The organism is Streptomyces marianii, from assembly GCF_005795905.1.
GTDB lineage: Bacteria > Actinomycetota > Actinomycetes > Streptomycetales > Streptomycetaceae > Streptomyces > Streptomyces marianii.
In genome coordinates, this window is the sequence record NZ_VAWE01000001.1 from 3693545 (window position 1) to 3751215 (window position 57671).

General features: G+C 70.5%; 28 protein-coding genes, 1 tRNA gene and 1 pseudogene (2 of these 30 running past the window's edge). 7 read left to right on the top strand and 23 right to left on the bottom strand.

Annotated features, from left to right (window positions below; translation table 11 throughout):
- The 3 genes from FEF34_RS16585 to FEF34_RS16595 form a co-directional block, all read left to right on the top strand.
- A protein-coding gene (locus FEF34_RS16585) for an IS1182 family transposase (protein ID WP_138057288.1) crosses the window boundary here: on the top strand, nucleotides 1–1170 show its 3' portion. The gene continues 537 nt to the left of window position 1, outside the view; the window shows 1170 of its 1707 coding nt (coding positions 538–1707); its start codon lies beyond the left edge, outside the window; the stop codon is at nucleotides 1168–1170.
- A 719-nt stretch (nucleotides 1171–1889) separates the two neighbouring features.
- Nucleotides 1890–2354 (top strand): hypothetical protein, encoded by a 465-nt coding sequence (locus tag FEF34_RS16590; RefSeq protein ID WP_234042416.1) that lies wholly within the window; start codon nucleotides 1890–1892, stop codon nucleotides 2352–2354.
- A 7-nt stretch (nucleotides 2355–2361) separates the two neighbouring features.
- Nucleotides 2362–2592: a hypothetical protein gene (locus tag FEF34_RS16595; protein WP_138053885.1), complete on the top strand. Its 231-nt coding sequence runs from the start codon at nucleotides 2362–2364 to the stop codon at nucleotides 2590–2592.
- Between the two features lie 971 nt (nucleotides 2593–3563).
- On the opposite strand, the gene FEF34_RS16605 is transcribed toward FEF34_RS16595, so the two are convergent.
- Both FEF34_RS16605 and FEF34_RS16610 read right to left on the bottom strand, forming a co-directional pair.
- Nucleotides 3564–3911 (bottom strand): helix-turn-helix domain-containing protein, encoded by a 348-nt coding sequence (locus FEF34_RS16605; RefSeq protein WP_138053886.1) that lies wholly within the window; start codon nucleotides 3909–3911, stop codon nucleotides 3564–3566.
- On the bottom strand, nucleotides 3908–4288 hold the full coding sequence (locus FEF34_RS16610; protein WP_138053887.1) for a type II toxin-antitoxin system RelE/ParE family toxin: 381 nt from the start codon (nucleotides 4286–4288) through the stop codon (nucleotides 3908–3910). Before FEF34_RS16610 ends, FEF34_RS16605 begins: the two co-directional genes overlap by 4 nt.
- 678 nt (nucleotides 4289–4966) lie before the next feature.
- Here FEF34_RS16610 and FEF34_RS16615 point away from each other — a divergent pair.
- Entirely contained in the window at nucleotides 4967–7057 is a 2091-nt protein-coding gene (locus tag FEF34_RS16615) for an SEC-C domain-containing protein (RefSeq protein ID WP_138053888.1), read from the top strand.
- Nucleotides 7058–7997: 940 nt separating this feature from the next.
- On the opposite strand, the gene FEF34_RS41265 is transcribed toward FEF34_RS16615, so the two are convergent.
- From FEF34_RS41265 to FEF34_RS16670, 12 genes are all read right to left on the bottom strand, one after another.
- Complete coding sequence (locus tag FEF34_RS41265; RefSeq protein ID WP_234042417.1) at nucleotides 7998–8159, bottom strand: hypothetical protein; 162 nt, start codon at nucleotides 8157–8159, stop codon at nucleotides 7998–8000.
- A gap of 174 nt (nucleotides 8160–8333) precedes the next feature.
- A complete protein-coding gene (locus FEF34_RS16620) occupies nucleotides 8334–9254 on the bottom strand; it encodes an ion transporter (RefSeq protein WP_138053889.1) in 921 nt (306 codons plus the stop codon).
- Between the two features lie 641 nt (nucleotides 9255–9895).
- Nucleotides 9896–10780: an HAD family hydrolase gene (locus FEF34_RS16625; protein WP_138053890.1), complete on the bottom strand. Its 885-nt coding sequence runs from the start codon at nucleotides 10778–10780 to the stop codon at nucleotides 9896–9898.
- Nucleotides 10777–15837, bottom strand: coding sequence for a non-ribosomal peptide synthetase (locus FEF34_RS16630; protein WP_138053891.1), 5061 nt, complete (start codon nucleotides 15835–15837; stop codon nucleotides 10777–10779). The genes FEF34_RS16625 and FEF34_RS16630 overlap by 4 nt, the downstream gene beginning before the upstream one ends.
- Nucleotides 15838–15939: 102 nt before the next feature.
- Nucleotides 15940–16899 carry a quinone oxidoreductase family protein gene (locus FEF34_RS16635; RefSeq protein WP_138053892.1) on the bottom strand — a complete coding sequence of 320 codons (960 nt, stop codon included), beginning with the start codon at nucleotides 16897–16899 and terminating at the stop codon, nucleotides 15940–15942.
- A gap of 59 nt (nucleotides 16900–16958) precedes the next feature.
- Nucleotides 16959–17672 carry a thioesterase II family protein gene (locus FEF34_RS16640; protein ID WP_138053893.1) on the bottom strand — a complete coding sequence of 238 codons (714 nt, stop codon included), beginning with the start codon at nucleotides 17670–17672 and terminating at the stop codon, nucleotides 16959–16961.
- A 55-nt stretch (nucleotides 17673–17727) separates the two neighbouring features.
- On the bottom strand, nucleotides 17728–19500 hold the full coding sequence (locus FEF34_RS16645) for an ABC transporter ATP-binding protein/permease (protein ID WP_138053894.1): 1773 nt from the start codon (nucleotides 19498–19500) through the stop codon (nucleotides 17728–17730).
- Complete coding sequence (locus FEF34_RS16650) at nucleotides 19493–21709, bottom strand: lantibiotic dehydratase (RefSeq protein WP_138053895.1); 2217 nt, start codon at nucleotides 21707–21709, stop codon at nucleotides 19493–19495. The genes FEF34_RS16645 and FEF34_RS16650 overlap by 8 nt, the downstream gene beginning before the upstream one ends.
- On the bottom strand, nucleotides 21706–21930 hold the full coding sequence (locus FEF34_RS16655) for an MbtH family protein (protein ID WP_138053896.1): 225 nt from the start codon (nucleotides 21928–21930) through the stop codon (nucleotides 21706–21708). The genes FEF34_RS16650 and FEF34_RS16655 overlap by 4 nt, the downstream gene beginning before the upstream one ends.
- Before the next feature lie 9 nt (nucleotides 21931–21939).
- Complete coding sequence (locus FEF34_RS16660; RefSeq protein WP_138053897.1) at nucleotides 21940–29685, bottom strand: non-ribosomal peptide synthetase; 7746 nt, start codon at nucleotides 29683–29685, stop codon at nucleotides 21940–21942.
- On the bottom strand, nucleotides 29682–36074 hold the full coding sequence (locus FEF34_RS16665; protein WP_138053898.1) for a non-ribosomal peptide synthetase: 6393 nt from the start codon (nucleotides 36072–36074) through the stop codon (nucleotides 29682–29684). The genes FEF34_RS16660 and FEF34_RS16665 overlap by 4 nt, the downstream gene beginning before the upstream one ends.
- Nucleotides 36071–41542: a type I polyketide synthase gene (locus tag FEF34_RS16670; RefSeq protein ID WP_138053899.1), complete on the bottom strand. Its 5472-nt coding sequence runs from the start codon at nucleotides 41540–41542 to the stop codon at nucleotides 36071–36073. Before FEF34_RS16670 ends, FEF34_RS16665 begins: the two co-directional genes overlap by 4 nt.
- Nucleotides 41543–42589: 1047 nt before the next feature.
- On the opposite strand from FEF34_RS16670, the pseudogene FEF34_RS16675 reads away from it, so the two are divergent.
- Nucleotides 42590–42937 (top strand): annotated as a pseudogene (locus FEF34_RS16675) (IS481 family transposase); the annotation flags it as partial.
- Nucleotides 42938–43177: 240 nt separating this feature from the next.
- On the opposite strand, the gene FEF34_RS16680 reads toward FEF34_RS16675, so the two are convergent.
- The 5 genes from FEF34_RS16680 to FEF34_RS16700 all read right to left on the bottom strand — a co-directional run bounded on the left by FEF34_RS16680 (nucleotide 43178) and on the right by FEF34_RS16700 (nucleotide 48799).
- On the bottom strand, nucleotides 43178–44893 hold the full coding sequence (locus FEF34_RS16680; protein ID WP_138053900.1) for a relaxase/mobilization nuclease domain-containing protein: 1716 nt from the start codon (nucleotides 44891–44893) through the stop codon (nucleotides 43178–43180).
- 4 nt (nucleotides 44894–44897) lie between these two features.
- Complete coding sequence (locus FEF34_RS16685; RefSeq protein WP_138053901.1) at nucleotides 44898–45458, bottom strand: MobC family plasmid mobilization relaxosome protein; 561 nt, start codon at nucleotides 45456–45458, stop codon at nucleotides 44898–44900.
- 343 nt (nucleotides 45459–45801) lie between these two features.
- Nucleotides 45802–46662 (bottom strand): DUF2637 domain-containing protein, encoded by an 861-nt coding sequence (locus tag FEF34_RS16690; RefSeq protein ID WP_138053902.1) that lies wholly within the window; start codon nucleotides 46660–46662, stop codon nucleotides 45802–45804.
- A gap of 392 nt (nucleotides 46663–47054) precedes the next feature.
- The gene (locus FEF34_RS16695; protein ID WP_138053903.1) at nucleotides 47055–48341 is read right to left on the bottom strand and encodes a DUF3631 domain-containing protein; all 1287 of its coding nucleotides are present in this window, start codon (nucleotides 48339–48341) and stop codon (nucleotides 47055–47057) included.
- A 227-nt stretch (nucleotides 48342–48568) separates the two neighbouring features.
- Nucleotides 48569–48799, bottom strand: a complete 231-nt coding sequence (locus FEF34_RS16700) for a hypothetical protein (protein WP_138053904.1) — start codon at nucleotides 48797–48799, stop codon at nucleotides 48569–48571.
- 95 nt (nucleotides 48800–48894) lie between these two features.
- Here FEF34_RS16700 and FEF34_RS16705 point away from each other — a divergent pair, with 95 nt between their 5' ends.
- Together FEF34_RS16705 and FEF34_RS16710 are read left to right on the top strand one after the other, a co-directional pair.
- Entirely contained in the window at nucleotides 48895–49575 is a 681-nt protein-coding gene (locus FEF34_RS16705) for a helix-turn-helix domain-containing protein (RefSeq protein ID WP_138053905.1), read from the top strand.
- Nucleotides 49572–51176, top strand: coding sequence for a tyrosine-type recombinase/integrase (locus FEF34_RS16710; RefSeq protein WP_138053906.1), 1605 nt, complete (start codon nucleotides 49572–49574; stop codon nucleotides 51174–51176). The genes FEF34_RS16705 and FEF34_RS16710 overlap by 4 nt, the downstream gene beginning before the upstream one ends.
- 128 nt (nucleotides 51177–51304) lie before the next feature.
- Here the strand turns inward: FEF34_RS16710 and FEF34_RS16715 are convergent.
- The 4 genes from FEF34_RS16715 to tmk form a co-directional block, all read right to left on the bottom strand.
- A tRNA-Thr gene (locus tag FEF34_RS16715) sits at nucleotides 51305–51378 on the bottom strand.
- Nucleotides 51379–51519: 141 nt separating this feature from the next.
- Nucleotides 51520–53082 carry an alpha/beta hydrolase gene (locus FEF34_RS16720; protein WP_138053907.1) on the bottom strand — a complete coding sequence of 521 codons (1563 nt, stop codon included), beginning with the start codon at nucleotides 53080–53082 and terminating at the stop codon, nucleotides 51520–51522.
- Nucleotides 53083–53264: 182 nt separating this feature from the next.
- Entirely contained in the window at nucleotides 53265–54470 is a 1206-nt protein-coding gene (locus FEF34_RS16725; protein WP_138053908.1) for a DNA polymerase III subunit delta', read from the bottom strand.
- 681 nt (nucleotides 54471–55151) lie between these two features.
- Nucleotides 55152–57671: the 3' portion of a dTMP kinase gene (gene tmk, locus FEF34_RS16730; protein ID WP_138053909.1), read on the bottom strand. The gene runs 555 nt beyond the window's last position; only the last 2520 of its 3075 coding nucleotides appear in the window; its start codon lies off the right edge, out of view — the gene reads right to left on this strand; its stop codon occupies nucleotides 55152–55154.

Here is a 57671-nt window from a genome sequence, read left to right on the forward strand (position 1 = left end):
CTGGCCGGCCGGATCGATGTGGCGGAGTTCGCCCAGCGGTACGGGCCCCGGGTGGATGGCTGGCGGATGCCGTCCTCGCAGACCAAGCGCGACCGCCTCGCCCAGGTCTTCGGTCAGGACGCCCTCGCTTTATGCCGGGCGGCCTGGGCCGCCGATACCCCGGTATGGATCCGTGAGATCGAGGCCGTGGGCCTGCTGCGGCAGGTCCTCGTGCAGACCTACACCATCCGCAGCGACACGCGGGGACGGCAGGTGATCAGGAAGCGGGACGCCGACGACGGCGTCCCGCCCGGCCAACTCCGCCTGGCCTCCCCCTACGACACCGACGCACGCTGGGCTGCCAAAGGCGAGGACCTGTTTTGGCTGGGCTACAAGGTCCACCTCACCGAAACATGCGGCACACTCCCCGAAGCCGAAGCCGAAGCCGAAGCGGTAGCAGGGGTGCAGCCGAATCTGATTACCGACGTGCACACGACCGACGCGACCGTGCCGGACGTGAAGGCGACCGCGCCGATCCAGCGCAAGCTCGCCGGGCACGGCGTGAAGCCGGCCGAGCACTACCTCGATTCCGGCTACCCGTCGGCCGACCTGATCACCAAGGCCATGAAGGACGGTATCCGCATGGTCACCCCGGTCCTTCTGGACCACTCCGCGCAGGCCAAGGCCGCGGAAGGCTTCGCCAAGAACGCCTTCACCATCGACTGGAAGACCCGCCAGGTCCGCTGCCCCGCCGGGAAGACCAGCTCCCACTGGAACCCCGTCAAACAGCACGGCAAGGACGCCATCGTCATCACCTTCAGCGTCCTGACCTGCCGCGACTGCCCCTTCCAACAGCAGTGCACCACCTCGAAACCCGGGCGCCGCATGCTCACCCTCAGACCCCAGGAACTTCACGAGAACCTCGCCCGGGCCCGCGCCGAGCAGCAGACCAACACCTGGAAGAACAAATACGCCCTGCGGGCAGGCGTCGAGGGCACCATCAACCAGGCCCTCGACATCACCGACATCCGCCAGGCCCGCTACCGCGGCCTGCCGAAAGTCCGCCTCCAGCACGCCTTCTCCGCCACCGCGATCAACGTGATCCGACTCGACGCGTACTGGACCGACAGCCCTCTCCGGCGCACCCGCTCCAGCCGACTCGAACGCCTCGCCTACCAGCTCACCGCATGACCCGCCACGAATTGCGCAACAGAGTCGCCCTGGGCCTGCCGCAGCGGCCGGCTCCTCGACACCAGGAGGCTCGGGCGTCAATGTGCAGCGCCTTGGGGAAGTAGGCGATGAAGACCCAGGTACGCATTACCCAAGCGGGGAACCGTGCACGGATACTCACGGCGCTCGACCCGGTCGCGGGGACGGCCCGGGCCGGCTGCCCGTCGCCTACGACGATGCGTTGTGCGAGAGCGCGCAGGACGAGTTGTTCGAGCAGACCACCCGGCAGCAGCGCCTTGGTATCGCCGGTGGCCCACTCGGTGAGGATCGGCAGAAGCAGGGGATCCCAGCCGATGCATGCCCGGGTGCATCACGGGAAAACAAAAGGCCAGGTCAGCTGATATCTGACCTGGTCCCTGCGCGGAGCCGCCTTTGGGATTCGAACCCGAGACCGAGGCATTGCAGGGACCCTCAAGATCATCTCGACTGGCGCTGGAGTGCTCCGGAATCCCGTTCTCCCAGGTCATGGACCTACCACCCTCAGCCCGCGTGCCACGTGATCCGTCCTGTGTCACCCCGTCCGCTCACGCGCCCGATCTTGCCCTTCCAGCCCCAATAGCCGGTCAGCACTCCTATCTGTTGATCACTCTTCGTAGTGGACCGTCGTACCGAGACGATACGAGGGCCGTTCAGCGGCGTTGTCTGCTCTGCAGGGACGCTCACCCAGAGGAGCACCGAGCATGTTCGCTCACCTCATGGCTCGAACCACGACAGCACTCGCCGCGGCATTCGTACTCGCGCTCTTAGCCCCGGCACAGGCGCATGCCACGGCCATCGGGTCCACACCCGTGGCCAGCTTCGATTACCAAGTCGGTGGCGTCACCATGAAGGTCCCCACCGGCTGCATGTTCAGCCACATCGTCCGCGGCAAGGGAAAGGACATCACCTACCAGAACGCTGGTGTCGACTGCGGATTCGTCGGAGCACTCAACGCCGGCTTCTGCAACTGGCGGATCGACTTCACCTACGCGAACACCGGCAACAAGACGTACCACACCTCCCGCGGCACGACCCACACCGAGTGCAAGATCGACCCGATGCGGAACAACGCTCCCCAGACGCTTCCGCACTACGGCAAGGCATGCGCCCACTTGAACATCAACGGCGTCCGCCGGGTCAGCCAGTGCCACCACATCACGAAGTGAGCCGCACATGAGCACTCAGCCCACGAACGAAGACCCCGACTGGGAGACCAAGCGCCGCCGCGCCGGCATCGTCGCCTTTCTCGTCGGCGCGGCCGCAGTCCTCGCCTTCTTCGCCTTCTTTCCCGGCCTGCCCCACGTCATCGACTGGGGTGCCATCGTCGTCTCCCTGACCGCTGGCGGACTCACCAGCTGGGCATGGCGATCCCGACTCGCGAAGAAGCACGTCAGCTCTCGGTAGAAGCCGCACCGCGCCATGGCCTCACCCCGGAGAGCACGGGCCCCACCGAACCCCGGGAGGTTCAGGTGCGGCCATCGCAGAGGCATGGAACTCATCCACGAGGAAATGGTCGTGATCCACGGATCTCGATGCGCTCCCCTGCCCATCCCATCGCCGGTCGACCTGACGGAGAGTCAGCACACGAATACAAATACCCAGGCCAGACACTGTCTGACCTGGGTAGGAATGGAGCCGCCTTCGGGATTCGAACCCGAGACCTACGCATTACGAGGCCGTGAGCGATCGTGTTGCCTGGTGCCGGGTCGTGCTTCTGGGTGACGTCTTGCCTGATCAGAGCACGTCCGGCTGGTTGGTCTGTGCTACCTCGTATTACGTCGTCCGAAGGCGTCCGGCCACCGGGAAGGGCACCACTGGCGACAAGAAGCGGGTTCACCAGGGTTGTCGGCCTCCCACAGACCTCCTGCGATAACCCTCCCTGTCAGACTCTCGTGAGACATGAGGACAATCGAGTCTTCTGTTACCAGTGGGGCGATAACAGGATCTTTCCAACGTGACGCTGAGTAGTGCCGACCTTCAGGCCGGTGTGGCCGATGATGGGGCCGTGGGCAAGAAGAAGCGCGGCCCCCGTGCGGGCGGGCCAAAGCGGCGGTCCTTCACCACGGAGTACAAGCTTCGGGTCGTGGAGGAGTACGAGCGGCCGACCGAGCCCGGGGCGAAGGGCGCGCTGCTGCGCCGGGAGGGTCTGCACCACTCCCACATCGTCGACTGGCGGGCTGCCCGGGATGCCGGAGCGCTGGGTGCGCCGGCCGCCAAACCGTCCGGACCGGCGGGATCACTCCTGCAGCGCCGGCGGCGGCCCCACCGCCGAGCGCTGCCCCCGTACCTGCTCCTATTGCCATCAGCGAGTTGGGACAGAATCGCCATGGTACGTTCCTGCCCACAGTGTGGCCTGCGCCACACGTCGCAGGACACTACGCAGCGGCATCGTGCGGGGTCAGCGTGATCTTCGGTTCGTCGTCGGCGACGTCGATATCGATGCGCAGGGTGGCGTCGAGCCCCTTGGACAGCTTATACAACAGCGTGAGGGTGGGGACCGCGTCGCTTCCCTCGATACGCGAGATCTTCGCCTGGTCCAGTCCACACCTCTCGGCGGCCTCGGCCTGGGTCAGACCGAGCTCTTTGCGGCGGTCATAGACCACCACAGCAAGTGCCATCGCCAGCAGGTTCTCGCGTCGCTCCTGAGCGCGCTCCTCGGACTCGGGGTACCCCTCCCGGATCCGCTTCTCACGCAGGGCCTGCATCCTGGTGTGGCCGCTCATGGCATCCCTCCGTTACTCGCACTCCGATGAAAGTCGGCATCCGCTGGACCGTGTTCGGCCTCGCACTGCTTGCGGGCGAGGACCGCGCGGGCAATCTGCTTCTCCTCGTGTTGCTGAGTTTTGCGGAACCACGTCAAGAAGACGATCCGACGGTCCGGCGCGATCCAGTAGGTGATGCGCGCGTCGATGTCGCCGAGCACCAGCCGCAGTTCCCAGACCCCGTCCCGCAAGGGGCGGGCCAATGGCATGGGCATGGCGGGACCGAGTTCGGCCAGCAGCCCCGAGGCGTCATCGACCTTCCCGAAGTGCTTGTCCGAGAGGCCGTCGAGCCACTGGGTGACCTCCGGCTCCAGCTCGACCTGATAGAGCTCGCTCACCCCTCCACCGTATATGGCGTGGGCGACATATTTCAATGTCAACCAGGGCGCAACTCCGACCCCGGGCCCTGCCTAACCTGCCTCCCTGCGCGAGTCCAGGCGTCCAGGCGTCCGGGAAACGGGGAACCTCAGCCACCCTTCCGCCCGAGAACGCCGGACAGGGCTGCGGCAGCCTGAGCTCAGGGGAACAGCAAGGAAGCGGCGCGCAGATGTCGACCCGGTCGTCAGCCCCCGCGAATACCGCAAGGGCGTTGAGCACCTGCGTGCGGGAGGGCTCGCCCACTGGCTCGCCTCAGCTGACGGGCAAGCCGCAGTTCCGCGCCGGTCCAGGCCTGGGCGGGCTCCCAGGCGGTGACGGGCGGGCTGCCCAAGTCGAGGCGGCCGCAGGCGAGGACGCCGGGGATTTTGTCGTTCTTGGCCTCGCGGATCAGGCTGCCCTGACCCAGCCAGGCGCCGCAGGCGTGGCAGCGGGGACGTGGAGACGCGGGGAGCACCATCTCGCCGCCCCTGCCACCGGCCTCCACCCCGCCTCCACGGGGAGCGAGGCCACCTGACGGTGCGGAGGCGATAACGGGCGTCGTAGCGACCGTACTTGACGGTGCGCTCGTCGCGCTGCCTGCCCGCTGCGGAAACGGGAAGAGGGTTCTTCGGCCAACCGCGGCCGATAGCCTGAACTGCATGCGCAGCAGCACAACTCACCCGAACCCGCCCGCAGTACCCGCGGCTCTCCGCAAGGTCGCCCAGGCGGTGCACACCGGCGACCTCGACGCCGCCGTCCGCCGCAACACCGCGGTCGGGCTCCCCCTCCGGTCCCTGCTGAGCAGGCATCTCGGACCGCGCGGGGAGTGTTCCGAACAGGACGTCGCCGACATACTGGCCTGCACCTGGCTGCTGAGCCGGCCCGCGGCAGCGGCACAGCTGCGCAGCAGGCTGCGCCGGCACCGTCTGACCGATCCCGTCGTCCTGGACCATGTCTCACGCGAAGCCGAAGCCCTGGCCCTGGAGGCGGGATCCGACCAGGCCCACCCCTGGGCCACGGCACTCGACGAGACGAACGCACTCGCCGACGAGCGGACCGACCCCGCGTGGTCAGTGGCCCTGCTGCTCGTACGGGCCCGCATGGCCGAGGGCTCCGGAGACACCGACCGGGCCCGGACGCTGACCGAGCAGTGCCTGGCCCTCGCCCCGGCATTGCGCCCCGCCGTACGCGACGCGGCCGAGTACGCGCTGTGCGCGGGCGACTGGGTCCGGGCCCACGAGCTGGCCCGCTCCATCGCCGACGACGCCGTCGCCGAGCCCCTTCTGCACCCCCTGCAGCCACTGCTCGCCCCGCCCGCCACCGCCGGACGCGTACCCCGCAACCAGCCCTGCCCCTGCGGCTCCGGACGCAAGTACAAGGCCTGCTGCCAGGCATCCGACCGCGCACAGGCTGTCCATCCGCTGCCCGAACGCGCCCCGGCCCTGTACGCGATGCTCGCCACCTACGCCCAGCGCGGAGGCTTCGATCACCACCTCGACCGGCTGCTGACCTGCGCCCTCGGCGCACCCTCCGCCGCCGGACTGTGCACGGACACGCTGATTTTCGACCACGGCGCGGGCGCCGCCTTCCTCGCCGCCCGCGGCCACCTTCTCCGCGACGACGAGCGCGAACTGCTGCGCACGTGGCTGACCACTCCGCTCGACCTCTACGAGGTCACCTGGGTACGCCCCGGGGAGCGCCTCAAGCTGCGCAGTCTGACCGGCGGCGCCGGGCAGCTGGAACAGCGCGACCGGTTGTTCTCCCTCTCCGTGGTCCGGCTCGACCTCGTCGTCGCCCGCTTCCTCACCGACGGGACACGGCTGCGCGCGCTGGGCGGCCTGGGTGCTCCCGGCCGCGAGCGGCGCGCGAAGTTCACCGCGCTGTTCCACGAAGGCCCTATGGCACCCCAGGACAGCACCGGCCACTTCACGGAACAGCTCCTGTGCGCCTTCGCCGACGACGGCGCACTGGAGGTCACCACCGACGACGGCACCCCTCCCGAGTGGCACGAGGTCACCTACGCCCGTGTGCCCAACGCGGCCGCACATCTGCACGCGCACAGCACACAGCCGGGCGCGCGCCCGCTGACCACCGTCCAGGACTACCAGCAGTGGGTGGCGGCCCAGCCGGAATCCTGGCTCCAGCAGACCTCCGAGAACTCCTGGACGCTGGTGGGCAAGGGCCAGGGGCACCAGCTGCTGTCCCTGGCCGACATCAGCATCGCCCGCAGCGGCGCCCTCACCGTCTCGGCCTCCACCGCCAAGCGTCTGGAACAGCTCACCGCACTCCTGGCCACGATCCTGCCCGGCCTGCGGGAGAAGCGGCACCGCGTCACCACCGCCGCCGAAATGCTGGCTCAGACCGGCCGCGACCCGCAGTGCGAAGACGCCGACGATTCCGAACGCGCGGTACGTCTGCGCCACTTCGGGATCGCCCCGCCCCCCTCCGAACCCCGCCGCGTGATGCTGGAGAGCTACTTCCTCCCCGTCCCGGAGGATGCCCCCCGCCTCGCCTCAGCCATCTCACGCGAACTGGCCGCCGAGCAGATGCTGCTCCACCCCAGCGAAGAGGACGGCCTCACGCCCGCCGAAGCCGTCGCCCACGGCGGCATCTCCCGAGCCCGCGTCGAAGCCCTGCTCGACGACGTCGAATGGCGCCGAGCCCGAATGCACCTCGAGGGCCAGGACACCGACGCCCTCCCGGACGCCGACGACCTGCGCCGCCGCGTGGGCCTCACCCGCCGCAGCTGACCCCGCGCCGCACGAGGTCAGCCACCTCACCCGTACGCCGATGCCCCCGGCGCGGGGGCGCACTCGGCGATGAAGGCGGCGTTCGCCCCAATCCGGGCACAGGCAGCGGGCAAGACCCAGCCCCGTCACGTGCGCCGCCCCTGCCTCCACGAGCGCTGCGGGGCCCAACAACGATCCCCGCGATCACACGGCTTCGCCTCTACTTGCCCGCCGCCCATAGCAGCAGCATGCAGCTATGGGAGCCCGCCTCGCGCCGCAAGCCGGGTACGCCAGCGTCACGTTGTCCGCTGCCTACAAAAATCAGCGCCCTCACCGGACCTCACTCACGGCACCTCGGACTCCTGCAGGTACTGACCGAAGCGTCAGCAGGATCTCAAGAAACACCAGTTCAGCCGCCTTGTCCGGCGACACAGACACATCACCGATTCCGAAGAGTGAAACCTTTGACCTACGCATTCCATGCACGGGCGCCCGAAGCGCTACATGCGCACATTCCAAGGTCAAGAAAACGAAAAAACCGCAGGCCAGAGGCCTGGCCTGCGGTTTCCCATGGAGCCGCCTTCGGGATTCGAACCCGAGACCTACGCATTACGAGAGCTTGCGCGATCATGACGGATGGTCCTGGATGGTGCTCGGCGGTCTGATTTTGCCTGGTCAGCGACGTTTGGCTTGACGGTCGATCCATCCTGTGGGGGCTGGTGCTGCACCATCCGCTCACGCATCGCTCACGCAGGCCATGGGTCTGACCAGCACAGACGGCTGGCTCAAGGCAGGCATCGCCGCTCGGCGCAGGCGCCCAGGGCGGAGGCGTGGCGGCCTTGTCTGGCTGACCTCGGCGACTCGCCCAGGCTGCAGTTCGGGATCCGTGCTGGCCCGGGAGGCCATGGACACCTCTGGCAGGTCGCTGAGCTTGCCGAATGGGAACGGACGCGGGTGGCTGCTATGCGGTGTTGTTCCAGTCATACGGCCCTCCGCCGCGCTGTTCGATCAGCTCCGGGTCGTCGATGGCCCGGTCCTCGGAGGGCAGACCCGCATGGTGCAGGAAGTCCAGCACGTCGAACAGGCTGTAGTCGGTGCCCATGCGCTCGCCGTGGATCGTCACGCGCCGTCCGGCGCGGGCGGCAGCACCACCACTGGGTACGCCTGTTCATGGCGCCACGCTGTGCCGGAACCAGTTGGTGCGCAGCCCGACGGTCACAAGGCGTCAGCCGGAGCGTCCAGTCAAGGCTGGGGTGAGGTTCCCCGCCGAGTAGCCGAGGGGAGTTTCACCCCTCGGCTACTCGGCGGGGAACTTCAGGGGTGCGATGGGCGCTGCAGCGGGGGCCTCTTCTTCACGGGGCCGGGGTGTGGGCAGGGCGGCCAGTTCGGCTTCCAGAGCGTTGAGGGCTTGGCGGGCTGTTGCGATGCGCTCGTGCAGGCGTCGGGCATCGGGAGTGGCGGGTTGTTCCTGTGGCTGGTGGGCTGATGCTTCGAGTTCGCGGGCTTCTTCGAGGGAGTTGATGACGACGCCGATGAGGAGGTTGACCAGGACGAAGGAGCCGAGCAGGACGAAGGAGGAGAAGTAGAGGATGGTCCAGCGGGAGATTTCCAGGCCCGCGCGGACCGCGTCGCCGAGGCCGTCGAGGGTGATGAGGAGGAAGAGAGTGAGGACGGCGCGGCCGAGGGAGCCGTAGTGCTCGGGGTCGTCGTCGGCGAAGAACACCCAGCCGACCGTCGCATACACATACAGCAGCAGCACCCCGACCAGCAGGAAACTCAGCGTTCCGGGCAGGCTCTTGCCGACGGCCACGATCACGATCCGCAGCTGGGGCAGGAAATGCGCCGCCCGCGCGACCCTGGCCAGGCGGAGCAGGCGCAGCACGGTGGCGTTTTCGCGGGCGAAGGGCAGGAAGGCCACGGTGACGACGAGCAGGTCGAAGGCGTTCCACGGGTCGCGGAAGAAGTCCTTGGGGCGGTCGGCATGGGCGGCGGCCCGCAGCAGGATCTCGGCGGTGAAGGCGGCGAGGAAGCCAAGCTCTGCAGCGTGAAGGGTGCTGCGCCAGTCGTCCACGATGCCGGCGTAGTTTTCGATGCCCAGCACCGCGGCGTTGCACGCGATGAGGCAGAAGACGGTGGCGATGAACGCCGTCGAGTCCACGAGGCGGCGGCTGTGGTCGGCCAGGGCGTGCCGTAACTGCACGGCGGTCCGTTCGGACATGGGCTGATTCGATTCCTCCCTGTTCTGGCACTCCAACAGGTGTGGAACTTAAAGGGCGTTGGCACCGGACTGGGCCGCCGACCAGGATCCGGGCTGCCTGCGGAACCGGCGGAGATCGTCGCCCATGTCCAAAGTCCTGGCCCCCTCTGTGAGGGGTCGTACGGCGCATGGCCAGACGCTGCATCAGGGGCGCCGCCAAAGGCCACGGAAGAGTGGCCGACCGGAGTCGAGGCTCTTCAGGCTGGGCACTCACCATTGCAGACGCTCCGGCTTCTACGGTGGCGTCTCAGGCATCTCCCGCCGATGGTTCCCGTGATTGGTCATACCGTGCGACGATCACCAGTCGGGGAGCGAAGAGCTTAAGGAGTGCTGATGACCGGTTTCGAGATAGTGATGGTCATCCTGGCGAGCGGGTACGTGGCCGGGGGTGTGTACGACCGGTTCAAGAAGTCCGTCGCCGAGCGTCGCCAGGAGCGCGAGCGCGCGCTCAGCGGTCCTGATCCGGTGTGCGGATGCCAGCACCACTTGGCGTACCACGACCCCAAGGATGGCCGCTGCTATGCCGTGGTCAAGGGCCAGCCGTCCAAGGGCCATGGCACGGAGTCCGCCGCTGCCGAGACCCGGCAGTGTCCTTGCCGACGCTACGCCGGACCTGAGCCTCTGGCCACGCTGTATGCCCCCGAACTCACAGACTCTGCCGGAGAAGGGCGCCCCGGGCTCACGGCCAGCAGCGACTGACGGCTCACCCGGTCAGCGCCCGTCAGTCCGTCCGCGAGCGGCTTGCCCCACAGGCATACTGCTGGTCCCCGCGCGACTTCAGTGATCACGGTCGTAGCATGAGGATGGTCGAGCGTCCGCAGCACCTTGTCTGCGCCCGCCCGGGCCAGCTGTTCCTCGGTGGAGCCGCCGGTGGCCACGGCAACACAACGCAGACCACTGTTGTGAGCAGCGGAGATGTCCTTGGCCGTGTCACCCACCACGACACCACCCGTGGGGTTTCCTCCGAATGCCGCCAGTCCCTGCGCGACGACCAGATCGCGATCACGGGCCACGTCCCCGAAGCCCCCTGTCGTCAGGACGTCCGCGAGGCCGAGCCGCTCGACCTTCCACAGGGCGATGCTTCGCGCGTTGCCCGTGCTGAGCCCCACCCGCACGCCTGCCGCAGCCAGTGCCCGTACGGCATGCACCGCTCCGGGCAAGGCGTCATCCGCCGAGTGGGGATGAGGCTCGGTTCCGAGTCTGTGTCGCATCAGAGTGACGGCGCGTTCTCGGGCGGCCGGGAGGGCGGCCCGTGGTGTCCCGGCGATGGTGAGGGCGGCTTCGATGGTGCCCGCGTCTGTGAACCCGGAGAGGTTGACGTAGGCGTAGAAGAGGTCACCGCCTTCATAGCGGAACTCCTCCGCCGACCCCGATGTCTCCCGGATCGCCCACTGCATCGCAGCCATGTGACGCCGCTGCAGACCGGAGCCCGGGCGAATAAGCGTGCCGTCGAGGTCGAACAGCACGAACGGGGCTGGAAGGATCATGAGCGGCCGCCTCGGCGTCCGAGCCGCTGGGCACGGGCGGCCGCATGGTCGCGGCGACGCTCGCGGCGCCGGGTGCTCCCGGCAGGGACAGGTGTCGCCGTCTCCTGGAGGTAGCGGGAGAGCGCTCCCGTACTGGCGTGCCTGAAGAGCGACACGAGCGTGATGTCCCTACCCAGCCGCTCACGCAGCGACAACTGCACCTGAACCATGAGCCGTGACGTACCGCCGAGATCGAAGAAGTTGTCGTCCAGTGCGACATCCTCCACCTTCAGCACGGTCTTCCATATGTCACGGATGGTTTCTTCCAGGTCCCCTGCCGGTGCTTGTTGTCCGGGTTTTCGGCTCGGGACCGGCTCCGGGAGCGCCCGGGTGTCGATCTTGCCGTTGGGCGTGAGGGGCATGTTGTTGATCTTTATCACCTCGGAGGGGGTCATGTACTCGGGCAGGCGGGCCGCGAGGTCCGCGCGCAGTCGAGCGGCCGCGGGGGCTGGGCTGCCTGCCGTGACGACGTACGTGGTCAGGCGGGTGTCGTCCTCCGCGTGCTTTCTGGCAACCGTTACAGCGTCGCGCACGCCGGGCAGCCGCCGGCAGACGGCGTCGATCTCCGTCGGGTCCACACGGAAGCCCCGGATCTTCACCTGGCCGTCGGCGCGACCGAGGATCTCGACGGTGCCGTCGGGGAGGTAGCGGCCCCTGTCGCCGGTGGCGTACCTGCGGACCCCGGGCATGGGGTCGCGGTGGAATCCCCCTGTGCCGGAAGACTTCACATAGCCTTCGGCGAGAAAGGGCGAGCGGATGACGATCTCGCCCGCCTCGCCTATGCCGGCCAGCTGCCCGGAGCCATTGACGACGAGGATCTGTACGTCCGCGATGCCTCTGCCGATCGGTACGGGGAGGTCCTTGGCGGCCTGGTCCGCGTCTCCCGATTCGATGACGTGGAACGCCATCGCCTGCGGGGTTTCGGTCGCCCCGTAGAAGTTGACGTGCCGGGCCGACGGCGCGACCGCCGCAAGCCCGGTGACGTCGCCCTGCCGCAGGACGTCGCCGCCATAGCAGACCAGGCGGACGTCCGGCAGCCGCGTTCCGGTCTCTCCGGCGGCGATCACCAGCAGGCGCGCAAGGGGCGGAGTGAGGTGGAGGACCGTGATCCGGCGCTCCGCCAGCCAGTGCAGCAGCGCCAGCGGATTCCTGCTGAGCTCGGCGTCGGGCACATGGAGTTCGCCTCCCGCCCACAGGGGGGCGAAGACGTCGCGCAGGAGCGGATCGTGGCCGAGTCCGGCCAACAGCGCAAAGCGGCTGTCCGGGCCGAGGCCGAAGGCCGCGACGTACCAGGAGAGGAAGTGGGCGAGGGGGGCCGGGCCGCTCACGACACCGCGGGGCAGCGGGCCGGTTGATCCCGAGGTGAACATGATGTACGAGGGGTGTTCTGCGCAGGGGGTCGACGGCGTGGGCGGCGGCTGCTCGTCAGGGGCGCCGAGCAGCCGGTCGGCTTTGGCCACGCGCACGCCGGTGCCCGTGATCGCCTCCGGCAGCGGACCGACCTCCTCAAACCCGATCAGCAGTGCGGGTTCCACGGCCGCAATCTGGGCCCGCAGCCGGGCGGGCGGGTGGGCCGGGTCGAGCAGCACGAACGCCGCGCCGCGTTCCAGGGCGCCGACCAGCAATGGTACGAGAGCGGTGGTCCGGGCGGCGTAGAGCGCGACGACGTCCCCTTCGCCCACCCCGAGTGCGCCCAGCCCGTCGGCGGCGCGGGAGGCGAGCGCGGCCAGCCGCCGTCCTGCGGTCCTCGTGCCGAACGCGTCATGGACGGCGGCCGTCGCCATTCCCCTGCGAACCCCGGCGGTGAGAGTGGTGACAGTGAGGGGCGTGGTACCTCCCAATCCCGTTCTGACGTCCGGTAGGAGAGCTTGATGAGTGTCGGCCACCAGGGACATCCCATCGATCCGCGCCTCGGGAGCGGCGGTCAGCACCTTGATGACGTGGGTGAGCTGTTCGAGGATCACCCGAGCCCGTGCGTCGCCGAACAGACCCCGGTCGTAGGACAGGTCGAGCCGGAGCCGGTCCCCGTGGTCGGTGACATACAGGCCAAGGTCGAAGAGCGCCGCGTGCGCAGGGAGTTCGGTCATCGCCGTGTCCAGCCCCGGCATGCGCGGTGGCCGGTCGGGGTCGCCCAGTAGGTTGAACCAGATACGGAAGAGCGGGTTGCGGCCCACGGCACCGGCGGCCGACACGCCCGCGACCACGTCCTCGAACGGGATGTCCTGGTTGGCGTGGGCCTCCAGCACCTCGTCGCGCACGCGGCCGAGCACCTCGGTGAACGTCAGCGTCGAGGCGAGGTCCGTGCGCAGGGCGACCGTGTTGACGAAGAAGCCGATGAGGTCCTGCGTCTGTTCACGGTCCCGGCCCGCGACCGGGGTGCCGACGGTGATGTCGTGTTCGCCCGTGAGGCGTGACAGGAGCACGGTGAAGCAGCTGAGTAGAGTGACGAAGAGGGTGCTCGCGTGCCGCTGCCCGCAGGACCGCACGGCACGGGTAAGCGCCGGGCCGAGCCACTGGGTGACCCGCCCGGCCTCGGCGCGTTCGCCGGAATCCCACCCAGTTCTGTCCGCGAGGCCGTCGAGCGCGGGTGGGAGCGTGCTGAACTTGCGTTTCCAGTAGTCCAGTTGCTCAGTAAGCACGCCTTCGCGGTGACGTCGGTCCTGCCAGACCGCGATGTCTCCGTACGAGAGTTCGAGGGCTGGCAAGGCGGCTGCCTCTCCGCGCAGGGCCGCTGCGTACTCCTGCCCCAGCTCCGTCAGAAACAGCTCGGCCGACCAGCCGTCGAAGACGATGTGGTGGATCGTCACCAGCACTTGGTGTCTACGGTGATCCAGTTGCACCACGTCCGCCCGGATGAGCGGGCCGGTCGTCAGGTCGAACGGCTCGCGCACCCGGTCCGCCAGCAAGTCGAGTGCCCGGTGCTCGGCAGCCGCGTCCCCGCGCAGGTCCGTGACCCTGATGTCCAGGTCGCGGCCCGGCAGGACCTCCTGCAGCGCCTCACCATCGGCCATGACGATCCGGGTCCGCAGCGGCGCATGCCGGCTTACGATCCGGTTGAGCGCCGCTCTGAGCGCGAGGTAGTTCAGGAGTCCCTCGGCGCGGAAGGCGAGGGGGATGTTGTACGTGGCGTCGGGGCCGTTGATCAGGTTCAGCAGCCACAGGCGGCGCTGGGCCGGGGAGAGCGGGTAGCGCCCGTCGGGGGAATGGTGCGCGGTGGGCGGCTCGTCCTCGGGTGCCGACAGGTCGATCCGGGCGGCGAATTCCCGCACGGTAGGGCAGGTTAGAACGGCACTGGGCAGGATGTCGACCCGGAACTCCTTGCGGATCCGTGCGCAAATGCGAGCCGACTGGAGGGAGTCGCCACCGAGCGTGAGGAAGTCGTCCAGGGCGCCCACGCGGGGGAGCCGCAGGACCTCCTGCCAGATCTCGGCGACCCGGATCTCCGTGCTGCCCTTGGGGACCTCGTACGTCTCGTCGTCACCCCGCACCGGATCGGGAAGGCGGTGCCGGTCGACCTTGCCGTTGGCGTTGAGGGGCAACGACTCCAGAACCGTGACGGTGGCCGGCACCATCGCCGGGGGCAAGATGCGCATCGCGTGGTCATGCACCTGGGCGGGGGTCACCGTCGCGGGCCCGGCCGGGGTGACGTAGGCGTGGAGGCGTACGCGTCCTGCCTCGTGGGCGGTCACCGCGACGGCGTGGCCGACACTGGGGTGCCCGCGCAGGGCGGTCTCGACCTCCGCCGGCTGGATACGCACCCCGTTGATCTTGACTTCGTCGTCGATGCGGCCGAGGTGCTCGACCGCCCCGCCGGGCAGGCGACGGGCCCTGTCCCCCGTGCGGTAGACGCGCCGGCCACCGGGTGCGGGCAGGAAGCGCAGGGCGGTCAGGGCTGGCTGACCCCGGTAACCGCGGGCGAGTCCGGCGCCGGTGAGGTAGAGCTCGCCCTCCGCCCCGTCCTCGGTCCCGCCCAGTCCGCGGTCGCACACCAGGGCGCGGGTGCCGGGGAAGGGGTGCCCGATGGGCATGGTGGCCCCACCGGGCCGCCAGTCGGGGAAGGTTTCGTAGCAGGTGCTGTCCACGCTCGACTCGGTAACGCCGTAGGAGCAGAAGACGCGGGTCCGCAGGCCGACAAGGGCACGCAGCCGCAGGTAGTCCTGGGGCGGCCAGCCCTCTCCGCCCACCGTGATCAGCCGCATGCCGTCCAGCCGTTCGCCGGTGGTCTCCAGATGGTCCGTCAGCAAGCGCAGGAGCGCTGGGGTGATGTCCATCATGTGCACGTCGTGCCGGGCGATGAGCCGGTGCACATTCTGCGGCCGCAGCAGGTCCCGGCTGTCGCACAGCACCAGCGTTCCGCCGGAGAGCAGCGCCCGGGCGAAGTCGCCGGTCGACACGTCGAACGAGAAGCCCGCGACCTGGAGGTGGCTGCGGATCCCGTCCCGGAGCCCGTAGACCTCCTCCCAGCCCAGGTACGAGGTGACGAGCCCCCGGTGGGCGACCTCGACGCCCTTGGGCCGTCCGGTCGACCCGGACGTGTAAATCGTGTAGGCGAGGTTGTCGGGCCGTACGGCGGACGTCACACGGACCGGTTCGCCCCCAGCCACGGACACGGAGTCGCCGTCCGTCACGACCAGTCGGGCGCTGTGCACCGGAAGCCGGGCCGACAGCTGCGACGTTGTCACGATCACCGCTGGGCTGCAGTCCTTGACGATGTGCGTGAGGCGTTGCCGCGGCTGCGTCGGATCGAGAGGTACGTAGGCGCCGCCAGCCTTCCACACTGCCAGGACCGCGGTGACCGCCTCCGGCGGCCGATCCAGGTGGACGCCGACGAGGTCCTCGGGGCCGGTACCGGCCGCGCTTAGAACGGCCGCCAGGCGGTTCCCGTCCGCGTCCAGCTCGCCGTAGCTGACGGTCCGGCCCTGATAGATGAGAGCGGGCGCCTCAGGGTTCTCCCTGACCCGCTCCTCGAATCGGCGGTGGATCAGAAAGTTGGCGGATTCCTCGTCTGACGTAAACATGCTGGCCTTCGCGGTTGCAGAGTGGTTCAGAAGGTGTCAGAAGGTGGAGGGCGAGGCGGGCTTCCTGCCGGAGGCTCGCCGCCTCTTCGTACCGCGGCGGTGTCAGTTCCCGGTCGTGTCGAGCACGACCTTGCCCGTCGTGGCCCGTTCGGCCAGCAGACCGAACGCCTTCGCCGCGTCGTCCAGGGTGTGCGTCCCGCCGATGACGGGCTTCAGCTGCTTGTTCTTGACCATGCCGAACAGCCCGGTGAGGGCGTCGGTCAGGGCGCGGTGATTCGTACGCATCAGGTCGGCGGCCCAAAAGCCGACGACGGACCGGGACGCGCCGATCAGCGACTCCAGACGCACCGGGGTTGACGGCTCGTCCGAGGCCGTCCCGTACACCACCATGCGGCCATGGGTGCCCAGGGCGGCCAGTCCCTGGTCCAGGGTGCGCCCGCCCGCCATCTCCAGAACGACGTCCACCGGGCGGCCGCGGTTGGCCTCCAGGAGTGCAGCGGTCATGTCGCCCGCGTTCGAATCCACGGCGGAGTCGGCCCCGAGGGACAGGGCGAGGTCACGCTTGTCCGGGGTCGACGCCGACGCGATCACCCGGGAGGCTCCCCACGCCTTGGCGAGCTGCACCGCGAGCGAGCCGACCCCGCCCGCCGCCGCGTGGACGACGATCGACTGGCCGCGCACGGTGCGGGCGCAGGTGCGCAGCAGGTGCCAGGCGGTGAAGCCCTGGACGCCGAGGGCCAGTGCCTCCTCACCGGTGACAAAGTCCGGTACGGGGATGAGGGACCCGACCGGAACGGCGGCACGCTGGGCGTGGCCGCCGGAGGGGATGATGCCGAGCACCCGCCGGCCCGAGGGGTCCTTGCCGAAGACCTCCGTGCCCGGGGTGAACGGCAGGCTGTCCTTCTTGAGGTACGTCCCCGCTATCTGGTGCAGGTCGGCGAAGTTGAGCCCGGAGCGCTCCACGTCGACGAGCACCGAGCCCTCGGCGGCCTGCGGGACGGAAATCTCGCTGACCCCGATGACCTCGGGACCGCCGAACTCCTTGATGACGATGGCCTTCATCTCTACTCCTCGGTTGAAGGATCTACTGGGTGGTGCGCGGCGGCGGTGCAGCCGCGAGGTCAAGCGCCTGGTCCGACGGCCAGTTCGCGGAGGATCTGGGCGACCTCCGCGACATGCGCGCGGATGAAGAAGTGCCCGCCCGCGAAGGGCCTCCGGGCCACCGGACGGTCGCTGTACGAGAGCCAGCCGTCGACCTGGTGTGCGCTGACGGAACGATCGTCCTCGCCGTACAGCACGGTGAGGGGTGCGGGCAGCGGGGCCGGGCGGGGCCGCGACCACGTCTCCAGGAGCTCGAAGTCCGCGCGGATCACTGGCAGGACGAGACCGAGCAGGTCCGGATTCTCCAGGACCTCGCGGGGCGTGCCCTCGTACTGGCGGAGCCGGGCGGCGAGCCGGGCGTCGTCGAGCACGTGGACGAGGTCTTTCGCGTCCCTGCGGTCGGGTGACCCTGCCCCCGAGACCAACACGTGGGCGGGAGGCGGGAAGCCCTGCCGGGCCAGCTCCAGGGCGAGGGCCACCGACACCGCGGCTCCCATACTGTGGCCCCAGAACACGACGCGCCGGTTCATGAGCGGGCCGACCTCCTCGACGAGGTCGCGGACCAGGTGGGTCATGCGGCGATAGGGGCGTTCTTGGAAGCGGCGCTCGCGGCCCGGCAGGTGCACCGGCAACACGGCGCAGTCGGCATCCAGCACGGTGCGCCACTCGGTGAAGGCAGCGGCGCCGCCTCCCGCGTACGGAAGTGCTATGACCAGCGGGCGCCGGTCGGACATGCCCGGCACCTGCCGTAGGAGCGCTCCCTGCCGGATGGGCGGGACCGCCGCGTGCTCAGAGGAAGCGAGTCTTGAGTTCACGACGGTAACCCATGACGGCCAGGGCGGTGAATGCCGCGGTGTAGGCGGTGAGGACAAGGAGCGAGGTGAGTCCGAAGCCGGGCTCGATGCCGACGGCCCCCCAGCCGATGCGGGCGAAGTGCCAGGTCGGCAGGAACGGCGCGAGGGACTCGGCCAGGCTGGGCAACTGGTTGAGCGGGACGAACATCCCGCTTGCGAAAGAGAGCAGCAGGTAGACGACGGTGGACACGGGACCGGCGGCCTTGGGTGAGAGGTTGTAGCCGATGGCCAGACCCATAGCAACGAAGACAATGTTACCGAGAGTAAGTCCACCCATCAGCGCCGCCCACTGGGCGGGGCTGAGCCTGACGCCCGCCACGGACGTGGAGAAGACCGCGAGGACACAAAGCGTGAACAGCGTGAAAACGGCGGCGGGGACGATCCGTGATGACAGATAGGCACTGGGCGACATGGGCGTGGCCCGGATGAGCAGGTCCCACTTGAAGCCTCGCTCGGCCGCGATACCCACGCCGAAGCCGAACAGTCCGACGCCGACGGCACCGTAGGCGCTGAAGCCCGCGACCGTGTACGCCATGGCCTCCGGATCGCCGTTCCTGGCCTGCGAGAGGCCGAAGAACGCGAAGAAGATTGTGGGCAGCAGACAGGTGGTCAAGACGAACGCCATGTCACGCTTGAGCTTGAGGAACTCGGCCTTCGTCTGGGCGCGCACCATCCGCGCCCAGGACGCGGCGTCCAGCCGCTCGGCAGCCCTGTCCCGCTTCGCGGAGGGCCGGGGCTGCGATGTCGCCGGGGCGGGTGCGGGGAGGTCGGCGGAAGAGGTGCGCAGGACCTCCTCGACCGCCTCCTCCAGGCTGATGCCGCGCACCTCGAGGTCGTTCAGGACCGGCTCGGCACCGAGCAGGGTCCGCAGGACGTCCGCCGTGCGGGCCGTGGTCAGCGACAGCATGCCGTCGACGTACTCGATGTCCTCCGCACCGCTGTCCCGCACGGCCTCCAGGTCGGGTTCGCCGGCTGGCCGCAGCGAGATGAGGCGGCGCCGGAAGTGGGACTTCATCTCCGTGGACGAGCCCTCGAAGACCGTGCGGCCGGAGGCGAACAGGACGATGCGGTCCGCCAGGGCGTCCGCCTCTTCGAGGTAGTGCGTCGTGAGCAGCACGGCGGTGCCCTCGGCCGCGACGCGCTGGACGGCGGACCACAGCTGGCGGCGCGAGACGCTGTCCAGTCCCACGCTGGGCTCGTCGAGGAACAGGACGCGGGGCTTTCCGCACAGCGCGAGCCCCAGGTAGACGCGCTGCTGCTGTCCGCCGGAGAGCTCACCGAAGAACCGCTCGGCCAGGTCCGCGAGACCGGCCAGGTCCAAGACCTCCTGGGTGTCCATCGGGTCGGGGTAGTAGGCGCGGAATAGGTCCACCAGTTCGCGCACCCTGAGCGTGCCTGGAAGCCCCGAGTTCTGCAGGACGACGCCGCACTGTGCCCGTACCTGAGGTGAGGTCGGCGAGCCGCCCATCAGCTCCACGACACCGGCGTCGGGCTGCCTCAGGCCGAGCAGGCAGTGCAGGCTGGTCGTCTTGCCGGCGCCGTTCGGTCCCAGGACTGCCACGACCTCGCCCGGGAACACCTCCATGCGGCCTTCCACGACGGCCTGAACATCGCCGAAGGACTTCGCCAGTCCGGCCATACGGACAGCCGGCTCCCGACGGCCGTCACGCGCATCCAGGCCGCCCACTGCCTTAAGAGTCTCAGTCATGCTTCTTCCTGTCTGTGCTTACGATTCTGAATTCGACGGGGTACTGCTGTCCGGAGTCGTCCTTGAACCACATTCCGTCTGGGCCCGGGAGCATCTCGGAGAACGCCAGCTCGCCATCGGGCACGCGCTCGCGTCCGCGGCGGATCTTCGACCAGAGCATGTCGACCATCAGAGGGTTGGCCAGGTCGGCGTAGACCGGTTTCACCTCGCCGGCGACCCGGACGAAGACGTTCTGCGGGATCCCGAGCCGTTCGCGCAGCGCCTGGAAGAAGGCAAAGACGGGCTCTTCCTTCGTGTCCGGGCCGGGGAAGTCCGCGAACGGCATTCGCCAGGTCTCGCGGCACACCACGACATCGTCGACGGTGACCCTCGGCTGATGGGCCTGCGGCTCCAGGAACCCGAACGACTGCGCCGCGGCGCTGCTGAGGTAGTCCCCCAGGACCTCTACGAGATCCTCCTCGAACGCCCCGTCCGAGGAGACCACCCGGAACCCCTCACCCGACGGGACGACCCGCAGGGAGGCAGCGGGGACGAGCTCGGCCGCGCTCGGGTGGTACGACGGCTCGTTGCCGATGCCGATGTACCGGCACAGCGGGGACAGATGCGCGTCCGGCGGGGCGGTACGGGAGTTCACGTGCCCGGTGCCGAAGGGATAGAGCGGGTAGACGGCCCCGGCGATCTCGCGGTCCATCCAGGAGCGCACTTCCCGGGCGTCGGGTGCCGTGTCCAGGAAGAGCAGGGCGTTGACGGTGTTGATGCACGAGTGCAGCTCACCGAGCACCACCTGGAACCGTCCGGCCCGGATGCTGTCGACGGAGTCCGCGTCGATCATCAGGTCGGGACTGTGCCAGCGCGCCTCGGTCCACGCGGGCCCGTCCGCGGGGAACATCTCGTACACCGCGTCCCGCAGTTCGGCGACGGTCCGCGTGGTGGGCGAGCCGTCCGCGTTCGGTCGCAGGATCTTCGTCCAGCGGGCGCGGAGCTCGGCGCTGGCCGCGTCGACGGGGCGTACCGCGTCGTCCCAGAAGGTGGTGGACATGGCCGCGAGGAGGCGCGAGACGGGATACCCGTCGGACCACTGCCCCTCGTCGGCCTCCATGATCCGTCGGGCCGCGCGCACGTACTCCGCCGCGATCGCGTGGGAGAACCAGCGCGAGCTGGTCAGCACCAGTTCGAGGACGGGCCCCACCTTGCCGAGGACCTCGGGCCCCAGCTTCACGTCGAGGTCGGCGACACAGTCCTCGTAGGCGATGCGCTTGCCGGCGTAGAACTGCCCGGCGCCCTGTTCGGCCCGCTCGCCAGTGACGCGTACGAAGACCTCCTCGGCGGCGGTCAGCGCCCGGGCCAGCCGCTCGGGCTCCGCAGCGTGCTCCTTCAGGGCCGCCACGGCCCGCACGACATCGTCGAGGTCCCGCAGCGCGGCCGTGCGGCGCTTGACGTCGCTCACCCGCATGAGCTGGCCCCGCAGCTGGCGTTCCGGCCGGCGGGCTTGGCGGACAGCGAAGTCGGTGCTGAGCACGCCCATGGCCTGCAGGCGCCGCACTTCGCCGCGCACCTCGTCGGTATCCCGGCCCGGGCAGCCGAGTGGGACCTCGTAGGCGGCGCGTGTGCCGTCGCACGCTTCCAGCACCGCGTGGCGCAGCGGTGTCACAGGCAGCCGGGAGCCGTCCTGGAGGGTGATGGCCTCACGTGTGATGTCCAGGCTCGGGGCGATGTGCGGCACCACCCAGGGGTCCAAGTCGTGCCGCAGGCGCAGCGCGCGGGCCAGGGCGCGGACCGCCCACAGCTCCATGTACACGTCACGCGACCTGGGGGCGCGGCCCGCGGGCGTGACCCGTGTCGGCTCCGGGTTCCACGTACCCCACACCGACGGTCCGAAGAAGCCGATGGTGTCGTTCTTGGCACAGTAGCGGGACAGGTAGGCGGCCAGCGAACGGCGCAGGTAGCGCCGCCGCCGCCCGGCCAGGTGCGCGCCCTTGCGTACCTGCTCGCCCAGCAGGGGGTTCTGCCAGGCCAGCGCGCCCTGGAAGAGGCCGTCCCCGGCTGCCGTGCTCAACCGCTCCAGTGCGGCCGACCTGGCCTCCTCGAAGGAGCCCGGGCCAGCCGTGGAAAGCCAGTCGAAAGGCATGCCGGTGGTGCGGACGACGAAGGAGGGCCAGATGCCCCATTCGCCGCTGCCGCCCAGGGGCAGGAGGTGGGTTGCGTTCATCGGACGGCTGCCGTGTCCATGGCCTTGCGCAGGCTGAGGGGGCGCATGTCCGTCCAGACGCGTTCGACCTCGGCGAGGCAGGCGTCGATCTTCCCGGTGAAGCCGGTCGAGAGCCACCCGTCGGGGATGTCCCGGCCCGTGGGCCAGATCGAGTGCTGTTCCTCGTGGTTCACGACCACGAGGTACGTGATGGTCATGTCGTCTTCGTCGAAGAGGGGCATGGCACCTTCTCAGAGTTGTGCGAGTGAAGTGAGTTCTTGCTGGATGTACGCGGAGAACTGTTCGATGCGGTGGCGAGTGAAGTGTCGGCCGCTGTAGCGCGCGGAGCCTTCGACATGTCCGTCGACGATCTCGAACTCGATCTCGATGAGCGCTTCCGGCTGGGCCTTGGCGTCCTGCATGGGCGAGGGCGGCGGGTCCAGGAGGCGTACGTACGACTCCTGGACCAGCAGCGGGTGCGGCGAGCGCTCCCCGAAGTAGTTCAGGTGGATCTGGGGCTGGCGCAGGTGCCGCAGCGCCTCCGCACCGGGCGTGCCGTCGGCGAGGTAGCGCAGCAGGCCGAAGGAGTTGCGCAGCAGGGGATCGCCGGGCAGCAGCCCGCCGACCCGTCGCAGACCGTCCCGCGGCGTCTCTCCGGGTACGGCAACGATACGGACCGGGAACATCCCGGTGTACCAGCCGACGGCACCGCTGGCGTCGGGCTCGGGGCCCGCCACGCCGCCGTACCCGTCCCGGCCCTGCGTGAGGATGCCCAGCAGCAGAGGCCAGCCGTCGGTCCACCGGTGGTACGCCCGCGCCAGGGCGGTGGACAGGACGGCCTCCATCAGCGCACGGCCCTCCTCGTCCCGCAGTCCGCGCAGGCGGGCGGTCTCGGCCGGGGCCAGGGAGAGCGGCACCCGGTACTGCTCGCCACGTGTCGGGGGTCCCGGGTCGCGGTCTACAGGAACGGGCCGGGACCCGTCGAGCACCCGCGCCCAGTGGCCGGCCAGCTCCTGCACCCTGGGGTGATGCGCGACGGCGGCCGAGGCGCGGGCCCATGCGGCGAACCCCTCGACTGTGGCGGCGTCGCCCAACTCCTCACCCCGCACGGCGTGTTCGTACGCGTGGTGAAAGTTCTCCAGGAGCTGCTGCCAGGCGTAGCCGTCGACGACGAGGTGGTGGAGGGCGAACAACAGCCTGGTGCGGTCGGGACCCAGCCGCACCAGCGTCACCGACCACGGCGGACTGTGTTCCAGGTCGGTCACCGCCCGGACTGTCCGCTCGAACTCTCCGAGTCGCCGGCTGCGTTCATCTTCGGGCAGTTCTCGCAGGTCAAGGACCCGGAACGTGACGAGATCAGGCCGTTTAGCGACGTACTGCCGCCACTCCCCCTCCGTGCGCCTCCAGCGCATGCGCAGAGCGCTGTGGCGGCGCGCGGTCCACTCCAGGGCCGCGAAGACCGCCTCCGGGTCCAGTTCGGCATCCAGCTCCAGGTAGTGGAAGAGCTGCTCAAGAGCCGGGTCGTCACCGGTCCGGTCGAAGAACACCCGTGCCCTCGGCAGGATCGGTACCAGCCCCGGGCCGTCGTCGAACCCGCTCGCGGGCGCCGGGCCCGCCGCGGCCGCCGCAGCGGCGAGGTCACTGAGCACGGGATGGCGGAACAGGTCGGCCGGGCCGAGCGTGATTCCCTTGCCCGCCGCCTTGGCGACCAGTCTCAGGGCCCGCAGCGAATCACCGCCCAAGTCGAAGAAGTCGGCGGTCCGTCCGACCGGCCCGACGCCGAGCACGTCCTGCCAGATGCGGGCCAATTCGGCCTCCAGCGGCGTGCGAGGCTCGACATGCCGCGACACGCGAGCGGGGCTCTCGCCCGCCTCGTCGAAGACGTCGACGGTACGCAGCGCCTTGCGGTCCACCTTTCCGTTGGCGTTGAGCGGCAGCCGCGCGACGCGGACGACCACGGGCACCACCGGGGCCGGAAGGGTCCGCGCCGCGTGACGGCGTATCTCCGCCGTGACGAAGGTGTCCCCGGCGTCCGGCTGGGCGACGGCGAAGGCGACGAGCCGGTCGTCGCGCAGGACCACTCCGACCTGGCGGACAGCCGGGTGGGAGCGCACGACGGACTCGACGTCCGCCACCTCGACGCGCACCCCGCGCACCTTGACCTGGTCGTCGTCGCGGCCCCGGAATTCCAGAACACCGTCGGTACGCCAACGCGCCCGGTCACCGGTCCGGTACATGCGGGATCCGCCGCCCGCGAACGGATCGGGGACGAAGCGCGCCCCGGTCGCGCCCGGCCGGTCCACGTACCCGTGGGCCAGGCCGTCGCCCCCGATGTAGAGGTCGCCCACGACACCCGCGGGCACCGGGCGCAGAGCCTCGTCGAGTACGTACACCCGCTCCCCGGCCAGGGGACGGCCGATCGGCACCACGCCACGGTCCAGGTGGGCGTCCGTCACGTCCAGCGCAGTCGACCAGATGGTGGTCTCGGTGGGTCCGTACCAGTTCTCCAAGCGCACCCCGCGCCCGAGCAGGGTCTCGGCGACGGGAGCGGGCAGCGCCTCGCCGCCGCACCAGCCGCTCAGGCCCGCCAGGTCCCCCGGGGTGTCGGCAAGTGCGGCCCAGACGGTGGGTGTGGCCTGCAGCAAGCTCGCACCGGACGTACGCACCGCCGTCATCAGGGCGTCCGGATCGAGGACGCCACCGGTGTCGTGCAGCACGAGATGGGCCCCGACCGTCAGCGGCAGCAGCAGCTCCACGATCGAGATGTCGAAGCCGACGGTGGTGACGGCCAGGACGGTGTCGTCCCGGCTCCACCCCCCGGTCGCCGCGTCGGTGAACACCGCCAGCGCGCGATGGGAGACGGCGACCCCCTTGGGGCGCCCCGTGGAGCCGGAGGTGAACATCTCGTACGCCACGGCCTCGGGAATCACCGCCGCATCGGCCGCGTCGGCCTGCGCCGCCGAGGGCAGGTCCGCCCGCACTACGGCGGTGCCGCGCGGTGCCCTGCCGATGGTCCGCGCGTCCACCACGACGGCGCGCGGCCGGGCCACGTCGCTGATCAGCTCGGTGCGGGCCGCCGGCTGCGCCGGGTCCAGCGGTACGTAGACGGCGCCGCACTGCCACACCGCGATGAGCGCCGCGATCAGCTCCATGCGCCGTGGCAGGCAGACGGCGACCGGGTCGCCCTGCCCGACGCCCGCGGCGCGCAACCCGTCCGCCACGCGGGCCGCGGCCGCGGCGAGTTCGGCGTACGAGTGCGTGCCATTGACGTCCGTCACCGCGGGAGCGGCGGCCCGCTCCGCCACGCGGGCCCGGATCCGGGCCGGAACCGGGAGCGGCGAGGCGGCGCCGGGCTCGCCTCGGCCCCACGCGTTCAGGATGGTCCGCTGCCCGTCCGGTGTCAGGACGTGGCGGGAGGACAGCGGCTCCTCGGGCTCTGTGGCCAGCCACCCCAGCACCGACCGGTACAGCTCCACCAACTGGTCCGCCTCCCACTCCGCGAAGTGGCGTGGGGAGGCCGCCAGGAGCAGCGCCAGATGCCCGTGGGTCTCGTCGGCTCCGTGGTCGAAGGAGACGTACAGCGGATAGTTCGTCGGGGCGATCTCCTGGAACTCCCCGGAGAGGCGGACCGCCGACGGGCCCGGCGTGTCCTTGCCGAGTTCCCCGAGGGCGTGGAACCGGGTGTAGTTGAAGACCGCGGTGACCAGCGGGCCATGCGCGCTGCGGCGCTCCAGTGCCGCCCCGGGGTAGGTCCGATGCCGCAGGAGCGCGGTCTCGGCCCGGAAGCACTCCTTGACCAGGGTGGCCCCGCTGAGGCCCGCCGTCCGCAGCCGTACGGGCAGGGTGTTGAGGTACATGCCCCGGGTGTCCTCGGCTCCGGCCGTCTCCGGACGGCCGTTGACGACCAGACCGGTGAGCACCTCGTCCCGGCCGGTCCACAAGGCGAGTACGGCGGCGTGCCCGGCGAGCAGGACGTCCTTGACGGGGGTGCCCAGGCGGTGGGCAAGCCGTTCGAGGCCGCGCTGGACGTCGAGCGGCAGCGGGACGACGCGCCGTTCGGCGGCGGCGGGCTGCTCGCCGCGCCGAGCGGGCAGCTCCAGCGGCTCGGCGCCAGCCAGGGTCTCGTCCCAGAACTCCCGGGCCGCCGGGTCCGCGAGGGCCTTGCGCTCGTCGGCCACGAAGTCGCGGAACAGCGTCGCCGGGGCCTCGACGGCGGGCAGCGCGCCGCCCGTGAGCAGGACGTCGTAGGCGCGAAGGATCTCGGAGACCGTAGAGGTGAAGCTCCAGCCGTCGAGGATGGCGTGGCATTCGGTGACGCAGAACCAGAACAGGTCCGTGTCCGCCTGCTGCGCGGTGATGCGGAAGAGTGGAGCGCGGCCGAGGTCCAGGACACGTCCCCGCTCCTCGCGCATCCATGCGTCCACCCGGGCGGATGCCCCGTCGAAAGCCAGGGGCGCCCCGTCCCGTCCCCTCAAGTCGACGACAGTGACCGGCGGTTCGACGTCACGGTGGACGAGCTGGAGGGGCTCGCTGTAGCTGGACAGGTCGAAGGACGTACGCAGCACCGCGTGGCGCGCCATGACATGGGCCACCGCGTCGCGGAGCAGCCCTTCGTCCAGTGCCGCGCGCACCGCGACACCTGTCACGTTCAGATAGGCGGCGTCGTCGAGCTGGTGGAAGACCATGCCCTGCTGGAGCAGGGTGAGCGGGTAGGCGTCCTCACAGCCTTCGGGCAGCAGCGGCCGGTCGGCGGGGGCGGTCAGTTCGAAGGGACAGGTTCCCTCGCCCCGGTGGGCGTCCGACTCCCCTGCGAGTACGGCGAGTTCGGACACGGTCTGGGCGGTGAACACATCCGCGACCGAGATCCCCAGCCCCTTCTCCTGGGCGAGCGCCGCGACCTGCACCGCGCGGATCGAGTCGCCGCCGAGCTCGAAGAACTTGTCATCCGCCCCCACGCGGTCGCTGTGGAGCACATCGACCCAGATCGCGGCGATCACCTCTTCGCACTCCCCTTGCGGGGCCCGGTAGGGGGCCCGGACGGCGTCAGCGAGCCGCGCCCCCCGGGCGCGCTCCCGCAGAGCGCGGCGGTCCAGCTTGCCGTTGACGGTCCTGGGCAGGTCCGTGGTCGTCGTCAGGACGGGAACCATGTGCGCGGGAAGTCGCGCCGCTAGGTGTGCCCGCAGCTCCGCGGCGACCAAGCCGTCGTGCGCGGGCACGACGAAGGCGATCAGCCGGCCCTCGTCCGCGACCACACCGGCCGCCGCCACGCCGGAGTGGGCGGCCACGGCCGCCTCGACCTCGCCCGGCTCGATACGGAAGCCGCGCACCTTCACCTGGGCGTCCACGCGGCCCAGGTACTCCAGTTCACCGTTCGCGAGCAGCCGGACGCGGTCGCCCGTTCGGTACATGCTGCCGCCGTCGGCCGCGAAGGGGTCCGGCATGAACCGGGTGGTGGTCAGTGTCCTCCGTCCTGCGTAGCCCTGGGCGACGCCCTTGCCGCCGACGTACAACTCGCCGGGAACTCCGGGCGGCAGGGGCCGCATCCAGGGGTCGAGCACGTATGCGGACAGATGCGGCAGCGGTACGCCGATGGGGCTGCCCGTCATGGGCCGCTCGGCGTCTGCCCGGGTGATCTCGCGGAGGGTCACGTGCACGGTCGTCTCGGTGATCCCGTACATGTTGACCAGCCGCGGCAGGTCCGCGACCGGCAGCCGGAACCACGGCCGCAGGGCGGTCGGCCTGAGGGCTTCGCCGCCGAAGACGACGGTGCGCAGCGCACCGGGGAAGGGGGCGTGCGTTCCCGCCCAGAGGTGGACCAGCGAGTCGAACGCGGTCGGGGTCTGGTTGAGTACGCTCACGCGTTCGTCGATGAGCAGTTTCAGGAACCGGTCAGGTGTGCGGGCGGTGTCCCGGTCGACGACCACGACGGTGCCGCCGGAGGTCAGCGGGCCCCACATCTCCCAGACCGAGAAGTCGAAGGCGATGGAGTGGAACAGCGTCCACCGGTCGGCCTCCCCGTACCCCAAAGCCGCGCGCCCCTCGGACAGTAGGGACGCGAGGTTTCCGTGGGTCACGGTGACGCCCTTGGGGGCGCCGGTGGAGCCGGAGGTGTATATGCGGTACAGCGGAGAGGCCGACGTCACCGCGCGGGACCCGAAGCCCTCGGAGGCAGCCTCCTCGGGCCCGTCCAGCGGTACGACATCGAGGTGCCCCGCTCCGGCCCACTCCGCGAGGGAGGGGTCACCCACGAGAACGGTGCAGCCCGCGTCCTCCAGCAGTGAGCGTAGCCGCAGCTTCGGGTGCTCCTCGTCCAGCGGCAGTGCGGTGAGCCCGGCCTTGGCCACGGCCAGCATCGCCACGACGAGGCCGGCGCCGCGCCGGGCCAGGACCGCGACGGGGACGCGCGGGTCGGCCACCCGCCGGCCTATGAGGCGGGCCAGCGCCTCGGCCCGCCGGTCCAGTTCGCCGTACCCGATACGGGTGGAGCCGTGTACCACGGCCTCGCGCTCAGGGTGGGCGGCGGCCTGCTCCTCGAACCAGCCGACGACGCCTCGCCGCCCCAGGCGCGGCGAGGTGTGGCGCCCGCCGTCGCCCTGCGGCAACGGGGCGCCCAGTCCGAGCGCGGACATGGGGGCATCGGGGCGGGCGACGACCTCGGTGAGGAGCGCCTCGTAGCAGGCCAGCCATGAGCGGGCCGTGTCGGCTCCGATGAGGTCGCTGTCGTACTCCAGGTACAGGCGCGTACCGTCGGATGCCTCCTCGACGGTCAGCGTCAGGTCGAACTTCGAGACGCCCAGGTCGACTTCGAGACGCCCGGCGGAGAGCCCGCCGGGCAGTTCCCGGGCGCTGGCGACCGTACGGCGGTGGTTGAACACGGCCTGGACGAGCGGCGACCGGCTGCGCTCCCGCTCGATGTCCATGGCCTCGACCAGCCGCTCGAAGGGCAGGTCGCGGTGGGCGACGGCCTCACTCGTCGACCGGTGCACCCGGGCGACGAGGTCGCGTACGCGGGGGTCGTCCGCGACCGGTGTGCGCAGGCACACCATGTTCACGAAGTTCCCCACTCGGGGGGAGTCCTCGGCCCGCCGGGTGGTGACCGGGCAGCCGATCAGCAGGTCCTGCTCACCGGTGAGGACCTGGAGCAGGTAGCGGTAGAGCGCCAGGTGCACGGACGAGGAGGTGACGCGCTGTTCACGGGCGAACCCGGTGACGCCGGAGGCCAGCTCCGTGTCGAGGAGGCGCTGGATACGGCGTCCGTTGTTGCCCTGCACCGCGGGGCGCGGGTGGTCCGTGGGCAGCTCGACGACCGTGGGAGCGCCCGCCACGCGTGCACGCCACCACTCCAGCTCCTCCTGCTCGGTGACCGGTTCCGGTCCGGTCGCCGGGCGCGGGACGACGGGCCCTGCCGCGACGCCCGCGTACCGGGCGAACACCTCTGCGATGAGCAAGTCCAGGCTGTCGCCGTCTCCGACGATGTGGTGCACGCAGAGGCACACCAGGTGCTCGTTCTCCGCGGCCTCGGCCACGGCCAGCCGTGCAAGCGGGCCGCCCGCGAGGTCGAACGGGCGGCGGGCCTGCCCCGCCAGCCACTGGTGAGCGGCGTCCGGTGACTCGAAGTCCGTGCCGAGGACCGACTCCGGTGCGGTGTCGTGCGGGCCCAGGACCCGGGTCCGGGGGCGGCCGCGCTCGTCCTCGAAGACCGTGCGCAGGGCTTCGTAGCGGGAGACTACCGCCGAGAAGGCGTCGGACAGCCGCCGGGTGTCCAGCGGCCCGGAGAGACGCACGCCAGCCGCGATGTTGTAGCCCGCGCTGTCCGGGTCCAGGCGGTGCAGGAACCACAGCCGGGTCTCGGCCCGGGTCAGCCGGGAGGAGTCCGGGGCTGCGCTCGAGGCTTCTGTGGCCTCCGGGCCCGGGGCGGATGCCTGCTCGAGTCCGTGAGCCTGCATCTCGGCGTCGAGTAGACGCAGAAACTCGGGATCGTCGAAGACGTCGGTCATTGGCTCGCCTTTGCAGACATGAGTAGGTGTTCGGCCACCGTCGCCATACGCTCGGCGTTCGGGTTGGCCGCGCGGATCTTCGCGGACTGCTGTGCGATGGTCTGGGCCTCGAAGACGTCGGTCACGGACAGCTCGGTACGCAGCACACGGCGGATCCGGTCGACGATGCGCAGGGCGCTGATGGAGTCCCCGCCCTGGTCGAAGAAGTTGTCCTCGCGCCCCGGGGCGGCGACGGACAGCGTCCCGGACCAGATCTCCGCCAGGACCCGCTCGACCGCGTCCCGGGGTGGCTCGCTCTCTCCGGACGCGGAGAGCTGGGGTTCCGGCATAGCCTTGCGGTCGACTTTGCCGCTGGGCGTGAGCGGCAGGGCGCCGAGGAAGCAGATCGCCGGGACCATGTGGGCTGGCAGCCGCGCGGCGACGTGTGCGCGTACCTCCTCCTGTGCGGGCTTTCCCTCGCCGGGAACCACATAGGCGATCAGACGCCCGTCACGGATGACCACGGCGGCTTCCCGCACCTGTGGGTGGCCGGAGAGCACGGCTTCGATCTCGCCTGGCTCGACACGGAACCCCCGCACCTTGACCTGGTCGTCGATGCGGCCGAGGAACTCTAGGGCGCCGTCCGGGAGTTGCCTCATCCGATCGCCCGTCCGGTACATCCGTGAACCGGCGGGGCCGAAGGGATCGGGCACGAAGCGCAGGGCCGTGGCAGCGGGCGCTCGGTAGTAGCCCTGCGCGACGGTCCGGCCGGCGATGTACAGCTGACCCTCGGCGCCCGTCCTCGCGGGCCGCAGCCACTGGTCGAGGACGTGCGGGATGACTCCGGGGACGGCGCACCCGACCGGCACACGTCGGCCCGCGCCCTCCTGCCCCTGGGGCTCCTGCTTCGCGCCCTTCTGCTCCGAGAGAGCGTGTCCCGACGGCGATTCGAGGTCGTCCACCAGCTGGTCCGTGGCCCAGATGACCGTCTCTGTCGGGCCGTACAGGTTGTGCAGGTGCACGCCCCGGCGGCGGGCCCGCTCGGCCAGGGCGGGGCTCAGCGGTTCGCCACCGCAGCCGCCGGTCATGCCGGTCAGATCGGCGTCGGTGGCGAGCACCTGCTCCCAGAGGCTGGGTACCGAGTACAGCCGGGTGGCCCGCACCTGGGCGATGTGCGCCGCGAGCGCGGCGGGATCGAAGACCAGACCGCTGTCGTGGAGCACCACGTGGGCGCCGAGCGACAGCGCGACCAGGAGTTCCAGGACGGACACGTCGAACCCAACCGTGGTCACCGCGATCAGCGTCTCGTCCGGCCCCCACTGCGGGGCGATCGCCTCCCGGAACGCCGCGAGTTCCCCGTGTCCCACCACCACGGCCTTGGGCACGCCGGTGGATCCGGAAGTGAAGATCAGGTACGCGGGATCGTCCGGCACCACCGGGAACACCTGGGCGGGCGCCGACTGCGGCCCGGGGTTCTCCAACGCTCCCAGAGCCAGAACCCGTATGCCCTGTGGCAGCTCCTCGACCGCCGACGCGTCCTCGGCGTGCACGACGATGACCGATGCGCCGCACTGCTCGGCCACGTCATGGACCCGTTCGCGCGGGCTCCGCCGGTCGACGGGGACGTACACGGCCCCGCACCGCATGATCGCCAGCATGGCGACGACCGTTTCCACGGTCCTGGGCAGGAAGGTGCACACGCAGTCACCACGCCCGACCCCCATGGCGCCCAACCTCGCCGCCGCGTCAGCGACTTCCAGTTCGAGCCGCGCGTGGGTCAGTTCCCGGTGGGCGTCTGACACAGCGGGCCGGTCGCCGGGCAGGGCCGCTGTCAGCATGGGCAGGGAGCGGAAGTCCTCGGCTGGGGGCTCGGGCATGTAGGCGGGTGCCTCGTCCTCGTCGGTGTCGAGGTCGTATAGGGGCCGCTCCGGGTCCTCGTCGAGCACTCGGAGCATGGCGCCGACCGACTCCGCAAGGAGGCGGGCGTCGTCGTCCCCCACCAGGGTGGTGCTGTAGCGCACCAGCGCCCTGAGCCGCTCCCCGTCCTCGTACATCTCCAGCGCGAGAGGGAACTGGGTGATTCCGGAGACCAGCTCCTCGGGCCGGAACACGGTCTGGCCGGTGCTCAGGTCACCCCGGCTGCCCTCCCAGGCGACCAGTGTCTGGAACAGGGGCACGGAGGAGGTGTCCCGCTCCGGAACGACCTCGCGGACCAGCTGCTCGAACGGCAGGAAGCGGTCCTCGTACGCCTCGGCCAGCCGTCGCTGTGTGCACTTGACGTGGTCGGAGAGGGAGCCCGTGGACGGGAAGTGGGCCAATACGGCGATGCTGTTGAGCAGTGGGCCCACCACCTCGTGCTGGGCCTCGTGAGTGCGGAGGGAGACCGGCAGCCCCACCGCGAAGTCGTCCTGACCCGTCCACCGGTGCACAGCCAGCTGCCACAGCGCGACCATGACGGCGTTCGGGGTGACAGCGGCGCGAGCGGCGGCGCGGGTGAGCGCGTCGCTCTTGAAGACCACCTCGGTGACCGCGCCCTTGTGGTCGAAGCCGTCCCGAGGGCTCAGCACCTCCAGCGGGCGTACATCCTCCAGGGCGGCAGCGCGGCGCCGCAGCATGCTGGCTGCGGTGTAGGCGAGTCGGGCCTCCTGCCGACCGGCGACGTCGCTGTACTGGACAGCCGCGGGCATCGGTTCCGCATCCCGTGCGGTGGCGTGCGCCGCGTAACGGCGGACGAGTTGGTGGACGATCGTCTCGACGGACTCGCCGTCACACGCGATATGGTGCACGCACAGGAGCAGCAGATGGCTGCCGCCGCCGTCGGACAGCAGCGCCATGCGCAAGGGGCCTTCGGCCAGGTCGAGCGGGAGCGCCGCCAGTTCGGCCGCCTGCTCGCCGCACTCCACCGAGGAGACGAACCTCTGCGGCTCCAGGTCCGCCCGCACCTTCTGCCGAGTCACCGGCAGGATGCGGCCCTCCGGCCCGTGCGCGGCCATGCGGACGGCCAGCCGCAGTGACTCGTGAGCGCTCAGGACGTCGCAGACCGCGCCGGCCAGGGCGTCGACGTCAAGCGGGCCGTCGATCCGCAGGGCGATGGGGACGTTGTACGCCTGCGGCTCGGCGGCGTAGCGGGACAGGAAGAGGAAGCGTCGCTGCGCGGCGGACAGGGGAACGGGGGCGTCGTCCTCGGGGTGCCTCGGCTCCGGGAGGTCGTCCGCAGCAGTGCCCCCGGTCTCGGCCTCGGGTTCGTCCGCCAGGGTGCGACGGATGTGAGCGGCCAGATGGTCCAGGACCGGGTTGTTGAAGACCGTCGCCAAGGAAACCCGGCGGCCGAAGCGTTCGGTGCAGGCCGCGGCCACGCGGGTGGCCAGCAGGGAGCTGCCGCCGAGAGCGAAGAAGTCGTCCCCGGTCCGGATGTCCGCCCTGCCCAGCAGTTCGCCCCAGATACGCAGCAGTTCACGGGTGACGTCGTCGGCCGTGTCCGCCGACACCGGAGGCGGGGTCAGCGCTTCTTGCTCAGCCTCGTCCCGCAACGCCGCTCGGTCGACCTTGCCGCCGGAGGTGAGCGGGAGTTCGGAGGTGACCCGGATCCGTCGCGGGACGGCGGCGGGCGGCAGGTGGGCGGCGGCGAGGGCGCGTAGCCCGGCCTCGTCCACGGCGGCCCCGGTCTCGCACCGCGCCCAGGCGACCAGATGGGGCTCAGGCTGCGGACAGAGCAGCACCACGGCCTCGTTGACCTGCGGGTGCCTGCGCAGGACGGACTCGACCTCACCGAGCTCCGTACGGATGCCGGACAGTTTCACTTGACCGTCCCGGCGGCCCCGGAACTCCAGGCGGCCGTCGTGCCGCAGGCGCACCATGTCGCCGGTGCGGTACATGCGCCGCCCGCCGCCTGTGTAGGGGTCGGGCAGGAAGCGCAGGGCCGTGGCGCGAGGATCGTCCACGTAGCCGTCGGCGACCAGCCCGCCGAGGTACAGCTCCCCGACGGCGCCAGCATCCACCGAATTGCCCGCCGGGTCCAGTACGTAGGCGTGGCGGCCCGGCATGGCGTTGCCGAGCGGAACGCTCGCCCAGCGCGCGTCCTCCGGTCCCAGCCCGCCGTGCACGGCGGTGATGACGGCCTCCGTGGGGCCGTAGACGTTGTTGAGGCGCGGGGTTCCGGAGACGTGGCCGAACCAGGTGTCCAGAGCGCCTCGGTCCAACGCCTCGCCCCCGACGAGCACTTCACGCAGAGGGCCGTCAGCCAGCTGCTTCAGATCCGTACCCCCTTGGGCGCACAGCTCGTGCCAGTACGGGGTGGGAAGGTTGGCCACGGTGATCCGGCGGGCGGCCGCCTCGGCCGCGAAGTCCGCCGGATCCCACAAGTCGTCGCCCCGCAGGACCACGGTCGCCCCGCTGGTCAGGGCCACCACGGCCTGCTCGATCCACACGTCGAAGCCGTGCCCCGAGAACTGCAGGCACCGGTCGTTCGCCGTGATGCCGTACGCGGCCGCCGCCGAGGCGGCATGCGCCAGCAGCGCGGCGCGGCGGACGAGCACGCCCTTGGGGCGCCCGGTGGACCCGGAGGTGTACAGACAGTACCCACCCACTAGGTCGCACGACTCGGCTGCGGGAACGGGCTGTGGAGCCGTCTTCTCGCCGTCCTCGCCGTCCTCCGTCGTGATCGTCAGCTCCGCGGGCTTACCGGCGTGCATGGTCTCCGTCACCCGGACGCGAGGGCGCGCGGAAGCGAGAATCTGCTCGCGCCTGCCTTGCGGGGTCCCCACGGGAATCGGCACGTACACGGCGGCGGCGTCGAGGACGGCCAGCAGCGCCACCAGGGCATTCACGGACCGCGTCGTGCTCACCGCGACCGTCTGCCCGGGCCGGACACCCGCCGCGAGAAGCCGGTCGCGCAGCGACCGGACACAATCGCGCAGTTCGCCGTACGAGAGCGTCTCGCTGTCCGACTGGACAGCGGTCCGTTCGGCGTGGCGGCCCAGCAGATCCGCCATTGTGGCCGGCTCCCGTTGGGCGGCCGATCCTTCGCGGGCCAGGGCTGCCGGCATGCCCAGCGCGCCCACCGGCTGCTCCGGCCGCACGCAGGCGGCACGCAGCACTTCGGCGAAGCGCTGCCCCAGGGCGGTCATGCTCGCCTCGGTGTAGAGCTCCTTCTGGAAGATCAGGCGCGGGCGCATCACACGCCCGTCGTCGGAAATCTCCAAGGCCACGCCGTTCTCCGCCGCAGTACGGGGGAGGCCGGCCTCCAGTGCGGAGAACGCGGGGTCAACCGCGTACTTGTTGAAGATCACGCCGATCCGGGCGGAGCGCCCGTAGACCGCGGCCATCACCTCGTTGAAGGGGGCGTCCTGGCGCCGCAGCGCCTCGGTGACGCGTGTGCGGACCTGCTCGAACAGGGCCATCACCGGCGCCTCGGGATCTACGGTGACGCGCAGCACAACGGTGTTGATGAACGGCCCCACCACCCCGAGCGCCCCCTCGGCGTCGCGCCCTGACACGGGCATGCCGAGCACCAGGTCGGACTGGCCGCTCCAGCGGGCGACGAGCACGGCCCACACGGCGAGCATGACCATCTGGTCCGTCAGTCCCAGCCGACGGGCGGTCTTCCGGATTCGGTCCGCTACCTCGACCGGGATCGCGATGTCGTGGATACCGGCCGAGAAGTCAGGGACCGCAGGCGGGACCAGATCGTTCGGCAGCGATACCGGATCCGGCGCGCCCGCCAGTGCCGCGACGGCCTCCCCGACCAGACGCTTGCGACGTGCGACACGCGGCTCGCTCGCTTCCCACACCGCGATGTCCGGGTAATCGAGCCCCGGGCCGGGTGGCGCCCCGTGCATCACCTCGTGCAGCATGACCTGCAGCGATGCCGCGTCCACGGTCAGGTGGTGCACGGCCACCAGCAGGCGGGCCACGGCGTCGGGGAAGGTCACGAGACCCACCCGGATGAGGGGCTCCCCGGTCAGGTCGAACCGGTGGGCCAGCCACTCCCGCTCCAACTCGGCCAGGCGCCGCGCGGTTGAGGGATCCGCTTCGGGGCCCAGCTCAATGTGCTCGACACGGAAGTCGCTCGTCGGACGGAACCGGATGACGGGACCGTCGTCGGTGACGACCACGCGCGAGCGCAGGGCCGCGTGCCGGGACAGCAGGCCCTCCAGCAGCAGCTGAGCGTCGGAGAGGTCCATGCGCCGCTCGGCGCGGGCCGTGAACCCCAGGGTGAACAGGGGGGCGTCCTCGGTGAGCTGGTCCGCCAGCCAGATGCGCTCCTGTGCCGGGGTCAGCGGCACCTCGGCGGGGACGGCTCCCGAGGCGGCCGGCCCCTGCGGGCGGGCGAGAGCGTGGCCTTTGCCCGCAAGCAGTTTGGCCAGCAGCGCCTGCTTAGCCGGAGAGAGGGACGTGGACCCGGTGGTCATACCGTCTCCCCGTCCGCCAGCATCGCCTGCGCCTCCTCGTCGCTCAGCTGCCCGAGTGCCTCGATGAGCCGGGTCTCGATGAAGCCCGCCAGTGCCCGCACGGTCGCGTACTCGAAGAGGTCCGCGACGGAGAGGCGGACCGAGAGCTGGTCAGCAATACGGGCGATGAGCTGCACCGCGACGAGTGAGGAGCCGCCGATCGCGAAGAAGTCGTCGTCGATGCCGACCTCGGCCACGCCCAGCGCCTCGCCCCACAGCCGGCTGAGGACCTGCTGGACCTCGGTCTCCGGCGCGATGTATGGGGTGTCCAGCGTGCGCGCGGCGTGGCCGTCCGCGAAGGCGTTCCCCGCCTTGCCGAGCTCGGCCGTACCGAAGGAGCGGACCCGTGCCAGGCGGCTGAACAGCCCTTCGGGACAGACCACGACCTGCGAGCTGGGGCGCAGGGCCAGGATCCGGCGGAAGATCTCCTGGCCTTCGACCGTGCGCAGCCGGTCACTGGGCGCCTGCGAGGGCTCCGACAAGTCCGGCTCCTGAGCGTCCGCGGGCTGCGTGGAGTCGATTCGGACGGATCGCATCGTGTAGCCCTCGATCACCACGCACGGCTGCCCCGTGTCGTCGGTGATGGTTACGTCCACGTCCAGGAAGTCGGGCCGCTGCGGGTCGCTGCGGTGCTGCTGGACGGCCCAGCAGTGCGTCGGCACCGGACGGAAGATGGTCACGGAGCGGTAGGTGAAGGGAAGGTAGTTGTGGCCCTCGTAACCGTCTGCGCCGAAGGATGTTGCCCGGTCCATGAGGGACGGGTGGATGACCAGTCCCTCGGCGTCGGCGTGGAACTCGTGCGGCAGCGTCAGTTCCGCAAGGCCACGGCCGTCCTCGCCCCGGCGGTAGGACGTGACCACATCCCAGCGGGGTCCGAAGGTCATGACGCCCTCGTCCGACTCGTCGAAGTCGGAGAGGTCGTCCGCGTGCAGCGACGTGCGCAGCGCCTCCAAATCGATGGGGGCGGGTGCGCTGCCTGTGTGGATCCTCGCCCGGCCCCGGCAGTGCACGCGGGGGCCGGTGCCGGAGGTGTCGTGGGCCGTCAGCTCGAAGATCCAGCCGTCGTCCCCGTCAGGGGAGAGCCGGACACGGATGGTCGTGGTGTCAGCTACCGCGAGCGGGTCGATGAAGATGACCTCGGACAGAGTGATGTGCTCGGCGGCCGTGGTGTCCCGCACTGCCTCGCGGACCATCTCCAGCAGGCTGGTGCCGGGCATGACGCCGACGCCATCGAGCCGGTGATCGGTCAGCACCCAGTGGGCCTCGGGGCGCAGTTCGCTCTCGTACTCGCGCAGCGCCGACTCGTCGTCGTAGCGGCGGTGCATAAGCGGGTGGCCCAGTGAGGTGCTCTGGGCACGCGCCAGGTCCTGGATGCCCTGGGACAGGTTGCCGTCGGCCACCATGCCGACCTCGCTCCAGCCCGCCCAGTTGATGGACACCACGTAGGGTCCGGATACGTCGCGGGACGCGGCGAAGGCGTCCATGAAGGCGTTTGCCGCGGCGTAGTCAGAGTGCGCGTAGTCGCCGCAGACGGAGATGATCGACGAGAAGAGCGCGATGAAGTCGACCTCTTCGCCGCACAGGCGGTCAAGCAGGATCGTTCCGCCCGTCTTGGGGCTGAGCACTGGCGCGGCCGCCTCCGGCGTGTGGATCTCCATCAGTGCACCGCCGGGCAGGCCGGCAGCGTGGATCACCCCGTTGACCGGGCCGAAGCGCTCCCGCGCGGCACGCACGACCTCGGCCATAGCGGTCTCGTCCGTCACGTCCGCCGTCCCCACCAGCACCTGGGCGCCGAGGGACTCCAGCTCCCGTATGCCGCAGATGCGCCGTCGGATCTCCGCACCGGTCGCCGGGTCGGCCAGCACCGCATCCCACTTCTCCGCAGGGGGCAGGGCGCTGCGTCCGACGAGGACGAGGCGGGCGCGGTGACGGGCCGCGAGGTCTTTGGCAATCTCCAGTCCGAGGCCGCCCAGACCGCCGGTGATGAGGTACACGCCCTCGTCGCGCAGCAGGGAAGACTCCGACGGCTCGTTGGCGATCGGCCGGTAATCCCGCACCCAGCGGCGCGCACCGCGCACGGCCACGTGGTCCTCGGCGTCCTGGCTGAGTTCGCGCACGATGCTCCGGAGCAGCCGGACGGGCTCGTCGGTGGTCTGCACGTCGAGGTGGCGGGTACGCACGCCGGGCACCTCGGTCGTGATCGCCATGAGCGGGCCGCGGGCGGTGGCCGTGTAGGGAACGGTACCCTCGGCTCCCGTGACAGCGTGGGCCCGGTCGGTCACGACCAGCAGGTCGAGCTTCTCGGGGGCGACGCGGGCCAGGCCCTGGGCGAGGTAGAGCAGCCGGTCGTAGGTCCGCTGGGCGAGGGCGGGCGACACGTCGTCGGCTGTCGTGAAGACGCCTGCCGTGTACAGCACACGGTCCGGTGCCTGCCCCGCATCCCAGGCCGCTTCAAGCAACTCCCGGACACTCGTGGGGTCGTCGGGGTCGACGACATAGCCGTCGCCGTCGTCGGAGAAGCCAAAGCCGCTGACAGCAGGGACAACGAACGCGCCGGTCGCCCGACAGCTCTCGATCAGCTCGTGGCCGCGGGTGTCGTCGTCGGTAACGACCAGCCAGGTCTCACCTAGGGCGTTGTCCGCTTGGTGCCGCTGGTGCGGTGCCTCGGTCCACACCGGCACGTACAGCGGGGCCTGCAGCGGCGGCTTCGTGCCCTCCTCCTGCGCCGGACCGGTCCGGGCGGAGTCGGTGACGGGGTCCGGACTGACCCAGCAGCGGCGGCGTTCGTACGGGTAGGTGGGCAGCGGCACTCTGCGGTGCGGGCGGCCGGTGACCTTGGCCCAGTCGAGGTGCACGCCGGAAGCCCACAGCCGGGCGGCGGCGGCCAGGACGAACGCCTCGTCGTCGACGGTCTTGTTGGGGGAGCGCAGCGTCTGGGCGGCGGCGATCTGACCGCCGTCGACCATGGCGTGCTGGCGGGCGAAGGAGGACAGGGCCTGTCCAGCGCCCACTTCGAGCAGGACGAGCCCACCGCGCCGGGCCAAGGTGCCCAGGCCAGCGGCGAAGCGCACCTCGCCGCGCAGGTGCCGAACCCAGTAGTCGGGGTCGGTGGCCTCCTGCTCGGTGATCCAGTCGCCGGTGACGTTCGAGACGTACGGGAGGGAGGGCGCCGACAGCCGGACGGAGGCGACGAGTTCCCGGAACTGCTCCAGGACCGGGTCCATCATCCGGCTGTGGAACGCGTGTGACGTGCGCAGCGGCGTCGCCTGGAGCCCCATCTCCTCAAGGATCCCGCGCAGTTTATCCACACCCTCCTGGGTGCCGGAGACCACGCTCGCCGACGGCGAGTTGGACGCGGCGAGCTGGACCTCGCCGTCCAGCTCCGGGTCATCCAGCAGCGGGCGGACCGCCTCCGCGTCGAGCGGCAGCGCGAGCATCGCGCCGCGCGGCAGCGACTGCATCAGGGCGCCGCGCCCGGCCACGAGCCGCAGGGCGTCCTCCAGGTCGAGGACACCGGCGAGGGTGGCGGCGACGTACTCGCCGACGCTGTGGCCGAGCATGGCCGCCGGGCTGATCCCCCAAGACCGCCACAGCTGGGCCAGCGCCCAGTCGACGGCGAAGGTCACCGGCTGGGTGATCCGGGTCTCCGCGAGCAGCGCGGCGGCCTCGGAGTCGGAGGCGTCGGCGTGCAGCAGATCGAGCAGATCGCGGTCCAACACCTTCGCTAGGACTGCGGCGCAGCGGTCCAGGGCCTCGCGGTAGACGGGCTGGGTGCGGTACAGCCCCAGGGCCATGCCCGGGTACTGGGCTCCCTGACCCGGGAAGAGGAAGGCGACTTCCTGCAGCTTGCTGCCTCGGCCGTCGACGCTGAGCGCGGGGTCCCCGTCTCGCCGCAGAGCCGCGACGGCCTCTTCGGGGGTGGCGGCGACGACGGCACGCCGGTGGTTGTGCTGGCCGCGTCCATTCTGCAGCGTGCCCGCGACGTCCGCCAACTCGCTCCCGTGGGTCTGCAGGTGCGCGGCCAGGTCGGCGGCGGCCTGCTCTAGAGCGTCCGCGCTGCGCGCCGACAACGGAAGCACGTGGTACCCCTGCTCGTCGTCGGCCGGCGACGCCGCGGGCTCCGGCTCCGGGGCCCGCTCCAGGATGGCGTGGGCGTTGGTGCCGCCGATGCCGAAGGAGCTGATCGCGGCACGCAGTGGGGTACCGGCCGACTCCCATCGGGTGGTCTCGCGCTGGAGGCGGAAGGGGGTCTTGTCGAGTTCGAGCGCCGGGTTTAGCTCGGTGCAGTTGATGCTGACCGGGATGACGCCCTCGCGAAGTGCGTACGCCGCCTTGATCAGGCTGGCGATGCCGGCCACCGGGCCGAGATGCCCGACGTTGCCCTTCAGGGAGGCTAGGGCGCAGAAGCCGCGCTCGGAGGTGTGTTGGGCGTACGCCTCGGAGATTGCGCTGATCTCGATCGGGTCCCCGACGACGGTACCGGTGCCGTGGGCCTCCAGATATCCGATCGTGCTCGGGTCGATCTCCGCGTCGCTGAGCGCGTCGAGGATCAGCTCGGTCTGGCCGTGAACGCCGGGGGCTGTGAACCCGGCCCGGTCGTCACCATCGTTGTTCACGGCGGAGCCGCGGATGACGGCGTGGATGGTGTCGCCGTCTTTGAGGGCGTCCTCCAGGAGCTTGAGCACCACGACACCGCCGCCGTTGGAGAAGATCGTGCCGCTTGCGTTCGCGTCGAACGGCCGCACGTGCCCGTCGGCAGAGTAGATGCTGCCTTCGACGTGTGCATAGCCGGCGCCGAGAGGGAGATCAACCTGGGCGCCGCCCGCCAGGGCCACGTCGCATTCGCCGATACGCAGACTCTGCGCAGCCAGGTGGACGGCGACGAGCGAGGTGGAGCACGCCGTGTAGACGGAGATACTCGGCCCCAGGAACCCGAACTTGTACGAGACGAGTGGGGCGACGTAATCGGGGTAGTTGCCAACGCTGACGCTCATGCCGCCGGTGGCCCGCATGACCGCCGCGTTCTGGAAGACGTAGTCCTCGCGGTACGTGCTGTTCGCAGTGCCGCCGAAGACGCCGACCCGCCGCGTCATCCGTCGGTGGTCGTAACCGGCGTGCTCAAGCGCGGTGTTGGCGAGCTCCAGGAAGAGGCGGTGCTGGGGGTCCTTGATTTCGGCCTCCCGCTGGGTAAGGCCGAAGAACCCCGGGTCGAAACCGTCGAGGTCCGACGCCGAGTAGGAGGCCGAGACGTACGTGTCCGAGGTGTACTCGGCCTCGTCGACCCCCATCTCGCGCAACTCCTCGGGAGTGCGCCACTCGACGGACTCAACGCCGTCACAAAGGTTCCACCAAAACTCGTCAGCGGAATCGGCGCCCGGGAACCGAGCGGCCATTCCGACAACAGCTATGTGATCGCCGCGCAGCGACATAACCCACCCCAGTCTCGAAACATGGCAGGCCCCTGGAGCCCTGCCTGCGGCACGCCCAGCCTGGCGTGCCGCATAGTGCTTGAACGTAAAGCGGCGTGACCCCAAGCTCCTGGCAAACCAGCACCTGCAGTTGGCAAACCCGGACACTTAGGCTCACAGTCATGAACGTGAGTCCATTTTGATCATTGATATTGCTTGCGCATTCCGCCCTGAGGACCGTTATGCGCGGCCAACACCCCCAGAGGGAGCGACACTCACGACGGGACCCAATACGATCATGCACCAATAAACAACCGATAAATGGGCTGCTCGTTGGTGGTCAGGCGCATTACATGATCGACGTTTGTCCCGGTTCATCACGTGAGACCGAGGGCACTTGGGAAGGTTGGTCTGTCGGCGTGGCGAAGACCACTGATGGTCAGGTGGTGCAGGCCAGCCGGGGCCACATGGAAGGCGTCGCCCGCGTGGACCTCGGAATCAACCTCGTGGGAAGGTGCGGTCACACACGTGACGAAGAAGGCTTCGATGCCCAAGCAGCACCTTGACCCAGATGGCGGGTCCCGATCAGCGTGACGTTGGAGCCGAGACGCATTCGGAGGTACATCACCCTCGCGCGTAGTACCGCTCCGCTCAGTTGACGGAGATCGCCCGCTCGGTGTTAGCGGCTGGCATGACGAGATATCGGTTTGGGCATGGTTGGCGCCGGTCTGAGCTCGCCTTCGAGGGGGGGGCAGAACCAAGGACTCGTATGCGCACAGCTCCCCCTTGACCACCCCGGCGGCCCGGTAGGGGCTATCGGTCTCGTGGGAGCGCGGGGTGGTGCTTGGTGCTCCGTAAACACTGCCCGCCGCCATGGCAAAGGCCTGTCCAGAGCAACGTACGCGCCTGACCGGCCGCGCCACAAGATCTTTTAGTCGACTGCCGTGGACATCTCACTGGCGAGCCACGGTCTGGAGCATACGTCCCGTTCGCTCGTCTGTGTTACGACAGCCGAGCGGTACGGCAGGGCCCGAAGCCTGCACGAACGGATACCCAGCGCCAAGCGCCACTGGGGCCAGGGCGATTGCAGGACGGCCAATGGCCCTCCGCCGCTACGAACGCGACCGACCCGGCGAACTGCTCCAAGTCGAAGAAGCGCGGCCGGATCCCCGACGGCGGCGGCCACAAGGTCCTGGGCCGCCAGGCCGGCCGGGCCACCCGCAGCAGCATGGGCTTCGACTACGTCCACTCCGCCGTCGACGACCACAGCCGCCTGGCCTACAGCGAGATCCACGGCGACGAGAAGGCCGCCACCTGCGCCGGCTTCCTGCGGAGGGCCGCGGCCTTCTTCGCCACCTGCGGTATCGACCGCGTCGAGCAGTCCTGACCGACAACGCCTGGCCCTACCGCAAGAGCTTCGCCTGGCGGCAGGCACTGGCCGACCTCGGCGCCACCGGCAAGCTCACCCGCGCCTACCGGCCCTCTGAGGCGAGCAGCCGCGTAAGCATTTCACCCGATCGGCACGCCCGCTGCCGTTCCGCGCGAAGCCGAAGCTGCGTAGCAGGGGACAAGCCGTAGGTCCGGATGGCCTCGCCGCGAACGGCGAGGCCATCCGTCTGATCTGGCCATGCCGGATGGGCACGCTGCGCTGGGTGCCTACCGGCGCTGTCGGTGCTGCTGTTCCGTAGGCGATGGAGTCACCGCTGGGATCCGACCGTCTCCGGTCTGCTGGGCGGGGATCGAGCCTGCCATCGTCGAGCGTCGGCGGGCGGCCTCGACGCGGCGGTTGGGTGCCGGGTTCCGGCCGGTGTGCTGGATACGGGTGATGAGCACGCGGGCGGGTTGGCGGGCGGTGGTCAGTTCGCGCTGGGCGGCGGCTTCCTTGAGGAGCTGATGGGGTTGGTGGCCGCGTGCTTCGGCGTCGGCGAGGACGGTGGCGAGCGCGGGCCAGGCCGAGTCGGCGAGGATTCGCTCGGCGTGGTCGGGGAGGGCTGCTCGTACGTCGCTGGCCAGGACGCGGCGGGCTTGATCCCTGGGGGGCCGGGCTGTGAGTTCGGCGAGCGTCGGGGCGAGGGCGCGGTCGGCGGCTGTCTGGAGGTGCTGGACGGCCTGGCGGGCGGCGTCGGCCTGGTGGGCGTGGTGCTTCGCTTCGTGCCAGCGCCCGGCGACGATGGCGGCCCAGACGAGGGCTGCGACCAGGGCGGCCAGCGCGCTGCCGTCGGGGCCGGTGGCGGTGTGCACGATGTCGCGAGCCGCGCTGCGCAGGGCGTGGGCGGCACGGTCTTCCGCCCGGACCTGGGACCGCTGGGCTCGGGCGAACGCCTTCGAGGCGGCATGGAGTTCGGCGCGCAGATGGGCGGGCGCCTTCTGGGCGGTGGCTTCGAGCAGTTCACCGAGAGCGCTGATGTGCGCTTGGGCGTGGGTGTCGTCGGCGAGGTCGGAGTGGAGGGTGTCGAGGGCGTCGGCGGCTTGGTGCCACGGGGCGCTGGGGTGGTTCCGGCGGGCGGTGGGGTGTTCTTCGTGCTGACTGGATTCGAGGCGGGCCTTGATTTTGAGCAGGGAGAGATCGGGGGAGATCTTGCTTCCGGGGTGGTAGATCTGCTCGCCGGCCTCGTTGACGTCGCCGGGGCGGCCGACTGCAAATCCCAGGAGGTCCCCTGACGGGCCGCGCCGGACCTGGACCTCAACTCCGCTGGCTTCGAGATAGGCGATGAATTCCTCGGCGCCTGTCACGTGAGGGATGGCGGCGCGGATGCGGTCCTGGAGCCACTCGGGGCTGGGCTGTTGCCAGCCGAGGCGTTCGGCCTTGTGCATCTCGGCCTGGGTGGGGCGGCGGGCGCCGGTGCGGTCACCCTTCTTCAGCTGCCGCAGCCCGTAGCCCCTCTCGATCTCGCGGCAGGCGTCGCCGACGCGGATGCCGCTGTCATGGAGCCTGGGGCGGCGTCCGTCCTCGCAGACGGTGGTGGCGAGGATGTGGATGTGGTCGTCGGCGTGGCGTACGGCGATCCAGCGGCAGGCCAGGTCGTCACTGGCCGGAGCGATGCCGGCGGCCTGGACGATGCGCTGGGCGATCTCGCCCCACTCGGCGTCGGAGAGGTAGCGGTCCTCGGGGGCGGCGCGGACCGGGCAGTGCCAGACGTGGTCGGTGACCGGCTGGCCGAACTCGCTGTTGCGCAAGGAGACCGGCTCGTCGAGGTAGCGGCCCAGTTCGGTGAGGGTGGCGTTCTCGTCGCGGCCGGGGTCGGGCATGCCGAGCATCGCGAAGCCGGCCACGATGTGCGGGTCGAAGTGCTCGTCGTGGTCGCCGGGGCCGTAGAGGTAGGCGAGCAGGCCGCGGGTGTTGGTCCCGGCGGGCTTGATGGCGGCGATCACGTTGTCAGACCTTCTCCGGGTCGGCGGGCTGGCGGAGGGCCTCGGCGATCAGCTCCAGCAGGTGGTGGAGTTCGGTAAGGCGCTGACGTATGTCGGGTGGGGTGTGGTCGCTGTTGAGGGCGCGGGCGATCTGGTTGACGTTGACGCCTATCCGGTTGAGCTGGCGCAGGACCTGGGCGCGGAAGATGTGGGTGCGGCGGCGGTCCTCGGATAGGGGCAGGTTGGCGGTGAACCGGCCGGTGAGGAAGGCGAGGACGATGTCGGCGGCGAAGCCGGAGTCGCCCTTGTAGCCGTGCTCGGCAGCGGCCTGTTGGAGACGGGCTCGCTGGTCGCTGGTGAAGCGCAGCGGGCCGACACGGTCGTTGCGCTTGGTGCCGGTGAAGCGGCGGATCGTGGGCTGCACGCTCTGCACGGCAGGCTCGCCAGAGGCGGCGGCTGCGCTGTCTACGGGGCCTGCGGGGCGCAGAACGGCTTGCTGGACGGAGTGGAGCGTGTCCGGGTCGGAGCCGCCCTCGGCTCCGACCTCTTGGTCCGGCGCCCCCTGGCGCTGGGCCGTCTCCGCCACCCCCGGGGCGGAGATCCCCGAAGCCCGGCCTTGAGTCGGACTCGGGGTACTACTGGCTCCGCCAGGGGCAGCCCGTCCGAACGCCTGCCGCAAACGCCCCATCACGGTAGGGGACTTCGTCAGCGGCAGCGGCTCGTCGGCAGTGTGGTCGGAGCGGTGCGGGTCGTGCGTCACGGGCGGTTCTCCGGAAGGGGCGGGGCAGGCGGGTAAGCAGGGAAGGACTGGGAGATGGAGGGGCGAAGTGCTGGCGGCCAGCGCGCCATCCACAGGTGTGGATAAGCGGGCGGTGGCGGGCTGGCCGGGGTGACCGGAAGGGGTTCCGGTCACCCCGCTGGGTTTCCGGTCAGCCGCTGCTCGGACCGGTCTTGGCGGCGGCTTCGATTTCGGGCCGGAGCATCTCCATCACCTCGGTCTGCCGCTCACTGCCGATCGTCAAGTCCCTGTCCTTGACGGCCTTCCGGAGAAGGGCCCGGCTGAGGGTGCCGTGCTCCGCGAGGGCGATCCGGCCGATCGCGACGAGTTCCGCGAGCGTCGCCTTGGGCGGACGACCGCCACGCGGCTTGCTCTCCGAAACCTCGGGCGGCGCTTCCGCCGGCTGGACGGAACCGGCGGCCGGAGGCTCAGCGAGCCGGACCGGCTCGGCCGTTGGCTCGGCGGGCTTGGCGGGCGCGCTGACCAGTGGTTTCGGCTCCTGGAAGGTCGCGACATCCAAGCGGTCGGCAGGTTGATCGACCAGTTGGTGGATCTGCCGCATCAGGACACCGAAGGCCAGCAGCGCGGCGGTCGGGGGAACCGCGGCGACCACATAGTCGAGCAGCGGCACGGCGCTGGCGTTACCCGTGCCGCTGACCCCGGCCACGTTGAGCGCGATGGAGCCGACCGATCCGGTAGCGGTGAGGGCGATGGCCCAGCCGTCGGCGACGCGGCGCAGGCCCGCGCGGAGCATGAGGAGTTCGCCTGCAACGATGAACGCGTCCAGGGTCGCGGGCCAGGCCCACTGGCGGACCGGGGAACTCTTGAGGCCGTGCTGTCCGGCGACCTCCGCGAGATGCGCGTACGACAGCCAGAACCCGCCGGCGGTGAGCGCCACGATGACGACTCCCGCCGCGACGAGCGCGTACCGCTCGGCAGCCTGCTTGGTCGACATCGACTGCCCTTCGTCAGGGCGATGGTCCCGGTGAGTGGGTGTGGAGAGGGTGGTCAAGCGGGGTTCTCCTGGGGTGGTGGCGTGGGCCGTCTTTGCCGTCTTGGCCGTTGCAAGCGCAGGTCAGGGCCGGTACGGCAGGCGGATCGCTGTTCCGTCCTGGCGGCGCCGGCGCGTCTTGGAGCACGCACGGGCGGCGGGGGCTGCGGTTCGGTGGCCGTGGACGGATCGCATCCGTCTTGCCGTCCCGGTCGACAGCGTCGTGACCTGTGCTGATACGACGGGGACGCCCGGGACGGCACAAGACGGATCGGGGTAGCGTCCTGGTGGTGACAGCGCGGTCTTCATGATCGCGTTGCCGTCTTGTCCCCGGTTTCCGTCCCGGCCGCATGCCGTTTGACCTGCGGGATCACGGCAGGGACGGCAGGGACGGTCACCGGGGGAGGCGGGGCTCAGCCCGAGGCTGGGGCGGTGGGCTCGGCGTTCACTGAGTGAACGGTGGGGCAGTAGCGCCGCCACGCGTCGAGGAACTTGTTGCGCATGTACCCTTTGCGCTGAGTGCCGTCGGCGAGGCGGACGTTGCCGGACTTGATGCCGAAGTCGCGCAGCATCCCGCCGAGGGCACGGGCGGTCAGGCCACTTCGCCCCCATTCTGCCCAGGGGCTTTCTGGGTCCTGGCGCAGGTGGTGGAGGAGTTCGTCCGTGGAGAGGCTGTCGACCTCCCGCTGGGCGACGAAGACCCTGCGAATGTCGGCCAGGATCCGCGCTCCGTTGGGGTGGTCCTCCTCGGCCTGGGCCTCGTCGGTAACCATCTGCGCGCACGCCGCGCGTGCGAGGCGGGGCCAGCATCCGGCAGCGAGGTCGGCGACGATCACCAAGGGCTCCCAGGTATCGGCGGCACGGTCTTCCACCGGCATCTCCGGTTCCAGGTCGGCGGCCTCATCGAGGAGCGGCCTGGCCCAGGCGGCGATGCGGTCACGCAGGTCGTGCAGGGCCGGAATGTCGCGGCGCGAGCGGAACGGCTTGACGTGCTCGCCCTCGGCCCGGCGACGCATGCGGATGACCACGGACCGGTCCATGATCGTGTCGGGCAGGTCGCCAATCCCGGCAAGGGCGGCCATGGCGAAGGTGGCGAACTTGTGCGGCGTGTGGTCGTTGCCGACGACGCGGGTGACGTACCGGTTGCGCTGGTGACCGGCGTTGAGCAGGCCACGCATCTCCTCGTTCTTCTCCGCCTGCTTCGGCGTGCCGAAGATGGTGTCCGCCTCGTCCACCAGGAGCGTGGGCGGCTCCTCGGTGATCGACCGGAAGACCGCAGCGGGCGTGGTGTTGATGGTGAGCATCGGCTCGTGGACCGTCTCGGTGAGCACGTCCAGCAGCCGTGACTTGCCGCACCGCTTCGCCGGCCCGACCACCGCCAGGCGCGGGGCGTGCTGCCACGCGGGCTGCAGGTGCGTCGCCGCCACCCACAGCGTGACCGCGTCCAGCGTCTGCTGGGAGGGCAGGATCACGAACCGGGCTACCTGGGCACGCAGTTCGTTCAGCAGCTCGGAGCCGTACGTCGGCTCCGGATCCGGCACCATCTCCCCGGCAGGCTGATACACCGGAACCGTATCCGGCGCCCGCCCATCGGCCGCCGGGGCGGCGCCGGGCGCGGGACCGGGCCGGCCGGGCACGGCGACCGTCGGCCATACCGCTTTGCCGGGTGCGGAATAGGGCTCGGGTGTCGTAGGTTGCACAGGGCAGCTCCTTATCCGGTGACGTCGGGCATGCAGGCCCGACTCACGCAGGTCGTTCGTTGGAATGCGGGCAGTGGAGTGTGCGGAGCCTCCGGCGTTGGCGCGCCGGGGGCTTTCTCGCTTCCCTGGCCGGGGCGAGGGAACACGGACAGTACGTCCACGTCCGGCCACAGTCCAGCGTTTCTGTGTCAGCTCAGCGCAGAAGCGTCTGCTATGGGCTCGGGTCGTCATGCGGCCAGGCCGAGCAGGTTCAACAGGTCAGCGGTCACGACGCGGTACGCCTTGCCCAGCCGCAGGACCTTGCACGGGTACTGGCCGCGCTTGGCCAGCTCGTATCCCTTGCTCCGCCCCAGACCCAGCGCCCGATTGCCAGTGTCGAGGTCAACGGCGGCGGGCAGGGCCAACAGCTCTTCTCGCGTCATGCCCTTGGGCTGCTCGGCGGTCTCTTTGTCGCGCATGCAGTGCTCCGTTCATGAGTGAGCCCTCGGCGAACGCGGCATCACGTCCGGCTCCAGGCGATCACTAACCATCATCGGGAAGCTAGTGTGTCTCCATGACACAACATGGTTTCGATCCTAGAGATGACGAAGACGACGTCCCGGAGTGGGTGGATCAGGTGATGGCCACGGTGGCCGCCGAGGTCCGCAGACGAAGGAAGGAGCTACGCATGAGCGCCCAGGACCTGGCCGACCGCTGTGAGGAGATCGGCCATCCGATTCCGCGCAACGTGATCGCCAACATGGAATCCGGCCGCCGCGCCAACCTGCCCCTGGTCGACGTCCTCGTCCTCGCCGAAGCCCTGCGGACCTACCCCATCTGCCTGCTCTACCCCGTCGGCTACGTCGACAGAGTCCAGCGCCTTCCCCTGCAGCACTCCGAGCCAACCTGGGACGCCATGCGCTGGTTCACCGGCGACAGGGAGGACTTCGGCATGGAAGACGACATGCTCCGCAACTTCCGCGCCCACGTCCGCTACCAGCGCGCCGCCCTGGCCGCTCTGAAGGGCGAGAAACACGAGCGCTGGAAGGCCGAGACGGCACCCAACCAGGCCGAGCGCGAGGAAGCCGTACTCGCCCAAGCCGACTATGCCGAAAGGGCGTTGGAGGCCAAGTACCGGCTCCGCAGCGCCCGCGCCTTCATCCGTGAAGACGGCGGCACACCACCGGACCTTCCACCAGAACTCGCCGACGTCGACCCACCCGTCGGCAACAACACCGAGGAGAATGATCTTTGAAGGGTTCGACCCACCGCCGCTGCTACTGCCGCGACGCCCACACCGGTAAGCCGCTCGGCAAGCAGTGCCCGAAGCTCTCCAGCCGCAAGCACGGCTCGTACTCCATACGCCAGGAGCTCCCGCCCCGCGAAGACGGCACCCGCCGCTCCTTCAGCCGCGCCGGCTACGAGAGCCTCAAGGCCGCCCAGGCCGACCTCGACCACATACGCGCGCTACTCGGCCTCGCCGACACGGACGACCCCGAGGGCATGGCGCTGATAGCCGCCATGCTGGAGGAGGTCGGCGACGAGAAGTCGCCACTGCCCGATGTCGAGGAGACCCGCCGACGCCTGAAGTCCGGTCAGGACCTGATCGGTCGCCTGACCGTCGGCGAGTGGCTCGACCGGTGGCTCGACGGCAAGCGCATCCGCAAGTCGGGACTCAGCCGCTACGAGACCGATATCCGGTTCCACTTGAAGCCTCGGATCGGCCACCACCGTCTCGATCGGCTGCGCGTGAGCCATCTCAGCGACATGTTCACGGCTATCTCCGACGCCAATGCCGAGATCCTGGAGCAGAACGCCCAGCGCCGGGCCGCGGTCGAGGAGTTGGCCACCGTGCCGTGGAAGGGCGTGGACAACCGCGCCCGCCGCAAGGTGATGAAGACGGCGATCGATGCCATGCCACCGTTCCGGCGTGTGACCGGCCCTGCCACCAGGCTGCGTATCAAGGCCACGCTGCGGTCTGCGTTGAACGACGCGATCGGCCAGCAGATCCTCACCTTCAACCCGGCGGCCCACGTCGAGCTCGACCCCGTGCGCAAGCCCAAGGCCCTGGTGTGGACCGACGCACGGGTCGCCAGGTGGGAGCAGACAGGCGAGAAGCCCTCCCCCGTGATGGTCTGGACGCCCGAACAGACCGGCGCGTTCCTCGACTTCGTCGCGGAGGACCGGCTGTACGCGATGTGGCACCTGATCGCCTTCCGCGGCCTGCGGCGAGGCGAGGCATGCGCGCAGCCCTGGTCGGAGACCAACCTCGATGACCACTCCCTGACCGTCTCCGCCCAGCTCGTCCAGGACGGGTGGGAGGTCGAGACCTCCGAGCCCAAGACGGACAGCGGCTTCCGCGTGGTCGCGCTCGACGACGACACCGTCAACGTCCTGAAGCGACACCGCGAACAACAGGACGCCGACCGCGAGCAGTGGGGATCAGCCTGGGTCGAGACCGGCATGGTCTTCACCCAGGAAGACGGCTCCTGGCTCCATCCCGGGAAGGTGACCGACCTCTTCGAGCGCCTCGTCGCCGCCTCCGGGCTCCCGCCGATCCGGCTGCACGACCTCCGCCACGGCGCGGCCACGCTCATGCTCGCCGCCGGCATCGACGTGAAAATCGTGTCGGACACGCTCGGGCACAGCGACACCCGAATCACGCGGGACATCTACCAGAGCGTCCTCCCTCACGTCGGCAAGAACGCGGCCGAGGCCACCGCCAAGCTAGTACCGCTTCAGCGCAAGACCGAGGCGGAGGAGGCCGCCCGTAAGGCCGCCAAGAAGGCGGCGGCCAAGGCGAAAGCCGAGGCCAGGGCCAAGAAGAAGGGCAAGCGGAAGAAGCCCAAGAAGTAGGGCACCGGACCGCTCCGCTCACGCATCGCTCACGCAAGCCATCTCGCAGCACCCCGGCCGTGTGACGCGTCATGCCCCGAGCAGCAGAAAACCCCAGGTCAGCGGCTATCTGTCCTGGGGTTTTTCGGAGCCGCCTTCGGGATTCGAACCCGAGACCTACGCATTACGAGTGCGTTGCTCTGGCCAACTGAGCTAAGGCGGCAAGCTGCGGATATGACCGTTCCGGCAGGAACAGGCTCGCATCAGCAGCGGCGCCAAGTCTACAGGGTTATTCGGGGTGCCCCCGACCAGCCCGGCGATCACACGCTCCGGGCCGGTCGTACGGGACGCCGGGACCCTCACGTCACCGGCAGCGGGTGCCGTCCGCCGGCGGAGTCCCGGTCAGCAGGTACTTGTTGATCGCCCTGTCGACGCAGTCGCTGCCGCGGCCGTACGCCGTGTGACCGTCGCCGTCGTACGTGAGCAGGGTTCCCGACTCGAGCTGGCCGGCAAGGGCCCGCGCCCACTTGTAGGGGGTGGCCGGATCGCGGGTGGTGCCGACGACGAGGATCGGCGCGGCGCCCTTGGCGTCGATGCGGTGCGGGGAGCCGGTGGCGGGCGTGGGCCAGTAGGCACAGCTCAGGGAGGCCCAGGCGAAGTTCCTGCCGAAGACGGGGGACGCCTTCTCGAAGTCGGCGGTGGAGGCCGTGACCTCGTCGGGCGTGGTGAAGGCGGGCGGCAGGTCGAGGCAGCTGACCGCGGAGTAGGCGGACATCAGATTGGAGTACGAGCCGTCGCTCTCGCGCTCGTAGTAGCTGTCGGAGAGGGCCAGCAGTCCCGCGCCGTCGCCGTTCATGGCCTCGGTGAGCCCTTCACGGAGCTGCGGCCAGGCGCCCTCGTCGTACATCGCGGCGATCACGCCCGTGGTGGCGAGCGACTCAGTGAGCTCGCGGCTCTCCCCGGTGGACACCGGCTGGGCGTCCAGCTTGGCGAAGAACGCTTTCATCCGGGCCGCCGCGTCCGAGGTCGACTTCGCCCCGAGCGGACAGTTCGAGCGCTTCGTGCAGTCGGCGGCGAAGGACTTGAACGCCGTCTCGAAGCCCTCGGTCTGGTCGCGGTTCATCTGACGGGCCGGGAGGGACGGGTCCATCGCCCCGTCGAGCACGAGCCGGCCCGCCCGTTCCGGGAAGAGTTCGGCGTAGGTCGCACCGAGGAACGTGCCGTAGGAGGCGCCGACGTACGACAGCCGCTCGTCGCCCAGCGCGGACCGGAAGATGTCCATGTCCCGGGCCGCCTCGACGGTGGAGACGTGCGGGAGGACCGAGGACGACCGCTCCTTGCAGCCTGCCGCGAAACCCTTGAAGGCGGTGCTCAGCTTGTCGACCTCGGCCGGGTCGTCGGGAGTCTGGTCGCTCTGGGTGTACGCGTCCATCTCCTTGCCCTCGAGGCATGTGACGGGCTCGCTGCGGGCCACTCCGCGCGGGTCGATGGCCACCATGTCGTACCGGGCCCGCACCGGAGCGGGATAGCCGACGCCCGCGTACGCCTGGAGGTAGCCGACGGCCGAGCCGCCAGGCCCCCCGGGATTGACCTGGAGCGAACCGATCCGCTTGCCGGGGCCGGTGGCCTTCACCCGGGCGACGGCCAGCTTGACCGAGGGCCCGTCGGGCTTGGAGTAGTTGAGCGGGGCCTTGAGCGTGGCGCACTGGAAGCCCGGGGCGCCGCAGTTGCGCCAGTCCAGTTTCTGGTCGTAGTACGGCTTCAGCGCGGCGGTCGACACCGGGGAGGGCGCTGCCGCTCCCGGCACCGACCCCGAGGGCTCGGACGCCTCCGACGCCGGGCCACTGCCGCTGCAGCCCGAGATCAGCAGCCCCAGGGCTGTGGTGAACGCGATGGCGGAGGTCCTGAGGAACTGCCTGGTGTCCATCCTGGGAGCCTATAGGCACGACACCGGATCATGCCCCTTCGTTCCCGTATGGGTGATTCGCCCTGAAAGAAGCTCCGGTGGCGGGGTCATGGGCCTGTGCGGGGCTTCTCCGACACCGAGAGCCCGGTCACGACTCCGCCTGTCGGCCACTTCTGCGCCGACGGCTCGGAGCGCCCGGGGAGTCACCCAGTGCGCAGTGCCATCGTCATCGCCTCCACCGCCAGCAGCGGGGCCACATTCGTGTCCAGAGCCTCTCGGCAGGCGAGGACCGCCTCCATCCGGCGCAGGGTCCCCTCCGGGCTGGAGCCGCGCGCCACCCGGTCGAGGGCGTCCCGCACGTCCTCGTTGGCGAGGGCGACCGTCGATCCGAGCTGGAGCGCGAGTACGTCCCGGTAGAAACCCGTGAGGTCCGTGAGCGCGAGATCGAGGCTGTCCCGCTGAGTACGGGTGCGACGACGCTTCTGCTTGTCCTCCAGCTCCTTCATCGCCCCGGCCGTGCCCCGCGGCATCCGCCCACCCGCCGCCGCGCCCAGGGCGGCCTTGAGTTCCTCGGTCTCCTTGGCGTCGATCTCCTCCGAGACCTGTCTGGCGTCTTCCGCCGCCGCGTCGATCAGCTCCTGCGCCGCTCTGAGGCAGCCGCCGACGTCCTCGACCCTCAGCGGGAGCTTGAGCACCGTCGCGCGGCGGGCACGGGCCGCCTCGTCGGTGGCGAGCCGCCGGGCCCTGCCGATGTGCCCCTGGGTCGCCCGGGCGGCGGACGCCGCGGCGTCGGGCTCGATGCCGTCCCGTCTCATCAGCACGTCGGCGACGGCGTCGACGGAAGGGGTGCGCAGGGAGAGATGGCGGCAGCGGGAGCGGATCGTGGGCAGCACGTCCTCCAGGGAGGGCGCGCACAGCAGCCACACCGTGCGCGGGGCGGGCTCCTCCACGGCCTTCAGCAGCACGTTTCCCGCGCCTTCGGTGAGGCGGTCGGCGTCCTCCAGGACGATGACCTGCCAGCGGCCGACCGCGGGCGACAGCTGGGCGCGGCGGACGAGGGCACGGGTCTCCTTCACGCCGATGGACAGCACGTCGGTCCGGACCACCTCGACGTCGGCGTGCGTCCCGACCAGGCTGGTGTGGCAGCCGTCGCAGAAGCCGCAGCCCGGTGCGCCGCCCAGCGCCCGGTCGGGGCTGGTGCACTGCAGGGCCGCGGCGAAGGCGCGAGCCGCGGTGGAACGGCCCGAGCCCGGCGGTCCCGTGAACAGCCAGGCGTGCGTCATCCTCGACGCGGCGGGAGGCGGTTCCCCCGCCGCGTCGGCCGTGACGAGCGCGTCAGCATCCCGTGCGGCGGAGGCGAGCTGCTCCTGGACACGCTCCTGGCCGACCAGGTCGTCCCACACGGCCATCTGCCGCCACCGCCTCACTCCGTCGTACGAACTGCGGGCTCCGGACCACGTGTCACGAACTGCGCGCCACGTGCCGCGAGGTCCTGCACCGGTCTCCCATTGTGGGGTAGGGGTCGGACACCCCTCACCGCCTGTGGACAACCGGGTCGGTCGGCACCGGGCCGCCGGACCGTCCGGTCACGGGACCGGACGGTCCGGCGGCTCGCGACACCACCCCGCACGCCCACCCACTGTGCTGCCGCACCACCCGAGTACATCCGGTACGGGGCGATGGGGGCGATGCTCCGCAGTGGGATGTTCGCTACGAGGACGACTCACCGCCTCGCGGCATACCGCGCCGGACGCCGCGAGCCTCCCGGTAGGCCTTCCCGGTCACAGCGCACGCACCGGCCAGTGCCGCGTCAGTCAAGGTTTGCCCGTCAAGGAGCGGCGTCCGGTGCACGGGGTCTCCCCAGGCCCTCGGGGCCGAGGGGGTGGGGTCTCCCCAGGCCCTCCGGCCGAGGGGGTGAGGTCTCCCCAGGCCCTCCGGCCGAGGGGGTGAGGTCTCCCCAGGCCCTCAGGCCGAGGGGAAGAACGCAAGGCCCCGGATCGACCTCGTAGTGGGCCTGCTCGGTTGATCCGGCAACGCCGCGAGTCGCCGTGCCGGGCGCCGCGACGGGACGAACGTCGCCTGATGCTGCACTAGCTTCCCCGGCGCCGGTCGTCCCCGTCGTCGTGCGGCCCCAGCAGTTCGTCCGCCAGGCTCGGCAGATCGTCGAGCGGGGTCTCCTCCGCCCAGTCGGAACGGCGGCGCGGCCGGCCGTCCTCGTCGACCTGGGGCAGCTCGCGCGTACGTTCCTCCTCCGCGGGGGCGGACGGCTCGTCATGGAAGAGGCCCGGCGGGACGCGGTCCGCAGGGCTCTCGCCCCGCACCGGCGGCAGCACCGCCGTCTCGTCGGCGGGGTCCCGGGACCCCGCCGCGTTACCCGGAGCCGCACCCCGCGTGCTGCTCGTGGTCCCCTCCGGAGGCTGCGGCACCTGAGGAAGGACCGTGGTCTCCGCGTCCTCCTTGGTCATGTCGATGCGCGGGCGCGGGGTCTCGACCGTCTGTGTGACGTCGTTCGCCCCCACCACGGGAGTGGGCACGGTCGTCTCGGCGGCCGAGGACTCAGCGGCGGCCGCGGCCGCCTCCGCCGCCCGGCGCGCCTCCTCCGCCCGCAGCAGGGCTTCCTCTGCCTTGCGCTGCTTCTCACGACGGCGCTCCTCGGCCTCGGCCCGCAGCCGGGCCTCCTCCTCGGCCTGCCGATGGCGGCGCTCCGCCTCCTCCCGGCGGGTCTTCTCCTCGGCGTCGCGCCGGCGCCGCTCCTCCTCGGCCAGCCGCCGCTCCTCCTCGGCACGCTGCCTGGCCTCCTCCGCCTGCCGCTCGGCCTCCTGACGACGCGCTTCCTCCAGTTCGCGGCGCTTGCGCTCCTCCTCCTCAGCGCGCAGCTTCGCGAGTTGCGCCTGGCGCTCACGCTCCAGGCGCTCCTCCTCGGCCTTGCGGGCGGTCTCTTCCTCGGCCTTGCGCCGGGCCTCCTCCTCGGCTGCCTTCCGCGCCTCCTCCCGAGCCTTCACCTCGGCCTCGGAGAGCGGCAGCATCTGGTCGAGCCGATGCCGTACGACCGTGGTGACGGCCTCGGGCTCCCGGCCCGCGTCCACGACGAGGTACCGGCCGGGGTCGGCGGCGGCCAGGGTGAGGAAACCGGCCCGGACGCGTCGGTGGAACTCGGCCGGCTCGGACTCCAGCCGGTCCGGTGCCTCCGTGAACCGCTCGCGCGCGGTCTCAGGGGAGACGTCGAGCAGCACGGTCAGATGCGGTACGAGCCCGTCCGTCGCCCAACGCGAGATCCGGGCGATCTCGGTCGGGGAGAGGTCGCGGCCCGCTCCCTGGTAGGCCACGGACGAGTCGATGTAGCGGTCCGAGACGACGACGGCTCCGCGCTCGAGCGCGGGTCGGACGACGGTGTCGACGTGCTCGGCGCGGTCGGCGGCGTACAGGAGGGCCTCGGCTCGGTGGGACAGCCCGGCCGACGAGACGTCGAGCAGGATGGAGCGCAGCCGCTTGCCGACGGGCGTGGCGCCGGGTTCGCGGGTGACGACGACCTCGTGCCCCTTGGCGCGGATCCACTCCGCGAGCGCCTCGACCTGCGTGGACTTTCCGGCACCGTCGCCGCCCTCGACGGCGATGAAGAAGCCGGTGGCCGCGGGTGCCTGGGCGGGGTCCGCACCGCGGCGGACCGCGTCGGCCAGATCGCGGCGCAGCGGCACGCCGGACCGGTCGTCGGTCCTGGCGAGGACGATCACGGCCACGGGCAGCAGCAGTGCGCCGACCAGCATCAGTGTGAAGGCGGCGCCGCCGTGAGCGAACACGAACTCCCCGCTGGCCAGGCGGTGCGGACCGATGGCGGCGGCGAGCATCGGGGCGCCGACCGCGCCGAACCCGATGGCGACCCGGACGACGGCCTGCAGGTGCTCGGTGATCCTCGGCCGCCGGAACTCCTCGGTCTCCTGGTCGATCAGCGCGTGCCCGGTATGCGCGGCGACGCCTGCCGAACCGCCGGCGAGGACCGCGAGGAACAGCACCGTCGCCGTGTCCGGGACGAGCCCCATCGCCAGCAGCGCCACGCCGCTGACGGCGATCACCAGCGCGAGGAGCCTGCGGCGGGACAGTGCGGGCAGCACGCTCGGGGCGCCTCGGACACCGAGCACCGTGCCCCCGGTCAGGGCGAGCACGAACAAGGCGAACGCGGCCGGGCCGCCGCCCAGGTCACGTGCGTGCAGGACGGACACGGCGGATGCGGAGGCGACAGCCCCGGCGATCGCTGCGCAGGCCAGGACCAGCAGCGGGACGGCGCCGGTACGGCCCTTGTCGAGGCCGCTGCCGGTGGACGGGCGGCGCAGGCCCTCCAGCGGGGAACGGGGGCGCGGCGTCGGGGTGCCCGGGAGTTCGACGGCGGCCAGGACGGAGAGCGAAGCGGCGAAGAGGCCCGCCGCCACGTACGACCCGAGCGCGGCCTGGTGCACCGTGAACCACTCGACGCCGGTGCCGAGCAGATTGCCGATCAGCGTCGCCGCGAGCAGTGCGGCGGCGGCGGCGGGAATGACCGCGAAGGAGGTGCGGAGGGACAGCCTCCGAAGAGCGTCCTGGTGGTCCGGCAGCGGGCGTACGGCCGCGCCTTCCAG

What these genes read in the sequence shown, in the direction of transcription:
- FEF34_RS16665 (WP_138053898.1), bottom strand. Translation starts at nt 36,074, where the DNA reads ATGACCACCGGGTCCACGTCCCTCTCTCCGGCTAAGCAGGCGCTGCTG.
- FEF34_RS16645 (WP_138053894.1), bottom strand. Translation starts at nt 19,500, where the DNA reads ATGACTGAGACTCTTAAGGCAGTGGGCGGCCTGGATGCGCGTGACGGC.
- FEF34_RS16660 (WP_138053897.1), bottom strand. Translation starts at nt 29,685, where the DNA reads ATGACCGACGTCTTCGACGATCCCGAGTTTCTGCGTCTACTCGACGCC.
- FEF34_RS16635 (WP_138053892.1), bottom strand. Translation starts at nt 16,899, where the DNA reads ATGAAGGCCATCGTCATCAAGGAGTTCGGCGGTCCCGAGGTCATCGGG.
- FEF34_RS16630 (WP_138053891.1), bottom strand. Translation starts at nt 15,837, where the DNA reads ATGTTTACGTCAGACGAGGAATCCGCCAACTTTCTGATCCACCGCCGA.
- FEF34_RS16705 (WP_138053905.1), top strand. Translation starts at nt 48,895, where the DNA reads ATGACACAACATGGTTTCGATCCTAGAGATGACGAAGACGACGTCCCG.
- FEF34_RS16595 (WP_138053885.1), top strand. Translation starts at nt 2,362, where the DNA reads ATGAGCACTCAGCCCACGAACGAAGACCCCGACTGGGAGACCAAGCGC.
- FEF34_RS16605 (WP_138053886.1), bottom strand. Translation starts at nt 3,911, where the DNA reads ATGAGCGGCCACACCAGGATGCAGGCCCTGCGTGAGAAGCGGATCCGG.
- FEF34_RS16655 (WP_138053896.1), bottom strand. Translation starts at nt 21,930, where the DNA reads ATGCCCCTCTTCGACGAAGACGACATGACCATCACGTACCTCGTGGTC.
- FEF34_RS16625 (WP_138053890.1), bottom strand. Translation starts at nt 10,780, where the DNA reads ATGATCCTTCCAGCCCCGTTCGTGCTGTTCGACCTCGACGGCACGCTT.
- FEF34_RS16615 (WP_138053888.1), top strand. Translation starts at nt 4,967, where the DNA reads ATGCGCAGCAGCACAACTCACCCGAACCCGCCCGCAGTACCCGCGGCT.
- FEF34_RS16720 (WP_138053907.1), bottom strand. Translation starts at nt 53,082, where the DNA reads ATGGACACCAGGCAGTTCCTCAGGACCTCCGCCATCGCGTTCACCACA.
- FEF34_RS16725 (WP_138053908.1), bottom strand. Translation starts at nt 54,470, where the DNA reads ATGGCCGTGTGGGACGACCTGGTCGGCCAGGAGCGTGTCCAGGAGCAG.
- FEF34_RS16670 (WP_138053899.1), bottom strand. Translation starts at nt 41,542, where the DNA reads ATGTCGCTGCGCGGCGATCACATAGCTGTTGTCGGAATGGCCGCTCGG.
- FEF34_RS16620 (WP_138053889.1), bottom strand. Translation starts at nt 9,254, where the DNA reads ATGTCCGAACGGACCGCCGTGCAGTTACGGCACGCCCTGGCCGACCAC.
- FEF34_RS16700 (WP_138053904.1), bottom strand. Translation starts at nt 48,799, where the DNA reads ATGCGCGACAAAGAGACCGCCGAGCAGCCCAAGGGCATGACGCGAGAA.
- FEF34_RS16650 (WP_138053895.1), bottom strand. Translation starts at nt 21,709, where the DNA reads ATGAACGCAACCCACCTCCTGCCCCTGGGCGGCAGCGGCGAATGGGGC.
- FEF34_RS16640 (WP_138053893.1), bottom strand. Translation starts at nt 17,672, where the DNA reads ATGTCCGACCGGCGCCCGCTGGTCATAGCACTTCCGTACGCGGGAGGC.
- FEF34_RS16590 (WP_234042416.1), top strand. Translation starts at nt 1,890, where the DNA reads ATGTTCGCTCACCTCATGGCTCGAACCACGACAGCACTCGCCGCGGCA.